Source organism: Daejeonella sp. H1SJ63 (assembly GCF_029360775.1).
Lineage (GTDB): Bacteria > Bacteroidota > Bacteroidia > Sphingobacteriales > Sphingobacteriaceae > Daejeonella.
The window spans coordinates 1-57,671 of the sequence record NZ_JARKMZ010000013.1 but is presented as its reverse complement, the minus strand read 5'-3'; the positions used below and the strand labels follow the sequence as shown (position 1 = coordinate 57,671).

General features: G+C 39.1%; 54 protein-coding genes and 2 tRNA genes (1 of these 56 running past the window's edge). 38 read left to right on the top strand and 18 right to left on the bottom strand.

Going from position 1 to position 57,671, the window contains the following annotated elements; genetic code table 11:
- From tgt to P2W72_RS05275, 6 genes are all read left to right on the top strand, one after another.
- Window positions 1-198, top strand: the end of a protein-coding gene (gene tgt / locus P2W72_RS05300; protein ID WP_276359868.1) for a tRNA guanosine(34) transglycosylase Tgt. It extends 933 nt beyond the left edge of the window; the window shows 198 of its 1,131 coding nt (coding positions 934-1,131); the start codon falls outside the window, past its left edge; it ends in the stop codon at window positions 196-198.
- 3 nt (window positions 199-201) lie between these two features.
- Entirely contained in the window at window positions 202-1,281 is a 1,080-nt protein-coding gene (locus tag P2W72_RS05295) for an LptF/LptG family permease (protein WP_346429768.1), read from the top strand.
- A gap of 2 nt (window positions 1,282-1,283) precedes the next feature.
- The gene (locus tag P2W72_RS05290) at window positions 1,284-2,180 is read left to right on the top strand and encodes an EamA family transporter (RefSeq protein ID WP_276359867.1); all 897 of its coding nucleotides are present in this window, start codon (window positions 1,284-1,286) and stop codon (window positions 2,178-2,180) included.
- Between the two features lie 661 nt (window positions 2,181-2,841).
- Entirely contained in the window at window positions 2,842-5,682 is a 2,841-nt protein-coding gene (locus tag P2W72_RS05285) for a hypothetical protein (RefSeq protein WP_276359866.1), read from the top strand.
- 100 nt (window positions 5,683-5,782) lie between these two features.
- A complete protein-coding gene (locus P2W72_RS05280; protein WP_276359865.1) occupies window positions 5,783-6,082 on the top strand; it encodes a hypothetical protein in 300 nt (99 codons plus the stop codon).
- Window positions 6,083-6,335: 253 nt separating this feature from the next.
- Entirely contained in the window at window positions 6,336-6,500 is a 165-nt protein-coding gene (locus tag P2W72_RS05275; RefSeq protein ID WP_276359864.1) for a hypothetical protein, read from the top strand.
- A gap of 73 nt (window positions 6,501-6,573) precedes the next feature.
- Here the strand turns inward: P2W72_RS05275 and ispE are convergent, their stop codons facing one another.
- Window positions 6,574-7,377 carry a 4-(cytidine 5'-diphospho)-2-C-methyl-D-erythritol kinase gene (gene ispE, locus P2W72_RS05270; RefSeq protein WP_276359863.1) on the bottom strand — a complete coding sequence of 268 codons (804 nt, stop codon included), beginning with the start codon at window positions 7,375-7,377 and terminating at the stop codon, window positions 6,574-6,576.
- A 163-nt stretch (window positions 7,378-7,540) separates the two neighbouring features.
- On the opposite strand from ispE, the gene P2W72_RS05265 reads away from it, so the two are divergent.
- The 8 genes from P2W72_RS05265 (at window position 7,541) to P2W72_RS05230 (ending at window position 16,131) form a co-directional block, all read left to right on the top strand.
- Window positions 7,541-8,335: a thymidylate synthase gene (locus tag P2W72_RS05265; RefSeq protein ID WP_276359862.1), complete on the top strand. Its 795-nt coding sequence runs from the start codon at window positions 7,541-7,543 to the stop codon at window positions 8,333-8,335.
- A gap of 99 nt (window positions 8,336-8,434) precedes the next feature.
- The gene (locus P2W72_RS05260; RefSeq protein WP_276359861.1) at window positions 8,435-8,920 is read left to right on the top strand and encodes a dihydrofolate reductase; all 486 of its coding nucleotides are present in this window, start codon (window positions 8,435-8,437) and stop codon (window positions 8,918-8,920) included.
- Window positions 8,921-9,035: 115 nt separating this feature from the next.
- Window positions 9,036-11,978: a protein translocase subunit SecDF gene (secDF, locus tag P2W72_RS05255; RefSeq protein WP_276359860.1), complete on the top strand. Its 2,943-nt coding sequence runs from the start codon at window positions 9,036-9,038 to the stop codon at window positions 11,976-11,978.
- Between the two features lie 102 nt (window positions 11,979-12,080).
- On the top strand, window positions 12,081-12,545 hold the full coding sequence (locus P2W72_RS05250) for a MarR family transcriptional regulator (protein WP_276359859.1): 465 nt from the start codon (window positions 12,081-12,083) through the stop codon (window positions 12,543-12,545).
- A 12-nt stretch (window positions 12,546-12,557) separates the two neighbouring features.
- Window positions 12,558-13,562 carry an NAD(P)/FAD-dependent oxidoreductase gene (locus P2W72_RS05245; RefSeq protein WP_276359858.1) on the top strand — a complete coding sequence of 335 codons (1,005 nt, stop codon included), beginning with the start codon at window positions 12,558-12,560 and terminating at the stop codon, window positions 13,560-13,562.
- A 1-nt stretch (window position 13,563) separates the two neighbouring features.
- On the top strand, window positions 13,564-13,884 hold the full coding sequence (locus P2W72_RS05240) for a 2Fe-2S iron-sulfur cluster-binding protein (RefSeq protein WP_276359857.1): 321 nt from the start codon (window positions 13,564-13,566) through the stop codon (window positions 13,882-13,884).
- A gap of 13 nt (window positions 13,885-13,897) precedes the next feature.
- Window positions 13,898-15,205: an NAD(P)/FAD-dependent oxidoreductase gene (locus P2W72_RS05235; RefSeq protein WP_276359856.1), complete on the top strand. Its 1,308-nt coding sequence runs from the start codon at window positions 13,898-13,900 to the stop codon at window positions 15,203-15,205.
- A 77-nt stretch (window positions 15,206-15,282) separates the two neighbouring features.
- On the top strand, window positions 15,283-16,131 hold the full coding sequence (locus tag P2W72_RS05230) for a hydroxymethylglutaryl-CoA lyase (protein WP_276359855.1): 849 nt from the start codon (window positions 15,283-15,285) through the stop codon (window positions 16,129-16,131).
- A gap of 72 nt (window positions 16,132-16,203) precedes the next feature.
- On the opposite strand, the gene P2W72_RS05225 is transcribed toward P2W72_RS05230, so the two are convergent.
- Window positions 16,204-16,632, bottom strand: a complete 429-nt coding sequence (locus P2W72_RS05225; protein ID WP_276359854.1) for a GNAT family N-acetyltransferase — start codon at window positions 16,630-16,632, stop codon at window positions 16,204-16,206.
- Window positions 16,633-16,678: 46 nt separating this feature from the next.
- Window positions 16,679-17,758 (bottom strand): class II fructose-bisphosphate aldolase, encoded by a 1,080-nt coding sequence (gene fbaA / locus P2W72_RS05220; protein WP_276359853.1) that lies wholly within the window; start codon window positions 17,756-17,758, stop codon window positions 16,679-16,681.
- A gap of 167 nt (window positions 17,759-17,925) precedes the next feature.
- Between fbaA and accD the strand changes: the two genes are divergently transcribed.
- Window positions 17,926-18,768 (top strand): acetyl-CoA carboxylase, carboxyltransferase subunit beta, encoded by an 843-nt coding sequence (gene accD, locus P2W72_RS05215; RefSeq protein ID WP_276359852.1) that lies wholly within the window; start codon window positions 17,926-17,928, stop codon window positions 18,766-18,768.
- A 188-nt stretch (window positions 18,769-18,956) separates the two neighbouring features.
- Here accD and P2W72_RS05210 read toward each other — a convergent pair whose 3' ends face one another.
- The 4 genes from P2W72_RS05210 to glmM form a co-directional block, all read right to left on the bottom strand.
- Window positions 18,957-19,853, bottom strand: a complete 897-nt coding sequence (locus tag P2W72_RS05210; protein ID WP_276359851.1) for an MBL fold metallo-hydrolase — start codon at window positions 19,851-19,853, stop codon at window positions 18,957-18,959.
- Window positions 19,854-19,919: 66 nt separating this feature from the next.
- Window positions 19,920-20,102: a hypothetical protein gene (locus P2W72_RS05205; RefSeq protein ID WP_276359850.1), complete on the bottom strand. Its 183-nt coding sequence runs from the start codon at window positions 20,100-20,102 to the stop codon at window positions 19,920-19,922.
- A gap of 80 nt (window positions 20,103-20,182) precedes the next feature.
- On the bottom strand, window positions 20,183-21,325 hold the full coding sequence (locus tag P2W72_RS05200) for a cysteine desulfurase family protein (protein ID WP_276359849.1): 1,143 nt from the start codon (window positions 21,323-21,325) through the stop codon (window positions 20,183-20,185).
- A 112-nt stretch (window positions 21,326-21,437) separates the two neighbouring features.
- Window positions 21,438-22,826, bottom strand: coding sequence for a phosphoglucosamine mutase (gene glmM / locus P2W72_RS05195; protein ID WP_276359848.1), 1,389 nt, complete (start codon window positions 22,824-22,826; stop codon window positions 21,438-21,440).
- 97 nt (window positions 22,827-22,923) lie between these two features.
- Here glmM and P2W72_RS05190 point away from each other — a divergent pair, with 97 nt between their 5' ends.
- From P2W72_RS05190 to P2W72_RS05180, 3 genes are read left to right on the top strand one after another with little or no spacing between them, the layout of a single operon-like run.
- The gene (locus P2W72_RS05190; RefSeq protein ID WP_276359847.1) at window positions 22,924-23,661 is read left to right on the top strand and encodes a class I SAM-dependent methyltransferase; all 738 of its coding nucleotides are present in this window, start codon (window positions 22,924-22,926) and stop codon (window positions 23,659-23,661) included.
- Complete coding sequence (locus P2W72_RS05185; RefSeq protein WP_276359846.1) at window positions 23,654-24,235, top strand: phosphatase PAP2 family protein; 582 nt, start codon at window positions 23,654-23,656, stop codon at window positions 24,233-24,235. Before P2W72_RS05190 ends, P2W72_RS05185 begins: the two co-directional genes overlap by 8 nt.
- Window positions 24,217-24,930: a ZIP family metal transporter gene (locus P2W72_RS05180; protein ID WP_276359845.1), complete on the top strand. Its 714-nt coding sequence runs from the start codon at window positions 24,217-24,219 to the stop codon at window positions 24,928-24,930. The genes P2W72_RS05185 and P2W72_RS05180 overlap by 19 nt, the downstream gene beginning before the upstream one ends.
- Window positions 24,931-24,975: 45 nt before the next feature.
- Here the strand turns inward: P2W72_RS05180 and P2W72_RS05175 are convergent, their stop codons facing one another.
- From P2W72_RS05175 to P2W72_RS05135, 9 genes are all read right to left on the bottom strand, one after another.
- A complete protein-coding gene (locus tag P2W72_RS05175) occupies window positions 24,976-25,425 on the bottom strand; it encodes a MarR family transcriptional regulator (protein ID WP_276359844.1) in 450 nt (149 codons plus the stop codon).
- Window positions 25,426-25,490: 65 nt separating this feature from the next.
- Window positions 25,491-25,649, bottom strand: a complete 159-nt coding sequence (locus P2W72_RS05170; RefSeq protein ID WP_276359843.1) for a DUF5522 domain-containing protein — start codon at window positions 25,647-25,649, stop codon at window positions 25,491-25,493.
- Window positions 25,630-26,589, bottom strand: coding sequence for an MBL fold metallo-hydrolase (locus P2W72_RS05165; protein ID WP_276359842.1), 960 nt, complete (start codon window positions 26,587-26,589; stop codon window positions 25,630-25,632). Before P2W72_RS05165 ends, P2W72_RS05170 begins: the two co-directional genes overlap by 20 nt.
- Entirely contained in the window at window positions 26,589-27,188 is a 600-nt protein-coding gene (gene coaE / locus P2W72_RS05160; protein ID WP_276359841.1) for a dephospho-CoA kinase, read from the bottom strand. The genes P2W72_RS05165 and coaE overlap by 1 nt, the downstream gene beginning before the upstream one ends.
- Window positions 27,189-28,136, bottom strand: a complete 948-nt coding sequence (locus tag P2W72_RS05155) for a YbbR-like domain-containing protein (protein ID WP_276359840.1) — start codon at window positions 28,134-28,136, stop codon at window positions 27,189-27,191. It abuts the gene before it with no gap.
- Between the two features lie 79 nt (window positions 28,137-28,215).
- Complete coding sequence (gene yajC, locus P2W72_RS05150) at window positions 28,216-28,500, bottom strand: preprotein translocase subunit YajC (protein WP_276359839.1); 285 nt, start codon at window positions 28,498-28,500, stop codon at window positions 28,216-28,218.
- A 17-nt stretch (window positions 28,501-28,517) separates the two neighbouring features.
- Window positions 28,518-28,976 (bottom strand): DUF1573 domain-containing protein, encoded by a 459-nt coding sequence (locus P2W72_RS05145; RefSeq protein WP_276359838.1) that lies wholly within the window; start codon window positions 28,974-28,976, stop codon window positions 28,518-28,520.
- Between the two features lie 9 nt (window positions 28,977-28,985).
- Entirely contained in the window at window positions 28,986-29,933 is a 948-nt protein-coding gene (gene nusB, locus P2W72_RS05140; protein ID WP_276359837.1) for a transcription antitermination factor NusB, read from the bottom strand.
- A gap of 40 nt (window positions 29,934-29,973) precedes the next feature.
- The gene (locus P2W72_RS05135; protein ID WP_276359836.1) at window positions 29,974-31,062 is read right to left on the bottom strand and encodes a Glu/Leu/Phe/Val dehydrogenase; all 1,089 of its coding nucleotides are present in this window, start codon (window positions 31,060-31,062) and stop codon (window positions 29,974-29,976) included.
- Window positions 31,063-31,447: 385 nt separating this feature from the next.
- Between P2W72_RS05135 and P2W72_RS05130 the strand changes: the two genes are divergently transcribed.
- The 12 genes from P2W72_RS05130 to P2W72_RS05075 all read left to right on the top strand — a co-directional run bounded on the left by P2W72_RS05130 (window position 31,448) and on the right by P2W72_RS05075 (window position 46,862).
- Window positions 31,448-33,235, top strand: a complete 1,788-nt coding sequence (locus tag P2W72_RS05130; protein WP_276359835.1) for an ABC transporter ATP-binding protein — start codon at window positions 31,448-31,450, stop codon at window positions 33,233-33,235.
- 180 nt (window positions 33,236-33,415) lie between these two features.
- A complete protein-coding gene (locus tag P2W72_RS05125; protein WP_276359834.1) occupies window positions 33,416-33,745 on the top strand; it encodes a DUF3276 family protein in 330 nt (109 codons plus the stop codon).
- A 194-nt stretch (window positions 33,746-33,939) separates the two neighbouring features.
- Window positions 33,940-35,205 (top strand): MFS transporter, encoded by a 1,266-nt coding sequence (locus P2W72_RS05120; RefSeq protein WP_276359833.1) that lies wholly within the window; start codon window positions 33,940-33,942, stop codon window positions 35,203-35,205.
- A 127-nt stretch (window positions 35,206-35,332) separates the two neighbouring features.
- Window positions 35,333-38,389, top strand: a complete 3,057-nt coding sequence (locus tag P2W72_RS05115; RefSeq protein ID WP_276359832.1) for a PVC-type heme-binding CxxCH protein — start codon at window positions 35,333-35,335, stop codon at window positions 38,387-38,389.
- A 66-nt stretch (window positions 38,390-38,455) separates the two neighbouring features.
- Window positions 38,456-40,219: a neutral/alkaline non-lysosomal ceramidase N-terminal domain-containing protein gene (locus tag P2W72_RS05110; protein ID WP_276359831.1), complete on the top strand. Its 1,764-nt coding sequence runs from the start codon at window positions 38,456-38,458 to the stop codon at window positions 40,217-40,219.
- A 10-nt stretch (window positions 40,220-40,229) separates the two neighbouring features.
- A complete protein-coding gene (locus P2W72_RS05105) occupies window positions 40,230-41,087 on the top strand; it encodes a sugar phosphate isomerase/epimerase (RefSeq protein WP_276359830.1) in 858 nt (285 codons plus the stop codon).
- 60 nt (window positions 41,088-41,147) lie between these two features.
- Complete coding sequence (locus P2W72_RS05100; protein WP_276359829.1) at window positions 41,148-41,993, top strand: polysaccharide deacetylase family protein; 846 nt, start codon at window positions 41,148-41,150, stop codon at window positions 41,991-41,993.
- A 53-nt stretch (window positions 41,994-42,046) separates the two neighbouring features.
- Window positions 42,047-43,759, top strand: coding sequence for an IlvD/Edd family dehydratase (locus P2W72_RS05095; RefSeq protein ID WP_276359828.1), 1,713 nt, complete (start codon window positions 42,047-42,049; stop codon window positions 43,757-43,759).
- A gap of 14 nt (window positions 43,760-43,773) precedes the next feature.
- Window positions 43,774-44,541 carry an SDR family oxidoreductase gene (locus tag P2W72_RS05090; protein ID WP_276359827.1) on the top strand — a complete coding sequence of 256 codons (768 nt, stop codon included), beginning with the start codon at window positions 43,774-43,776 and terminating at the stop codon, window positions 44,539-44,541.
- Window positions 44,542-44,553: 12 nt separating this feature from the next.
- Window positions 44,554-45,426, top strand: coding sequence for an SMP-30/gluconolactonase/LRE family protein (locus P2W72_RS05085; RefSeq protein WP_276359826.1), 873 nt, complete (start codon window positions 44,554-44,556; stop codon window positions 45,424-45,426).
- 206 nt (window positions 45,427-45,632) lie between these two features.
- Window positions 45,633-46,733 carry a redox-regulated ATPase YchF gene (gene ychF / locus P2W72_RS05080; RefSeq protein ID WP_276359825.1) on the top strand — a complete coding sequence of 367 codons (1,101 nt, stop codon included), beginning with the start codon at window positions 45,633-45,635 and terminating at the stop codon, window positions 46,731-46,733.
- Between the two features lie 57 nt (window positions 46,734-46,790).
- Window positions 46,791-46,862, top strand: a tRNA-Arg gene (locus P2W72_RS05075).
- A gap of 61 nt (window positions 46,863-46,923) precedes the next feature.
- Here P2W72_RS05075 and P2W72_RS05070 read toward each other — a convergent pair.
- A complete protein-coding gene (locus P2W72_RS05070) occupies window positions 46,924-48,273 on the bottom strand; it encodes a DUF1080 domain-containing protein (RefSeq protein ID WP_276359824.1) in 1,350 nt (449 codons plus the stop codon).
- 104 nt (window positions 48,274-48,377) lie between these two features.
- Between P2W72_RS05070 and P2W72_RS05065 the strand changes: the two genes are divergently transcribed.
- The 5 genes from P2W72_RS05065 (at window position 48,378) to P2W72_RS05045 (ending at window position 54,090) form a co-directional block, all read left to right on the top strand.
- Window positions 48,378-49,184, top strand: coding sequence for an endonuclease/exonuclease/phosphatase family protein (locus tag P2W72_RS05065; RefSeq protein ID WP_276359823.1), 807 nt, complete (start codon window positions 48,378-48,380; stop codon window positions 49,182-49,184).
- Window positions 49,185-49,266: 82 nt separating this feature from the next.
- Window positions 49,267-50,373: a carbohydrate-binding family 9-like protein gene (locus P2W72_RS05060; RefSeq protein WP_276359822.1), complete on the top strand. Its 1,107-nt coding sequence runs from the start codon at window positions 49,267-49,269 to the stop codon at window positions 50,371-50,373.
- A 9-nt stretch (window positions 50,374-50,382) separates the two neighbouring features.
- Window positions 50,383-51,138, top strand: a complete 756-nt coding sequence (locus P2W72_RS05055) for a hypothetical protein (RefSeq protein ID WP_276359821.1) — start codon at window positions 50,383-50,385, stop codon at window positions 51,136-51,138.
- A 79-nt stretch (window positions 51,139-51,217) separates the two neighbouring features.
- Window positions 51,218-53,533 carry a patatin-like phospholipase family protein gene (locus tag P2W72_RS05050; RefSeq protein ID WP_276359820.1) on the top strand — a complete coding sequence of 772 codons (2,316 nt, stop codon included), beginning with the start codon at window positions 51,218-51,220 and terminating at the stop codon, window positions 53,531-53,533.
- Window positions 53,530-54,090: a hypothetical protein gene (locus P2W72_RS05045; RefSeq protein WP_276359819.1), complete on the top strand. Its 561-nt coding sequence runs from the start codon at window positions 53,530-53,532 to the stop codon at window positions 54,088-54,090. The genes P2W72_RS05050 and P2W72_RS05045 overlap by 4 nt, the downstream gene beginning before the upstream one ends.
- 38 nt (window positions 54,091-54,128) lie before the next feature.
- On the opposite strand, the gene P2W72_RS05040 is transcribed toward P2W72_RS05045, so the two are convergent.
- Window positions 54,129-56,450, bottom strand: a complete 2,322-nt coding sequence (locus P2W72_RS05040) for a BamA/TamA family outer membrane protein (RefSeq protein WP_276359818.1) — start codon at window positions 56,448-56,450, stop codon at window positions 54,129-54,131.
- Between the two features lie 41 nt (window positions 56,451-56,491).
- On the opposite strand from P2W72_RS05040, the gene P2W72_RS05035 reads away from it, so the two are divergent.
- The 3 genes from P2W72_RS05035 to P2W72_RS05025 all read left to right on the top strand — a co-directional run bounded on the left by P2W72_RS05035 (window position 56,492) and on the right by P2W72_RS05025 (window position 57,565).
- Window positions 56,492-57,235, top strand: coding sequence for an RNA methyltransferase (locus tag P2W72_RS05035; RefSeq protein ID WP_276359817.1), 744 nt, complete (start codon window positions 56,492-56,494; stop codon window positions 57,233-57,235).
- A 51-nt stretch (window positions 57,236-57,286) separates the two neighbouring features.
- Window positions 57,287-57,357 (top strand) — tRNA-Cys (locus P2W72_RS05030).
- A 25-nt stretch (window positions 57,358-57,382) separates the two neighbouring features.
- Window positions 57,383-57,565 (top strand): spore protein, encoded by a 183-nt coding sequence (locus P2W72_RS05025; RefSeq protein WP_276359816.1) that lies wholly within the window; start codon window positions 57,383-57,385, stop codon window positions 57,563-57,565.
- Window positions 57,566-57,671 lie beyond the last annotated feature (106 nt).

Sequence of the window (57,671 nt, the reverse complement as noted above, 5' to 3'; positions counted from 1 at the left end):
TATGCCGACAGATTCTATACAAAGGCTTATCTTAGACATCTGACACATTCAAAAGAAATTCTGGGAGCACAGATTGCAACCCTTCATAATCTTCATTTTTACCTGTGGCTGGTTAATGAAGCAAGAGAGAAAATCATTTCCGGAGAATTCAGTGAATGGAAAAATAAAATGGTAGTTCAATTAGCACAGCGCTTATAAGGCATGATTAAGATCATCGACTGGTATATCATCAGGAAATACCTGGGTACTTTCTCATTTACCCTGGCCATTTTTACCGTGATCATCGTGATCTTTGACGTTTCAGAAAAACTGGATGATTTTCTGAGACATCAGGCTCCGGTTACTGAGATTATCTTCAGCTACTATGCCGGATTTATCCCTTTTTATCTGAACTTTCTATCTCCACTGATTAATTTCATAGCAGTAATATTCTTTACAGCTAAAATGGCCGACCAGACTGAGATCGTGCCTATTCTGAGCAGCGGAGTAAGTTTCAAGCGTTTTTTGTGGCCTTATCTGATCTCATCAACGGTGATCTTTCTGGTTACACTGATCTTTAACCTGTTCATTATACCGGAAACTAACGAGTTAAAAATAGATTTCGAAAACACTTATATCAATCCAAAATCAGACAATACCAAGATGTATACCCATATGCAGATCGATAAGAACAGCTATGTGTATATCGAAAATTTCGATAATACCCTTAAAACAGGCTATAAATTCCAGCTTGAAAAATTCTCGGGAGATGATCTGAAAGAAAAACTGGTTGCCGACAGAATAACATGGGACTCTCTTAAAACCAGGTGGATCATTGAAAACTATTCTATCCGAAAAATTGACGGACTGAAGGAAAATATGGTTAGCGGGTTTAAAATGGATACCGTTCTGGATATGAGGCCAAAAGATTTTGAGATTTATGACAATATCTACCAGGCCATGAATATGCGGGAACTTAACGAACGTATTGATAAAGAGGAGATCAGAGGAACAGGTGTTATGGTCGACCTTCAACTCGAAAAGTATAAACGTTTTATTTATCCATTATCTGCTTATGTATTAACTCTGATGGGTGTTTCACTATCATCAAGAAAAGTGCGCGGGGGTATCGGACTACCATTGGGACTGGGAATATTCCTGAGTTTTGCCTACATCCTGTTCATACAGTTCGCCAATATGTTTGCACTGAAAGGAGGTCTCCACCCTCTGATTGCAGTATTTATTCCCAATATGATATTTGGGGTATTGGGCATTTACCTGATGATTAAAGCCCCTAAATAAGTATGCCTGAGAGTAATTCACCTGTCAGCAGAAATCTGATCATTCTGCACATCACAGTATTTATCTGGGGTTTTACAGGCATTCTGGGAGCCTTAATTTCTATTGAAGCCACCTACCTTGTCTGGTACCGTGTACTTATCGCATTTATCAGTCTGTATGCCTATTTCAGAATAAGAAAAATTTCAATTCGCGTTTCATCAGAAACATTTTTTAAATTATTCTTCACCGGTGCCATAGTTGCTTTACACTGGATATTGTTTTTTCATTCTATAAAATCGTCTACAGTATCGGTTGCCCTGGTCAGTCTTTCTTCGCTTACATTATTTACAGCCATACTGGAACCACTGCTAAAAAAACAGAAAATTTCCAGACTGGAAGTCGTTACCGGGGTACTGATTATCTCAGGAATCTACATGATTTTCACCTTCGAATCGCAATATACATTTGGAATTATATGCGGTTTACTGAGTGCATTATGTGCAAGTATTTTCTCGATTATAAATTCCAAGCAAATCCAAAATCGCCCTGCGCCTATTATAAGCTTCTATGAGCTCATTGGGGCATGGGTATGGGTTTCAGTCTATTTATTAATTTCGAAAGGCCTGAAGGCTCCTGTAAGCCTCAATTTTTCTGACCTGACCTATTTACTACTGCTTGGAACCGTCTGCACATCCCTTGCATACGTTGCTGGCGTTGCTGTAATGAAAGAATTATCAGCCTTCAGAGTAGCACTTATTACCAATCTGGAGCCGGTTTACGGTATCATTCTGGCATTTATTTTCTTCGGAAAAAAGGAGCAAATGACCCTCGGATTTTATGCCGGAGCCATCATTGTACTAAGTACAATTTTCATGTACCCTTATATAAAAAACAGAAAAAAGAAAAAAACGAAGGTCTGATACCCCCGGGGTAGGGGATGAGTTTTTTACACTAAGCACCATTTTTGTTTTCAGTTCTCAGATTTACAGAAGCAGCTATTATAAAAGAATAACTATGGAGAAATGTACCCCCTTTCTCTTAGTTATAAGCCTGAAAAATTTCATCTGTGAAACAAGCAAACAAACATAAAACTATACAAGGCTCCAATAAAAAAAGAAGAGTATTCACGATGAGTCTTAAGATCAGATAATGTTCGTAAGAGTCCCATCCGGGAGATCAAAAAACGGTTAAATTTTCAGCAGTAAAAAGAAGGAAAATCAGTAACAAAAAACAGATCCCATTCATCCTGATAAATCATCCCCATTGTTATTGATTATTACAACAAACATTTTTTCCATATCGCATACGCAGTAATTTTTATCGTACATTATAAAAAAATAGAAATAACTTAGTGTAGTTTAAATGCCTTAAAACAAAACTCCCTGAATAAACGTTTATATGTCTCTATGAACAGTATTTTTAATCATATTTTTCATTTTTTATTCTGACTAAACTTAAAATTTTTAAATTATAAATAATTAAAAATCAGTTAATTATATGTTAAAAATTAAACTATATATTAATATAAAAACATACCCAAATCATTAATTAAACTAATTTTTTTAGCACAAAAGATATTTAATGATAATTAAATCACATAAATCACTGTATATCAGTATAATTATATCAACTATATACATATTTAATTCACACATGGTATTTGCACAGATATTCAACTCTGAGCAGTATCCACCTAGTGTAAAATGGGCACAGATCAATACCCCCGGCTTCAGAATCATCTACCCTACCGAGCTTGGCAGTGAGGCTCAAAGAATGGCCGCTACCCTCGACCATATCGTATATGCGGTTAGCAAATCGCTGAACAAAAAGCCCCGCAGGATTTCGATCATACTTCAGAATCAGACCATCCTTTCCAACGGCTTTGTACAACTCGCACCACGTCGTTCTGAGTTCAATACTACCCCGCCCCAGAGTCAGGATTTTCAGGACTGGCTAAACAGCCTTGCGGTTCATGAGCTTCGGCACATTGTTCAAATCGACAAACTTTCGGGTAAGCTGAGAGCTCCCCTGTTTGAAGAACTTGCCCTTGCAATTTTCGGAGTTTCACTACCTGCCTGGTTCTTTGAGGGTGATGCAGTAGGCATCGAAACGGCCCTCAGCCAGGCAGGTAGAGGCAGGCTCCCGGAATGGGAGCAAATTTTCAGAACAAATACACTAAGTGGTAAAAAATTCAGCTATTCAAAAAATTATCTGGGCTCAATGAAAGACCGTACCCCGGGTTATTATCAACTGGGATATTTTATGACCACTAAGCTCCGCCGGGACTTTGGAGCAGGAATTATGGACAGTATCATGAGCCGTGTTTCGACCTTTCCCCTGCGTCCTTACAACCTGAGTAATTCCATTAAAAAATTCACAGGATTTAGCAGCAGATCTCTTCATGATACTACCCATGCAGAATTAAAGCAATTATGGCAGAAGCAGGCCGATCTTACAAAAACATCAGACTACCCTGCTTTGAACCGAAGAACAAATGATATCCCTTCTGATTATTTGTTTCCGGTAAGAACAGAAGACGGATCGTTGATAGCCCTGAAACACTCTTTATCTCACACCCCTGCTTTGGTTAGAATTGATCCGCATGACAAAGAACAGCAGGTGCTCAGGATAGGTTTTCAGGCTGAGCCCAATTTCAAATATGCAGCAGGAAAAATTGTATGGGATGAATTCAGGTTTGACAGGAGGTTTTACAAAAGATCTTTTAACGTAATCAATATCTATAAACTTGGCAGTAAAAAATACAAACAGTTAAGCTCTAACAGCAGGCTCTTCTCGCCCGCGCTTTCGCCCGACGGATCAAAAGTTGCGGCGGTAAAAGCAGACTTTGCAAATAAATTTATGCTTATTGAATTAGATGCAGAGAATGGCAAACTCATAAAAGAATATCCTGTTGCAGAAGGGTTAAGCCTGCAAAGTCCCTCCTACAGTGAAGATGGAAACACAATTATCTGCACCGTAACCGGCAAAGACGGTACAGGTTTAATGGAATTCAACACACTGAACCCCGGAAACAGGATGCTTCTATCCTTTCAAAGACAACAAATCAGCAGACCAGTCTATGCCGGCCAAGCAATCCTCTTCCGGGCGCATTATAACGGCATCAGCAACATTTATTCACTCTCGCCCGACCAAAGCATAACTCAACTAACTTCAGCGCCATACGGAGCCGCTAATCCATTTTATGATAAGACCAATAATTTACTGCTGTTTAATACCAACCAAATAAAAGGGTACGATATTGCACAAATTGCCATCAACTCTGATTCTTCAACCTCTTTAACTGAAATAAAAAACAATTTTATTGATTATGCCCTGCCTCTGGTAGCACAGGAATCGAATCCTTACATCCTCGACTCAATTCCCCAAAAAGTATATACCCAAAGATCATACAAAGAAGCAAATCATCTTTTCTATTTTCATAGTATATCGCCTACACTGAATGAAAATGAGCTGACAGATGAATTGAATATTGGATTTAAGCTAAAATCAAACAATCAGTTGAACACTCTTAGTTTTTACACCGGGTATCGTTTTAACTCGGGGCTTAAACGCAGCGAATACCTGACCGGACTAACTTACAAACGCTTTTATACAATTTTTGATCTTAAATACATTAACCGTGCCCGTTTGTTATACACCAGGCAAAACAACAATCTGATTCCTGTTAACTGGCGCGAAAACTTTACAGAACTGCAAATTGACATACCCTTTACCTTTAACCGTCTTAACAAAACCATAAGCCTGGGTTTTAGAAGTTCAGCCTCTTATACCAACAGGTATCAGGTGCTCAATAAACCTTCAAACTTTATTGAAAACCTCCGCTTACCAATAAATTACCAGTTTTATTTCGGCAGAAATCTTCAGAGGGGCCTTCGGGATCTGGCTCCAAAATGGGGGCAAAATATTTCTATAAGTTATTTTCATCTGCCTTTTGAAAACCAGATCAATGGCTCGCTGTTTGCTTTCAGGAGTAACTTCTACAGTCCGGGCTTATTTACCAATCATTCATTCAGTGCAAGTTTCAATTATCAAAAAAGCGAAGGCGCCTATGAATTTAACATAGAGATCCCTAAGACCAGCGGCTATGATCATATTCAACAGACTGCAGGTCTGAAAAACACTTTATTACTTGATTACAGATTCCCCTTATTTTATCCTGATGCAGAATTAGGTCCGCTGGCTTATGTAAAAAGAATCAGAGCCGGTTTATTTGCTGATTTCCTGAATATTGGAAACGAACCCGGCCTAAAGCCTCTGAGCTACGGAGTTGAATTAAGTGCCCGAATGAATATCCTTCGCTTTTATGCTCCTGAATTTGACCTGACAACAAAAATGATTTTCATTCAAAAGCAAATAAATAGAGCCCCGATATTTGAATTGGGATTAAGCTACAACTTCTGAGCTGGATTCCGGGAATATTGAAAAGCCCTGAATTACACATTTTATTTTTACAATTCCGGATTCAAAATGCGATATTCGAAAAGCGATATCCGAAAAGCTTATGTCTTTTAAAACCATATTCATCATTACTGTATCCGTTCTGGTAACTGTTGTACTCATGAACAATACAGAAGAAATCAATTTCTGGATCTTTGGCAATGCCAGAATTCCCAAATTAGCTGTACTTGGAGTAATGTTCGTACTGGGTCTGATAATTGGTTATATGGCAGGCAGACCTGCAAAAAAACAGCTTTCCAATAATTATGATGAGAACTCATATGATGATGATGACTTTGAAGGAAACAGCATCGCAAAGCCTAAATCAAACCTGAGTGACGAAGACCGCGAGTACATCAGTTAAATCTGAACCCCTCATTGATGATATTGATACAGGATTAGCCTTCCTGACTTCCTTGTAATCTGTTATTTCCACAAATAAATTGTGAACATTTTCATTATTTTAAAAATAAGATAGTAAATTAGTTATGAGATTAGCCTGAACAGGTATCAATCAACTAACTAAACCATATCGTTTCATTTTACCGGCCTGATTAATCCTGACTAAATAACAGGTCTGTTAACCCTTATCTGATTTTGTGATTAATAACCCATGCTTGCTTATTAATTTTTATAATTATCCAACTATTCTTGAAGCCAGGAAATTTGAATTTGAATTTCTGGCTATCCCGGATGATACCCATCACTGGATGAAATTCAGCAATGGAGTGAAGGTGAGCGAGGCAACGGCAGATTTTCTGAAAAGAAAATTAATACCCTGATGCATTGGAGCAAAAAAGCCTTTCAAAAAAACAGACAAATGACAATGGAGATTCAAAACCTATTGTCATTTGTTTAAACTCCATAAAAAACCCGATTCCCCTTCTCCAATTCAGGTAATTTAAGCTCCTGATTAAATATTCCGTAAACAGAGGCCCCGCTGCCACTCATAGACGCATAAACAGCACCGGCATCATATAGTATTGATTTAATTTCAGCAATAATTGGAAACTTAGGAAACACAGAATCTTCAAAGTCATTTTTCACATCAAATTTCCATTGCTCCGGAACTAGTTTAATCAGTTCTGTTAAATGCTTTGAAACCGGCTTAGCACTTACCCCACTATAGGCTTCAGCAGTTGAAACATGAACCGGAGGCATAACAAGAACAACAAAATATTTGCTCAGATCAAGTTCAATATCCCTGAACTTATCCCCTTTTTCAAATGCAAAAACTGGCTTATTCTTTATAAAAAAGGCACAATCTGAACCAATTTCAGACGCATAAGACTCCATTTCCTGATCAGACAGGTTCAAGCTAAACTTCTTATTGATCAGCTTAATTAAGAAGGAAGAATCAGCCGAACCACCACCCAAACCGGCGCCAATCGGAATATGCTTATGAAGATGTATGTGCACCGGGGGGAGTTTATGATCAAGAGCCAAAAGCTGATATACCCTTAAACAAAGATTATCAGCAACATTTCCGGGGATATCAATTCCAGATGAAGTAAACCTCAATTCCTTCGCCTCAACAAGCTCCAATGCCTCTCTTAAAGCTATTGGATACATCACTGTCTCCAGATTATGATAACCATCCTGACGACGGCCAACTATATTTAGTCCGATATTAATTTTTGCATTGGGGAACAGAATCATATTTTGAACATAGCTTATATTTATGAACAATTATAGGATGCCAAAAATACATTTATTTTATTTGCAGATTAGTTGTACGTTGTAAGTGATAAGTGATACGTTTTACGTTGACCGCATTAAACTTAAACTTCCCATACCTGGAGCAGGATAACAGATAAGAAAAATGAAACAATATCACGATCTGATGCAGCATGTACTGCAAAATGGAATTCAGAAACACGATCGTACCGGCACCGGAACAATAAGTGTATTCGGTTATCAGATGCGTTTCAATTTACAGGATGGCTTTCCATTGGTTACGACCAAAAAACTTCATCTGAGATCCATTATTCATGAGCTGATCTGGTTTCTGAAAGGAGAAACCAATATCAAATACCTTAAAGAAAACGGAGTAAGCATCTGGGATGAGTGGGCTGATGAAAACGGCGAGCTGGGTCCGGTTTATGGATCACAATGGCGTTCATGGCCTAAACCTGATGGCGGCCATATTGATCAGATTACTCAGGTAATAAATCAGATCAAAACCAATCCCGATTCAAGAAGACTGATTGTTTCTGCCTGGAATGTGGCAGAAATAGAACACATGGCTCTTCCACCCTGCCACAGTTTCTTTCAGTTTTATGTGGCTGATGGCAAATTAAGCTGCCAGCTTTACCAGAGAAGTGCGGATATATTTTTGGGTGTCCCATTTAATATTGCTTCCTATGCATTACTGACCATGATGGTTGCACAGGTTTGCGGACTGGAAGCCGGAGATTTTGTACATACTCTGGGTGATGCGCACCTGTATAATAATCATTTAGATCAAACCAGATTGCAGCTGAGCAGAGAATGCCGTCCATTGCCGGTCATGAAGCTGAACCCTTTGGTTACGAACATTTTTGATTTTAAATTCGAGGATTTTAGTCTGGAAAACTATGATCCTCACCCGCATATTAAGGCTGCAGTTGCCGTATAAATAAACTTATGAAACCATCATGATTTTGCCAAAACCCACAGGGGTATGATTATTAAATCATGATCGCTGCATCACCTTAAAAAAATATAAAATAAAAAGATGAAAATAAATCTGATAGTTGCGGTTGATGAAAATAATGGGATCGGGAAGGATAATCAGCTCCCCTGGCATCTCCCTGCAGATCTTAAGCATTTTAAAAACCTGACAAGCGGACATTCCATTCTGATGGGCAGGAAAACCTTTGATTCTATTGGAAAAGCACTTCCTAACAGAAGGAATATTGTGATCAGCAGGCAGTCAGAGCTTCATTATCAGGGAATTGAACTATGTAACTCTCTTGAAGAAGCAATTAAACTCTGCAAAAATGAAGATGAGATATTTATTATAGGAGGAGCGCAAATATTTGATCAGGCACTCCCGCTATCTGACATACTGTACCTCACTATTATACATCATAATTTTGATGCTGACACCTTTTTCCCGGAAATCAGTCCGGAAAAATGGATAGAGGTGGAAAAAAATCTTCATCATCCTGATGAAAAGAACTTATATTCTTATAGTTTTATCAAATACAGAAAAGCCTGATTTCATCTCATTATTTTCTGTGTTAAAGAAATATTTCAAAAAACAAAAATTTAATTAGCTTTGGCGTCTTAACCAAAAAAGGTTTAAATCAACATTATTAGACAATTAAAATAAAATGCAAGGTAAAGGATTAGTAAAATTCGCAGCAATAGCGCTAACAATAGCGTGTTTGTATTCCCTCTCGTTTACGTGGATAGCGAATAAAGTTGAAAAAGATGCACAGGAATTTGCAAAAGGAGATGCTGTAAAAGAAAAGGGTTACCTCGATTCTGTTGCATCATTACCTGTATTTAACAGCCTGAGTTATATCACTTATCAATACGCAAAAGAGCGCGAAATTCCACTTGGTCTTGACCTGGAAGGTGGCATGAACGTAACCATGGAAATCGCATTAAGTGATATGGTACGCAACCTTGCCAATAACAGCACTGATGCAAACTTTAATGCAGCTATAAGAAACGCCGAATTAGCAGTTGCTCAGGGTGATAATGATTTCATTGGAGCATTTGGAAGAGAATTTGAAAAACTAAGTCCTAACACCAAACTTGCCAGCCTTTTTGCTACTAAAGAGAATTCAGCAAATTTAAAGATCGATGCAGATAATCAGGCCGTTCTAAGTTTCCTTAGAAAATCTGCAGATGGAGCAATTGATCTTTCTTTCAATATCCTGAGAACCCGTATCGATAAATTCGGTGTTACTTCGCCTAATATTCAAAAGCAACAGGGAACTAACAGAATCCTGATCGAATTACCGGGTGTTACAGAACCAGAGCGTGTTCGTAAACTATTGCAGGGCTCAGCAAAGCTTGAATTCTGGGAAACCTATGATAATACTGAGATATTCGGCTTATTGCAGAATGTAAACAGTATTCTGGCCAGCAGTCTGAAATCTACTGATACTGCTGCATCAGCTACTCAGGATACTGCAAAAAGTAAATTAGCTGCTTTAGGCAAAAAAACTGCTACAGCTGACAGTACTGCTGCTTTAAATAAGGCACAGGCTGAGCAGGCAAAGCAAAACCCACTATTTGCCATTTTAAATCCTGCAACATTCCAGGGACAGGACGGACAGCCTGCACTGCGTCCGGGTCCGGTTGTTGGATATGCTGCTTTAAAAGATACAGCAAAAGTTAATGCATACCTGACTTCTCCTGCCGTGAGGGCTGTAATTCCACAGAATGTAAAACTATTCTGGGGTGTTAAGCCAATGACTGAAGAGAGCAAAATATTTGAGCTATATGCATTAAAAACAAGCAACCTTGCCGGCGGACCAGCTCTTGAAGGTGATGTAATTTCTGATGCACGTTCAGATTATGATCAGAAAGGAAACCCGGAAGTTGTAATGGTAATGAATGCTGATGGAGCCCGTTCATGGCGTTCAATTACTGCAACTGCTTCTGCTGACCCCAATAACAAGAAAAGTATCGCAATTGTATTGGATAATCTGGTTTATTCAGCTCCAACAGTACAGGGCGAAATTCCAAATGGTATCTCTTCTATCAGCGGTAACTTCAAGGTTGAGGACACTCAGGATTTAGCAAATGTATTGAAAGCCGGTAGATTACCTGCACCAGCCAGAATCGTGAGTGATTATGTTGTAGGACCTTCGCTGGGTGCAGCTTCAATTTCTGCAGGATTGATTTCAACCATTGCAGGTATCGTTGTGATTCTTTTATTCATGGCTATGTATTACAGCACTGCGGGTGTTGTTGCAAATATTGCTTTATTAGTCAACTTATTTTTCCTGATGGGTGTACTTGCCTCATTAGGTGCTGTATTAACCTTACCGGGTATTGCAGGTATCGTACTTTCACTGGGTATGTCAGTTGATGCGAACGTACTGATTTATGAACGTATCCGTGAGGAAATTTCAGAAGGTAAAACCATTCGTTTGGCTATCAGCGAGGGTTTCCGCAAAGCAATGCCTTCAATTCTTGACTCGAATATCACCACATTCCTTACAGGTGTGATCTTATATGTATTCGGTCAGGGTCCTATTGTTGGTTTCGCTACCACATTAATGATCGGTATTATTACCTCTCTATTTGCAGCAATCTTCATCTCCCGTCTGGTATTCGAATGGTTACTTGATGGAAAGAAAGCAATCAGCTTCTCAATTGCTGCAACCCAAAATCTATTCAAAGATTCAAAATTCGATTTCATTACCGGAAGAAAACGTTTTTATATGCTTTCTTCAGCGATCATCATAGCCGGTATCATCTCAGCATTTACTCAGGGCTTCAGTCTTGGCGTAGATTTCCAGGGAGGCCGTGCTTATTTTGTAGCATTCGACAAACCGGTTGAAGTTGAAGGTGTTCGTTCTATTATGATTGATGAATTCAAAACTGCGGTAGAGGTTAAAACTTTCGGTTCATCTAATCAGGTAAAGATCACCACAGCCTATAAGATCACTGATAATTCGGATGAGGCTAATGCAGAAGTAAACGAAAAACTTCAAACTGCATTGAAAAAAGTCAATCCTTCTTACGAGATCATGGATTCACAAAAAGTAACTCCAACTATTGCTGATGACATCAAAACATCTGCAATTTGGGCCGTTATTTTCTCAATTCTGGTAATCTTCCTCTATGTATTAGCGAGATTTAAGAGAATGGCATTTGGTTTTGCGGCTATAATTGCCCTGGTACATGATGTTCTGGTATTACTGGCAATATTCACCATATTTAACGGATGGTTACCATTCTCACTTGATATTGACCAATCATTTATTGCAGCTATCCTGACCGTTATGGGATACTCTATTAACGATACCGTGGTTGTATTTGACCGTGTACGTGAATACATTGGCCAGCATCATTCCAAAGATGAGAATCTGCCTTCAGTAATCAATAATGCATTGAACAGCACCTTAAGCCGTACAGTAATTACCGGTATTTGTACCATAGCTGTATTGTTAATCATCTTCATCTTCGGTGGTGAAATTCTGAGAGGTTTCTCATTTGCAATGCTGATCGGTGTGATCTTTGGAACATACTCTTCCCTGTTCGTCGCAACACCTTTTGTTGTTGAATTTATTAAAGAGAAAAACAAGGCTTAATTATATCCTTAGTTAAACATTTGTAAAAAAGCATCTGCCCCGGGCGGATGCTTTTTTGTTTTCAGGGAATTTATATATATATTTGTTGTACTAACAATAAGTATGGCAACAGAATTATTCAGCACCTACTCATATTTACTTGACCGGACTGCAAGAAAGGTAAAACAATACGCTCAGCGACGTTTTAATACTGAAAACTTTGACATTACTGTTGATCAATGGCTGATCATTAAAAGCCTGAACAACGATAATGACATGAACCAAAGTCAGCTGGCTGAGATTACCGGTAAGGATAATCCTACACTTACCAGAATTATTGATCTTCTGTGCAAAAAAGGACTTACAGAAAGAAGAATACATCCAACAGACAGACGTTGCTTTATTGTGCATCTTACTGATGTGGGAGTTCAAAGAGTTAGAGAATGGAGCCCGAAGATGGCAGAAATCCGTATGCAGGCATGGAAGAACATGACTGAAGAAGATTTTATTAATCTAAAGCGGATTCTGGATACGATATACAATAATCTCGACGATGACCGGGATGAACAACAATTAAAAAACACATAAGAATTGAAGAAAATGATTTCAACAGATATATGCATAATCGGAGCCGGTCCGGTGGGACTTTTCGCAGTATTTGAAGCAGGTCTCCTAAAAATGAGATGCCATTTGATTGATACCCTACCCCAGGTGGGCGGGCAACTATCAGAAATATACCCGCATAAACCCATTTACGACATACCGGGATACCCTGAAATTAAAGCTCAGGACCTCATAGATCGTTTAATGGAACAAATAGCCCCCTTTGAACCGGGATTCACGCTTGGAGAGCGCGTAGAAAGTCTGGAGAAACAGGATGACGGATCATTTATTGTAGGTACAAACGATGGAAGTAAAGTTCATTGCCAGGTAGTAGTTATTGCAGGTGGGCTGGGATGTTTTGAACCGCGCAAGCCTGAGATTGACGGTCTTCTGAACTTTGAAGGTAAGGGAGTAGAATACATGGTCAAGAACCCTGAAAATTTCAGGGATAAACGTGTAATACTTGCCGGTGGAGGTGATTCTGCACTTGACTGGACTATTTTCCTTTCAGATATAGCTGAAAGAGTAACACTTATCCATAGAGGAGATACCTTCAGGGGTGCTCCTGATTCTGCCGAAAAAGTACATGAACTGGCAAATAAAGGCAAAATCGACCTGATCCTTCAATCCAATCTACTGAGTGTATCAGGTAATGGCAAACTGAAGGAAGTTTCATTCACAGGCCGCGACCAGATTAAAAAAAGTATTGAAACCGATTATCTGATTCCATTATTCGGATTAAGTCCTAAACTGGGGCCAATTGCTGGATGGGGATTAAATATCGATAAATCTGCAATTCAGGTAGATACATTCGATTATTCAACTAATGTAGAGCGTATTTACGCGATCGGGGATATCAACACCTATCCCGGAAAATTGAAATTAATCCTTTGCGGATTCCATGAAGCTGCACTTATGGTTCAGAGTGCATTCAAATATGTATATCCCGATCAAAAATTAAGTTTTAAATATACTACCGTTTATGGGGTAAACGCATTCTAAAATGATTAATATTATAATTGAAGACCGTAACGGAGAGCAAAAACCCGTTGAAATACCAGAAGAGATCAGTCTGAGCTTAATGGAGGTTCTGAAAGCCTCAGATTATAATATACTTGCAACCTGCGGGGGAATGGCACTTTGTGCAACCTGCCATGTACAGGTATTAAAAGGATTGAACGACCTTCCGGAGCCCGGAAATGAAGAAATGGATATGCTTGATACATTGCCTGATGCCGGATTTGACAGCAGACTGGCTTGTCAGATCCGCATGAATGAAAATATGGAGGGTATGATATTCAAAATCAGAGGAGATGAACAATAAATAAAATACGATCATGGAAAAGTCTGTGAATAAAGCTGTAGCCTTCCCTAAAATTGTGATTATAGGCGGAGGATTTGGCGGAATTGAATTAGCGAAACGCCTTAGAGATAAGGAAGTTGAAATACTAATGCTCGACAGACATAATTATCATACCTTCCAGCCACTGCTTTATCAGGTTGCCACCGGAGGGCTTGAAGCCGATTCTATTGCTTTTCCATTGCGTAAAATCTTTAAAAACCAGAAGAACTTTACCTTCAGGGTAACTGAAGTGGAAAAGATCGACCAGACTGCAAAAACACTTCATACCACAATCGGTGAAATCAGCTATGACTATCTGATAATTGCCACAGGCTCTGAGACCAATTACTTCGGGCAAAAAGAGATTGAGCACTTCTCTATGCCGATGAAGACCATTCCCGAAGCTTTAAATTTAAGGAGTATGATACTCCAGAATCTTGAGGAGGCTCTGATTGAAAATGATCATCTCAAAAAAAGCTCTTTACTGAATTTTGTTGTGGTAGGCGGCGGTCCAACCGGTGTAGAACTTTCAGGAGCTCTTGCAGAACTTAAGAACCATATCCTGCCAAAGGATTATCCTGAGCTGAGTATTGATGCCGTTAAAGTTTATATCATAGAAGGATCTCCAGCAGTTCTGGGAGCAATGTCTGAGCAGGCTTCTGCCAAGGCAAAACAATTTCTTCAAAATCTCGGAGTTCAGGTTTACACTAATATGCGGGTTGTAATCTATGATGGAATGAGCATAAAACTATCTGACGGACAATCAATTAATACAAAAAATGTTTTATGGTCTGCGGGTGTAAAAGGTGCAGTTCCGGAAGGTTTAACAAGCGGGCAAATTACCAGAGGGAACAGAATTATAGTTGATGAGTTTAATCGGGTAAAAAACACGAATAATATTTTTGCTATCGGCGATGTAGCGGCTATGATTACTACAGATCTTCCCAATGGTTTACCGGGGGTAGCTCCGGCGGCAATTCAGCAGGGCAAAAAACTGGCATCAAACCTTATTCGCATTATTAATAATGAACCGCCTGAGGCATTCAGGTATTTCGATAAAGGTTCTATGGCAACTGTTGGCAGAAACCTTGCGGTGGTCGATATTGGTAAAATCCGCTTTCAGGGAATATTCGCCTGGTTTGTATGGATGTTTGTACACCTGATGTCATTAGTTGGATTCAGGAATAAAATCGTCACATTTGTGAACTGGGTATGGAGCTATTTCAGCTATGACCGGGGAACACGATTAATAATCCGAAGATTTAATCGCCAATCAATGACCGAAGATCCGAATGCCAGGTAGCTGTTTATTGAACAGATCATAAGAAGCAAATCGGGAGGAGCTCAGAGTAACTATTATTTTAAATTAACTAAGCCCTAATGACTAAACTGATTGAATGCCCGCGTGATGCTATGCAGGGTTTGCATGAGTTCATTACTACCCGGATGAAGGCTGATTATCTGAATCTGCTCCTTCAGGTTGGATTTGATACTCTTGACTTCGGAAGTTTTGTTTCTCATAAGGCAATTCCACAGTTAAGAGATACTTCTACTGTGCTCGAAAAGTTAGATTTAAGTAAGAGTAAAACAAAACTGCTGGCCATAATAGCTAATAGCAGAGGAGCCGAAGAAGCCATCCAGTATCCTGAAATATCCTTCCTTGGCTTTCCCTTTTCAGTGTCTGAAACTTTCCAGCAGAGAAATACGAACTCAGATATACAGCGATCCTTAATTACCGTTGAAACAATCATCAATCTTTGCGAAAAAGCAAATAAACAAGCTGTAATTTATCTTTCAATGGGCTTTGGCAATCCGTATGGCGATCCCTGGAGCAGGGATATTGTTGAAAATATTGCATCTGAGTTGTCTGAACGGGGAGCCCGCATCTTGTCTCTTGCTGATACTACAGGAATTTCTGACCCGGAAAAGATCAAATACCTATACCCCTATCTGGTTTCCGGTTTCCCAGATGTCGAATTCGGATTGCATCTTCACAGTACACCGGCAGCCACTGATAAAAAAATAGAAGCTGCCTGGGAAAGCGGCTGCAAACGCTTCGACAGCGCACTCAGAGGCTTCGGAGGCTGCCCTATGGCAACCAACCGCCTTACGGGAAACATTGCCACTGAAAGCCTTATTTCATTCTTGATGAGCAAGGGGGAAGATCTGAATCTGAATATGGAGAAATGGAACGAGGCAGTAACTTATTCCGGCAGAATCTTTGGTTAAGGGCAGTCTGTTATCAAACAACTGATAACAGGCAACAGCTAACCGATAACAGGAACTGATAACAGGTAACTGCTACAAATCAAGCACCATCTTAAAGTGCTGTATACCGGCTTCTTCAAACTGTTCGCCTTCTTTTCTAAATCCAAATTTTGCATAAAGAAACATTGCAGCGATCTGTGCATGCAGGTAAGCATAAGTTGCATCTTCTGGAAGATCTTTCAATACGGCATTTACCAATGCTTGTCCCATACCTATGCCTCTGAATTCTTTTAATACAGCAAAGCGTTCCAGTTTATATCCTTTATCCGTTTTGCGCCAGCGTGATGCACCTGCAGGAATACCATCCACCAATCCAAGGAAATGAACTGACTCTTCTTCATGTTCCCATTCCAGTTCGGGTGGACAATTCTGCTCATCCACAAATACAATCCTTCTTATAGCGAAAACCTTTTGCAGCTCATCTGCATCAGCCACTTTTTTTACTTCAACCCTGCTTTGCATTATTCATTCAATTAAAAAGGGCCTGTTCAAAGGCCCTGTCTTAACATTAAACTCTTTCGTTCACATTGATACAATTCAGATCCTCAAATGCATGTTTGAGGCGCTGAACAAATGTCTCTTCACCCTTACGAAGCCATACCCGGGGATCATAGTATTTCTTATTAGGAGAATCCTCCCCTTCAGGATTACCGATCTGAGCCTGCAAATAAGCTTCCTTAGATTTATAATAATCTTTAACACCTTCCCAGAATGCCCATTGCATATCAGTATCGATATTCATTTTAATAGCTCCATATGAAATCGCTTCACGGATCTCTTCCTTTGAAGAGCCTGAACCACCATGAAATACAAAATTAACAGGTCTTTCTGCGGCAATATTAAACTGTGATCTCACATATTCCTGTGAATTTTTCAGAATAACCGGCTGAAGCTTAACATTACCCGGCTTATAAACGCCATGAACATTTCCAAATGCAGCAGCAACGGTAAACTTCTCACTAATCGTACTCAATTCTTTATATGCATAAGCAACCTCTGAAGGCTGGGTATATAATTTTGAACTGTCAACATCACTGTTATCTACCCCATCTTCTTCCCCTCCGGTAACGCCTAATTCAATTTCAAGGGTCATACCCAGACCCTTCATCCTGGCAAGGTACTTTTTACTGATCTCTATATTCTCTTCAATCGGTTCTTCCGAAAGATCAAGCATGTGTGAAGAATACAATGGTTTACCATGAACCGCAAAGAACTTTTCACCATGATCAAGTAAACCATCGATCCATGGAAGCAGTTTTTTTGCAGCATGATCTGTATGAAGAATTACGGCAACACCATAATGTTCGGCAAGCAAATGAACATGCTGGGCAGCAGATACACCACCAAGTATACAGGCGTTCAGATTATCATTATTAAGGGATTTACCGGCATAAAACTGAGCTCCTCCATTAGAAAGCTGAATAATTACCGGAGAGTTAACAGCTTTTGCCGTCTCCAGTACTGCATTCACAGAATTGGTTCCAATAACATTAACAGCAGGCAGAGCAAACTGATGTTTCTTGGCAAGCTCAAATAATTCCTGTACTGCATCACCGTGCAATACTCCCTTAAATTCTTTTAAATTCATGATAACGGTTTTGATTTCAGATAGTCGAAATTATGAAAAATAGACTCAAAATCAAGCAAAAAAGCCAATAAATATATCTCCGTTATGAATAAATAAATTCAATCTGCATTGGTGAGCATTGCTTTCTTAAAATTTTTGTTTCTTTGTACGTTATTCAAATATCCAAAATGGCCTGGTTTAAGAGAGAAAAAAAAGGGATAATAACTTCTACTGAAGAAAAGAAAGAAACACCCGACGGGTTATGGAATAAATGTCCTTCCTGTAAGAAACCTTTGCATTATGCAGAACAGGTGGAAAATAAATATGTATGTCAATATTGTGCATACCACCTCAGAATTGGATCCAAAGAGTATTTTGAAATCCTTTTTGATGATAATCAGTTCACAGAATTATTTCCAAATCTTCGCTCCGGAGACCCGCTGAATTTTACCGATACAAAAAAATACACTGACCGTCTTGAGGAAAGTTATCAGAAAACAGGGTTGAACGATGCAATTCGTTCAGCAACCGGTAAACTTGCAGGGCAGGATCTGGTAATAGCCTGTATGGATTTCAATTTTATCGGAGGTTCTATGGGATCGGTTGTGGGTGAAAAAATTGCCAGATCCATTGATTACAGCATAAAACACAAAATTCCGTTTATGATGATCTCAAAATCAGGCGGAGCCAGAATGATGGAAGCAGCATTCTCGTTAATGCAAATGGCAAAAACCTCGGCAAAATTAGCCCTGCTAAGCAAAGCAAAGATCCCTTACATTTCGTTATTAACTGATCCAACTACGGGTGGTGTAACTGCATCGTATGCAATGCTTGGAGATATCAACATTTCAGAACCGGGAGCATTAATCGGATTTGCAGGCCCGAGGGTAATTAAAGAAACAATCAAAAAAGATCTTCCCAAAGGATTTCAGACTTCCGAATTCGTTCTTGAACATGGATTTCTGGATTTCATCGTAGACAGAAGACAAATGAAAGCGAAACTGGGATCTTTCCTGAAAATGATAAACTAGGACAATTCATTGTCCTATTCAATAAACAAAAAGCCACTCAATAGTGGCTTTTTGTTTATTAAGCATTTTCCAATTCCATATTCAGCTTTCCTGATTGAACCTTAGTGATTCGGGCAATCACTTCTATTCTTTCATTAGTACCAACAACACAAAACCTTCCTGCACATTAATTATAAATGATAGGTAAGCTATATAGTTAACTCTTCGTAAGCCGCTGTCAGGCTCCTCTGAATTCCCTGTCCCTGAAAATCTTCGGCACCCGGAATGCCGGTAATTTTCATTATTTCCTCTTTAGATTTACCTGATTTAATTTCCGACTGAACAAAAGCGATCAGCTTTTCCAGGTAATTCTGCATAGCGTTGAGATCTTCCTTACCACCCGTTACTTTCTCCGGATCAGCAGAATGTCCAAAAACAAACAAAGTATCTTTGTCAAACTCAGAAATTGCCTTATCCAGAACTTTTATCCAGCTTTGAATATTCGCACCAGCACTTCTGTCAATGAATGGATAACGTCTGTTAAACATCAGATCGCCCATATGGGCAATATTGGCATCTTCAAAATGGACAATGATATCGCCATTCGTATGGGCAGCACCAAAATAATGTGCTTTTATATTCTCTGACCCAACCTTACTTTTCCATTTATCTGCAAAAACGGTATCAGCGAAAAGCTGTTTACTCTCTGATTTTTGAGCTGCTGCGGTCTTTTGATGATTGATCAGACAATTCTGATGTGCTACAACTTTTTCAGCAAGTCCTTTAAATGCCAGATTCCCTCCGGTATGATCACCATGATGATGTGTATTGATCAGATATTTAAGCGGTTTTTCCGATTTTTTCTTTAATTCGGCAATCAGATGAGCAGCAGGATCCATAAATTGCGTGTCCACAACTACCATCCCCTCCTTGTTGGATAGCCAGGCTATAGTTCCTCCCTGTTCTGTAAATATTCCCACATTATTTCTTAATGGAATGAATTTATACGCAGGTTGCCTAATCATATCAGCAAGAGCTTTATAATCTGTCAGAGCAAGCAATCCAAGTGAAAGTCCTGTATTTTGTAAAAATCTTCTTCTTTGCATGAAATAATTGATTTAGTATCCCAATATATCAATAAAAAAAAATCCCGCAGTGCGGGATTGAATATTTTACAATGTGCCGGGTTCGTGATTGAACCCTATTGCATGGATATTGGTCCGCCCATGCGAATGGTTAGCAAAACTGTAACCTTTAAATAAGCCTGTATTGGAATGCCTTTCACGCTGCCCCGCCGTTTGCTCGTCTTTAGCGTTGCTTTTTGCAGTATTTTTTGGAACATATTTCTTTGTCATGATGTCCTCCTTTTTAAAGATCTGATATATAAAATTACAAAGAATTTAATAACAAATCAATATTACATAAAACAGTTTACTCAGGATTTAACAGAGGCGGCGCACAAATCCCTGACTTTGGTAACTGCATAATCAATTTCTTCCTTCGTATTATACTTACTGAATGAAAACCTGACTGCAGGACGATCCGGATTAGCATGTATTGCATTCAGAACATGCGACCCAATATTAGTGCCTGAGCTGCATGCACTCCCCCCCGATACTGAAATCCCTGCAATATCCAGACTAAACAATAACATCTCGGCCATTTCCATCTCAGGAAATGATACATTCAATACAGTATACAGACTTTTTTCAGGATCAGTTTCACCATTAAATTCAACCCCCGGTATATTCTTCCTCAGCTCATCCATCATGTATGATTTAAGTCCCTGAATATACTTCTGATGCTCTGGCATCTCCTTATAAGCAATTTCAAGAGCTTTCGCTAGTCCGGCAATACCATACACATTTTCCGTTCCTCCCCTCATATTCCTTTCCTGAGAACCGCCGTAGATCATCGGGTTGATCTTGATTTTATGGTTAATATACAGAAATCCGATTCCCTTGGGACCATGCAATTTATGAGCTGCACATACAATAAAACTCACTTTCAGCTTTGACAGATCATGCGGATAGTGCCCCATAGTCTGAACAGTATCACAATGATACAGTGCATTATACTGTTCACAAAGTTCCCCTACACGTTCTATATCTGTTAATGTGCCCAGTTCATTATTGGCATGCATCAGCGAAACGAAACTTCTTTCATTTGTTTTCAAAAGCTCTTCCAGATGACTGTAATCAACACATCCTTTTGAATCAATATTCACGAAACTCAAACGAATTACACCGCTTTTCTCTAATGCCTCTAACGTATGAAGTACGGCATGATGTTCAATGGCCGTAGTAATGGCATGTTTAATACCATGATCAATAATTCCGCAACGAATGGCCATATTGTCGGCCTCCGTTCCTCCTGAGGTAAAGAAAAACTCTGAAGGCGAAGCATGAAGTAATCCTGAAATTGTCTTACGTGCCTTCTCAATGATTGTACGAACCTCTCTTCCATGCGCATGAATTGATGAAGGATTACCATACTGGTTTTCCATTACATCAAACATAGCTTTCATCACATCCTTATCTAAAGGTGTTGTTGCTGCATTGTCAAGATATACACGCATTTTATACTATTTAAATTAAAAGAATCCTGTCTGAGCCATTGGTTAAAAACCCTGACAGGCAAAAATTCAACGTAAAACTGCAGAACTATACATAAATTCAACTGTTCGGGTATCAGGATATCCTCAGAATCTCCTTAATATCAGATATAATCTTCTTAGCAAGGTTTTCAGCTATGGTTTCAGAGCTCCCTTCCGAATAAATTCTGATAATCGGCTCTGTATTTGACCTTCTCAGATGTACCCATTGCTTATCAAACTCGATTTTCAAGCCGTCAATTGTACTGTGAGGCTGATTTTCATATCTTTTCTCCACTTCCTTCAGTAATGCATCTATATCCATTTCCGGAGTAAGTGTGATCTTATTTTTAGAGATATAATACTCGGGATATGATGCTCTGAGCATGGAAACTGTCTGTGCCCTTTTTGCCAGATGTGTCAGGAACAAAGCTATTCCTACCAGCGCATCGCGGCCATAATGAGACTCAGGATAAATAATTCCGCCATTCCCCTCACCGCCAATGATCGCATTGGTTTCTTTCATTTTACTGACCACATTAACCTCACCAACTGCCGCTGCATTATATACACAACCGGCAGCCTCTGTAACATCCCTAAGAGCTCTTGTAGAAGATAAATTAGAAACTGTACTTCCCGGTGTATGCTGCAATACATAATCTGCAACTGCTACTAAAGTATATTCTTCTCCGAACATCGATCCATCTTCACAAACAAAGCATAAACGATCTACATCCGGATCGACAACAATTCCCAGATCGGCCTTATTAGCCACCACTACTTTTGAAATTTCTGTAAGATTCTCAGGAAGTGGCTCAGGGTTATGCGGAAACTCACCATCAGGCGTACAGTACAATTCAAAAATTGTTTCAACACCAAGAGCCCTTAACAAGGCCGGAACATAAATACCACCTGATGAATTAACACAGTCTACAGCTATTTTAAAATTAGCCTGACGTACTGCATCCGCATCAACCAAGGGTAGTGCAAGAACCTTATCAATATGCTTCTGAAGCCAGGAATCATCAAATGTAACTTTACCGAGTTCATTTACTTCTGCATATTCAAGATCGGTCTGTTCTGCCATTTTAAGAACAAGCTGTCCATCCAGATCTGAAATAAACTCCCCTTTATCATTGAGTAATTTAAGTGCATTCCATTGTTTCGGATTATGGCTGGCGGTGAGAATAATTCCACCACCCGCATTTTCATCCGGTACGGCAAGCTCAACTGTTGGGGTTGTAGACAGTCCCAGATCAATCACGTCAATTCCAATACTCTGCAGTGTTCCAACAACCAGATTTCTGACCATTTCTCCTGAGATTCGGGCATCCCGGCCAATCACAATTTTCTTCTTACCGGTATTATTTATCACCCAATGCCCAAAGGCTGAAGTGAATTTTATGATGTCAGGAGGTGTCAGACCATCGCCTGCAACACCACCAATTGTACCCCTTATTCCTGAGATTGATTTTATTAGACTCACCTTATTAATTTAAAATTCAAAAATAACAATTCAAATGTATACACCTACTGTAAAACAGTAAATGTATATATTTGCTCCTAAACTATGATATCAGTATATGACTAAAAAGTGGTTTCAAAACTGGTTTAGTTCGCCCTATTACCATATCCTGTATCATCAAAGAAATGACGATGAAGCAGAATATTTCATTGATAATCTCTGCGCCTATCTAAAACCCGGCATTAACTCAAAATTACTGGATATTGCCTGTGGCCGGGGAAGACATTCGGTTTATCTGAATAAAAAGGGTTATGATGTTACCGGTATTGATCTTTCAATCTCAAATATTCGTTTTGCCCAACAATTTGAACGGGAAAGCCTGCACTTCTATGTGCACGATATGAGATTCAGGTTTTATATCAATTATTTCGATTTCGCATTTAATCTTTTTACCAGCTTCGGACACTTTGACACTGAGAGAGATCATATCAGCGCCCTGAAAACTATTAACAGATCACTGAAGAAAGATGGTATTCTGGTTCTTGATTACTTCAATACAGAAAAGATCAGCCGTAATCTATCAGCACAGGAAGTGAAAAATATTGATGGGATTGATTTTTACATCAGTAAAAAGGTATCAGATGGAAAAATTATAAAAAACATATCTTTTGAACATAAAAATAAAGATTACGCATTCAAAGAAGAGGTAAGAGCCTTGGTATACAGTGATTTCGAAAAAATGTTCAGAAGAAGCGGCTTTACCATTTTACATCATTTCGGGGATTTCGCTCTCAATCCATTTGATGAAAACAGATCCGATCGTTTAATATTTATATGCCGTAAATCAGATGCTTGAACAACTCATTCAATTTGACAGGGAATTATTCTTTGCCATTAATCAGGGTCTGAGTAACCCACTTTTCGACTGGCTGATGCCGGCATTGAGAAATCGCTTTTTCTGGACTCCGCTTTACTTGTTCATCATTATATTTTCCATCAGAAATTATGGAAAACAGGGTTGGTATCTGCTGATTTTTCTTGGATTAACTTTTGGCTTTACAGATTTTGCTTCTTCCTCAATAATCAAACCTGCGGTACAAAGACTAAGGCCCTGCAATGATCCGGAAATCAAATCAGAAGTTAACAGCAGAATAGCCTGTGGAACAGGGTTCAGTTTCCCTTCTTCGCATGCATCAAATCATTTTGCACTTGCTGTTTTTATGATCATGATGTTCTATTCAAAATGGAAACTGATTTTACCCCTGGGATTACTTTGGGCAGGATCCATAAGTTTTGCACAAGTTTATGTAGGTGTACATTTTCCTATTGACGTTAGCTCAGGAGCTATAATCGGATCTATGATCGGTTATATCATGGCATCAATTTTATTAGTTACAAAAACATTCAGTACATGGAAATCTGGGAACTGATCCTTCTTTTCAGCAGCGCTTTTTTAGGAGGAACAGGTGTTTTTCTTTTCAAAAAAGATAATCAAAACCGCTTAAAGCTAGTCTTATCATTCAGCGGAGCCTACCTCTTTGCTATTACAGTACTGCATCTTATGCCTGATGTCTATTCATCCGGCAATCACCGGACAGGTCTCTTTATTCTGGGAGGCTTTCTGCTTCAGATAGTTATGGAGCAATTTTCTGAGGGAATAGAACACGGGCATATTCATAAACACAATCATCATCATTATGTATTCCCCTGGGGAATTATGCTCAGCCTATGCCTTCATGCATTTTTAGAAGGAATGCCATTGGCACAAGACCGGCATAATGAACTGGTATTCGGTATTGCTTTGCACCATATACCCGCTGCATTTGCTCTGGGAAGCGTACTGATACAGAATAATCTGAATAAAAAATATGTTTTAGTATTACTTGTTATTTTTGCAACGATGAGCCCATTGGGATACCTGCTTAGTTATCAGATCGGACAGGGATCTATTGGCAATATTGAGATTTATTTCGACAGTATTATGGGTGTGGTAATCGGAATATTCCTTCACATTTCAACAACAATACTTTTCGAATCAAGTGTTGACCATAAATTTAATCTGAAGAAAATGGCAGCTGTATTGATGGGTGTTGGGATTGCACTGATTGGTTTTTTTATCCATTGATTCAATGCTCAGACAGTAATAAGGTGCTGTCAGAGCAAATTCTCACTAACCTCTCATTTTATCAAGCAGGTTACTCAGAATCACTGCCTCCTCCTCGGTAAGGTTATTGCCAAGTATCTCTTTTATTGACAATTCTTTATCCAGCTTTGTCAAAATATCTAAGCCTTCCTGACTTATGATTATATCTACAGCACGCCGGTCCTTAACATTTACACAACGCTTTACCAAACCCTTTTGAACCAGACGCTCAACAATTCTGGAGGCATCAGACATCTTATCCAGCATGCGTTCCCTGAGCATATTAATAGTTGAAGGACTGGGATACTGCCCACGGAGGATTCTGAGAATATTAAATTGCTGCAGGGTAATTTTATGCTTGTTAAGCATAATTTTCAAAATATTGGTGATCCAGCCATAGGTATAAATCAGATTTACGATGGCCTTTTGGTGCTTATCGTCAAATTTATTACTGTAAATTTCTTTCTCTATTTCCATTTAATGTTGCCCTGTCTGAATCAGAATTATTTCAATTATAATAAGATAAGTTAATAAAAAATGAATTATTTTAATTTGCCTTTCCGAATTATCTTTTGCCCATACTTCCATGGGCAGTGCCGGCATTTATTTTTACAGCAGGTTCCCCGCTTCAGGTGATATGCCTCTGTAAAAACCAGATTGCCATTTTCATCCAGATAATAGTCAACCTTCCCTATCAGCATAATTTAACATTTTAATCTTCATGGAATCTTTGAAATACCTTTTTAAATGATTCCCGTTGCCATGTAGTGTCCAAACTTCGTGGGGTTCAGCTTCTGACACCATTTTCAGAATATCATTCCAGTCAACATGATCAGAAATTAAGACTTGCATATCATTATTTACCTGTAATCTCATCCATCCGGAAGCAAATGCCCTGACTACATTTTTAGCATGTATATAACTGTTAAAAGTTAATGGCGGCACTATATAAACCATATTCTGATCGGGCAGCTTCATTGATTTTCTATTGTAAATCTCATACTTTCCGGGAGAGTACCCAAACGCATCATATATTTTGTTCAAACCAAAAATGGAATGATGTACCACCACAGAACGCTCAGGACAATACCTGTTGATCAGGCTGATCAGCCTTTGAGCTTTACCCAATGAATATGCCCCAAGCAATATATTATGATTAAAAGCATTGAATTTCATGATTTCTGATGCTGCATCAGGATGCCTTACTTCAGGATCAGCAAAGGTTGTTTCTGTGATCAGAACATCAGCTTTTACAAATTCCAACCTCTCGCATGTTGAATCCTCCTGCAATTTATAATCGCCTGTATACAAATACCTTACACCTTCATACTCCATCAAAACCTGTGCTGAACCAAGTATATGGCCCGCAGGTATAAAACTTATTTTAACCCCGTTTATAACAAAGCTTTCAGACCAGTTGTAAATATTGAATTGATTTCCAGCCTGCTTTTGATATCTATGCTGCATGAAGGCCGCTGTAGCTGCAGTGCAATAGACAAAGTTATTCCCACGAACCGCATGATCACCATGTGCATGAGAAATCACAGCATGAGCAACAGGAGTTTGAGGATCCAGATAAAAATCACCTCTGGAACAATACAGACCTTGCTCATTAATAAATAAAAAATCTTCAATAATCATTATCTGCCAGCTGCTGCCTCAATAAACTGCTTATGAAGTTTTATAATCTCCGGGATCAGTAAATGGGTTTCATCATTCCGGAGAATATGAGTGGCCAGTTTTTCCTTCTCTTTATCAGTCCATTGCCTCTTCATTCGCAATCTTACCTCCTCCTCACTTATCCCATCTCTGTCCATCACCCGTGCAATCCGTAATGTCTCGGGTGTTAAAATCAGTATTGTCTGATCACACATTTTATAAGAATTACTTTCAAACAGCAATGCAGCCTCTTTCATTACATAAGGTGCACTCAACTGTTCAGATACCCATAAATCAAAAGCCCTGAATACTGCGGGATGTACCAGACTGTTCAGTTTTTGAAGTTCAGCCTCATCTTTAAATACGATTGATGAAATATGAGCCCTGTTTAACTCACCACTTTCAGAGTAAGAATCGCTGCCGAATGTACTGATGATCTGTTTTTTGAGTAAAGTATCAGTGCGCATAATTGATTTTGCCACACTATCAGCATAAAAAACAGGAACACCCAGCAATTCAAAAACTTTACAAATGGTTGTCTTGCCACTGCCTATGCCTCCGGTTATTCCTATTCTCAGCATTTATCTTTGAATTATAAAATCAATATTTTGTGGTTCAATTTTGATTAGTTTGCAATAATCAGGAAAGCGGTCAATATGTACAGGTAATTGCTTATAGCCTTTATTCTTCCAGTTGTTAAGATCAATGCTCAATTCAAAATAGCTTCTGTCAATTTTCCGGTAATTACTCAGAGCAGTCAGGAAAGTAACTTTAACCTTATCAGGAAGAATTTTCACATTCCCATATTCATTATTATTAAGAAGCCTGACCGGAACCTCTATAACTTTTTCAGTAAACTCATCTACTTTCAACCGGGCATCTACTATACCCGGATAAATACTTATGTTAGCCTGCACAGGTCTTTTCAGCGATATTTTTGTGCTTAGGTTTGAATTGATATTCTTAAGTATAAGAGTATCTGTAGGCCAGCTTTTAATCTGTTCCAGTTCTTTTATAGGACCTGTTACTGTGACATAATCCGGGAAAAAATTAACAGAGTCTGATATGCCGTAATGAGGCATAAACACAATTTTATGAACAAGACGAATCGGAATTCTTTTGACACTTCTCGCTGAAAAGTCAAAATACAGGGTATCAGGTTCTATCTGAACAATCTTCTGACTGGATTCGAATTGTCTGTTAATCTGAGGGAGCTGTAAGGAAAGATCAACAAATGTTTTTCTGTTTAACACACCCAGATCAACATCAACCGACTGGGGTTTTATTCTCATTTTTGAAAATAAAAGCTGCCAGCCCGTGCCTTCCACCTTTAAATCAATGGTATCAGACTGCAGAGGTTTGAAAGCTTTATTCTGAGGAAAATTAACAAAGCGAACCAGAGTTTGTACCTGATAAATATACCTGTTCGATAAAGAAAGAAACATCCAGGCTCCGACAGCAACTATTATGCATACGAAAAACAAGGATAAACGTCGTCTTTCAGTTTTATTGAACTTGATAAAAGGCATATTTAAACGGCTTGCTTAAATTTTTTAAATAAAAACGCCGCCTCAAATGGAAGCGGCGCACTATTATTTTAACGAGTTCTTATTTACTTTCAGGCTGATTTAAAGCCTTCGATGCTTCCAGAGAAACAGAAGATTTTTCGAACCTGATTTTGGTACCACTTTCAACTTCAATCAGGAAAGTTGTATCATTCAGATCAACAATCTTTCCATGAATTCCGGAAGTCGTGATCACTTTATCACCCTTCTTTAATTCTTCAACAAACTTTTTATGATCCTTCGCCTTCTTCATCTGAGGTCTGATCATGAAAAAGTAAAATACTACTATAATTAGCAGCATTGGCAAAAACTGACTGATTTGCTCCATTTCTATTTTATAATTAATTATTTGGTTTGAACTTGCTCTTTAGCCATGACACTACCCAAAATATTCAGCTCAGTAAATGATGGAATAGTATTGGCAGTGATAGTAACTACTTTATTTTGCACTCCCGGCTTACCTGCACTATCGAATACAACACTAATTATACCTTCCTCACCAGGTGCAATAGGTTCTTTCGGATAATCAGGAACGGTACATCCACAACTTGCAGAAGCACTGCTAATTATCAAAGGGCTCTTGCCCACATTTTTGAACTTAAAATCATGGGTTACTTTCTCGCCTTCATTAATCAGGCCGAAATCATAAACTTCTTTCTCAAATTTAAAAACCGGAGCATCTGCCGTATCCACAGCTGCAATTCCCTGACTTTCGCTGACAGCGGTTGTTTCAACAGGTTGTTTCTGATTGTTACATGCTGCTAAAAATGCAGCAAACACTAATGATAAAACGATTTTCTTCATGTATATAAATTACTCAATTAATCCCTTACCGATCTTCCTGACCTTTCCGCTCGCTTTAAGATCAGCTAAAATTTTATCTAAAATACCGTTTATAAATGAATTACTTTTAGGTGTACTGAATTCTTTTGCAATTTCAATATACTCATTCATGGTCACTTTTACCGGTATTGAAGAAAAGTGAATAAGCTCTGTAATTGCCATTCGCATCAGTAGGGTATCCATGAGGGCAATACGTTCTGAATCCCAGTTTTTAGTTTTCTGAGCAATCATATCCTGATATTCAGTTTCGAATGCAATAACTTTCTTAAAAAGATCAGCAATAAATGGACGGTCTTCATCCCAATTAGGACAGATCACGGCAAGCTTATTTTCATTGGGCTCATCATGAGAGAAATTCTTGAAAGTCTTAGCTACCAATGCCTGCAAAACTTCTTTATCTACCGGCCAGTTGATAAACTTTTCTTCAAAAACCTGCTCTATACCGGGAGATTTGAGAATTAGCTTTTTAAAAATGTATTTAATAATATCCTTATCCGTCTGAATTGAATGCTCTGTAAGATTCAGGTAGGAGTTATACTCAGGAGTAGCCTTCAGAGTAATGAAAATTGATTTACAGATCTCAGGATCAAAATCCCATGATATTTTATACTTTTTAACAGCAGCCTGGTATTCAGCATTTTGCCTTAGCGCACTTATAAACAGGTTATCATGAAGCTTCAGGCTGGCATTTAAATCTTCTTCGGAAGGAAGATGTTTATTGGCACGCTCACCGGCATCTATAATACTGTAATCAGCAACTTCAATGAGCAGCGAAAGCAGAAAAATATACATCTCACTGACCTTGTCTACACTTTGAATCAATGCCTTTTCAAATGGTACAATATCTTTTACTTCTGATTGCTGGTAAGAATACAATACCTGCAATGCTTTGACCCTCAGATGCCTTCTGTTTAACATGTATAAGAACGATTTTGTTTTTAATAACCCTAATAAACTCTTAATAGGATGCTTTTATTTTTCTGATATCAGCAATACGCTTTTCAGCAATTTTATTGGCAGCTTCTATCGTAGGAATTTTTTCCTCTTTTGATTTCTGAATTACTCTTCTGGTGGCCTCATAAATATTCTCGGCCATCTGAAGTGTTTTCTTTTTACTGAATCCGGCAATCTCCGAATAGCAATTGATCAAACCACCTGCATTGATCAGATAATCAGGAGCATACAAGATACCTTTCTCAAGCAGCATATTTCCATGTACTACCTCATCAGCAAGCTGATTATTTGCAGAACCTGCAATAATCGGGCATTTTAACCGGTTAATTGTTTCTGTATTAACCGTTGCACCTAATGCACAGGGTGAATAAATATCGATGTCCAGATCAAAAAGACTATTGTTAGCAACAGCTTTTGCCCCATATTTCTTTGCAATCTGTATCAGACGATCTTCATTTATATCGCATATATAAACCTTGGCATTCTCATTTCTAAGCAGTCCGACAAGATTTTCGCCTACATGACCAATACCCTGAACAGCAACCGACTTGCCGGCAAGACTGTCATTTCCAAAATGCTCTTTCAGACAAGCCTTTATCCCCATAAATACACCTCTTGCAGAAACAGGTGAAGGATCACCGCTACCCCCTATTGACTCTGGGACACCGGTCACAAACTTGGTTTCCATCCGGATATATTCCATGTCCTTTGGGGTTGTACCCACATCCTCTGCCGTAATGAATGATCCGTGAAGATTCTCTATGAACCTGCCGAACCTCCTCATCAAAGCCTCTGATTTATGCAAACGGCTGTCTCCTATAATAACAGCCTTGCCTCCACCCAGATTCAGACCGGAAATAGCTGCTTTATAAGTCATGCTGCGCGATAGTCGCAATGCATCCTGCAAAGCTTCATTTTCAGTCTTGTAGAGCTGCATTCTGGTCCCGCCTAAAGCAGGACCAAGTGTTGTATCATGTATTGCAATTATTGCTTTTAAACCTGTATCAGGATCACTGCAATAAACTACCTTCTGATGTCCAAAAGCATTAAGCTGACTAAAAACTGAATGTTCATCAAACTGAGATAATATCATGTTACGTATCTGGCTTTACCTTACAAAAGTAGTAAAAATTCAATACTAACTTCTTAATTCAAAATACTTATGAATTATTTAGATCAATTGACTGACTATTTTCAAATATATTTATTCAATTGCTGTTTATCTGATCTGGTTTTTACAGAAAGTCAGAGTTAAACATTTTCAGTCAATCACAATTAATATTCGTTTCAGTTCATCCAGGGGGTCAATTGGATTAAGCCAATTAGATTTATGCAAAATTATGTATGAATTATGCTTGAATCCTCATAATCAGACATCGGCAACTTAAAATCTACAAATCATTACTCATCACATAAAACTGAGAACCTACTACTCAACACTTACAAATAATAAACTATTTTTGCTTCCCAATTACGCTATGAAAGAACTGGCATACCTGAATAAATTTTTCTATAAATATCGCTGGAGATTCCTTCCGGGAGTTTTTTTTGTCATTATTTCCAATTTATTCGGTGTATTACCTGCTCAGGTAATACGTATAGCGTTTGATCTTGTTAGTGAAAACATCGCATTATACAGACTCTACAGCGGATTTGAAAGACAAAGTCTGGTGGCGGATTTATTCGGACAGAGTCTGCTACTTTTCGGGTTGAGTGTACTTGCTCTGGCACTTTTAAGAGGTCTGTTTTTATTTTTCATGCGTCAGACAATCATTCTTATGTCGAGACATATTGAATACGATCTGAAAAATGAGATTTACACCCATTACCAAGATCTATCAATGGCGTTTTATCGCCGAAACAATACCGGTGATCTGATGAACAGGGTGACCGAAGATGTAAGCAGGGTAAGGATGTACCTGGGACCAGCAATTATGTATACCATCAATACAGTGGTCCTGTTTATTTTAATTATCCTGGCCATGTTTAATGTAAATGCAAGACTGACCCTATATTCATTGCTTCCGCTGCCATTACTGGCTATTACAATCTATTATGTACATACCATTATTAATCAACGCAGTGAAAAGATCCAGGAGCAGCTTTCATCTATGTCGAGTTTTGTACAGGAAACTTTTTCCGGAATCAGGGTTATAAAAGCCTATGTCAGGGAAGAAGATATACGTGATAAGTTCAGCAGGGAAAGTGAAAGCTACAAATCTCACTCCATGTCACTTGTACAGATTCAGGCTCTCTTTTACCCATTGATGTTGCTCCTCGTAGGATTAAGCACCATCATTACAGTTTATATAGGTGGTGCAGAGGTTATGAAGGGCACCATCACTTCAGGAAATATTGCAGAATTTATCGTCTATGTCAATCAGCTGACCTTCCCGGTTACATCGCTCGGATGGGTTACATCTCTTGTACAAAGGGCTGCCGCATCCCAAAAGAGAATTAATGAATTTCTGAAAACAGACACTGAAATACATTCAGGCCCGGAAGACGATCTTGTATTAAAGGGAAGTATAAAGTTCAACAATGTCAGTTTCCGCTATCCAGACACCGGAATTCAGGCAATAAAAAATGTGTCATTTGAAGCCAGACCCGGAGAGTTTCTGGCAATAATTGGCCGTACAGGATCCGGTAAATCAACCATTGCCAATTTATTAATGCGCATGTATGATTGTGATTCAGGCTCAATCCTCATTGATGGAAGAGAAATACAAAAACTGGAACTGCAGAATTACAGGCAGCAAACAGGCTTTGTACCACAGGAAGTATTTCTGTTTTCGGATACAATTTTTAATAATATAGCCTTTGGATTAAATTCTGCTGAAACCGAAAAAGTAGAACAAGCTGCCAAAGATGCCGCAGTTTATCAGAATATCATAGAGTTTGAAAGAGGCTTCGATACTATGATCGGAGAACGGGGAATAACACTTTCGGGAGGTCAGAAGCAAAGGTTATCCATTGCAAGGGCAATTATTAAGGAGCCGCAGATTCTGATCTTTGACGACTGCCTTTCGGCAGTAGATACACGAACTGAAGAGCAGATACTGAACAGTCTTGGCCGGATTATGAAAAACAAAACCAGCATTTTGATTGCACACCGTGTATCAACTATTAAAAATGCGGACAGGATTCTTGTGATGCAAGAGGGTGAAATTATTGAGCAGGGAACTCACGATGACCTTATGGCTATAAAAGGAAGCTATTTTGAATTATTTGAAAAGCAGCTTCTGGAAGAAGAAACAACAGAATAAATAATCTGAACAATAGAATTCTTCAAAATAATCATACTAGTTACATGCTTAATCAGATATTTTTTCGCTGTAATTAATATCTCACTGCACTATTAAAAAAATAAGCCATTCAGCTAAAAAAAATCAATTTGTTACTTTCCGAATATCTATTATATTTACCCCCAACAAACTAAAAAAAACATGGGAGATTTCGACAACAAAGAAAGAGAAGAGGTTTTTTCGAAGAAGGTAAGAGCCGGGAAGCGCACCTACTTTTTCGATGTTAAAGCTACACGATCAAATGATTATTATGTTACTGTAACAGAAAGTAAGAAGCGTCTTGAGGATGGTGTTTTCATTAAGCACAAGATTTTTCTTTACAAAGAAGATTTTGAAAAATTTGCTGAAGGTCTGAAGGAAACAATAGACTATATCAAAGCACATCAGGATGTGGTTGAAAAACGTTATGAATTTTCAGAGAATCATTCGGAAACAGCCAAAGCTGAGGATGATTTCTCTTTCGATATCTGATCAGAATCAAATAAATAATTCTAAGGGCCGCCGGTATTCAGCGGCCCTTTTTCATGTCTGCATTTTTATTGTATTTGCAGAATATCAAATTTAAAAGGAAATCAATTCTTTTCTCCTTCCAAAACTAAATCCCATAATTATGATTTCCTGATAAATTACCATAACTTAAAACCTTATAACCTAAACCTTAAAACATGGAAATTATTCAACGAAACAAACTTTTTACAGCAAGCTGCCTGGCACTACTGGTTACTTCTTTGTCATTTGGAATCCGGGCGGGAATTTTAAATCAGTTAGGGACTGATTTTCAACTCAACGCAACACAGTTAGGCACCATTACAGCAACTGCATTCTGGGGTTTTCCTCTTGCAGTGGTGATTGGTGGAATGGTAGTTGACATCATTGGCATGAAACGATTGCTTGTAATTGCATTTCTGTTTCATCTTTTAGGTATAATCTTAACAATTACTGCTCAGGGGTACTGGACACTATTCATTTCAACTCTGCTTATTGGTATTGCCAATGGAACAGTTGAGGCGGCATGCAACCCATTGGTGACAGCAATATACCCCGACAATAAAACCACAAAATTAAACCATTTTCATCTGTGGTTTCCGGGAGGAATATTTACAGGTACTCTTATAGTCTTATTATTCAACTTATTAGGACTTGACTGGAAAATGCAGGTAGGTGTAATGCTTATTCCAACTGTAATTTATGGGTATTTATTTTCTAAACTGCAGTTCCCTCCAACTGAACGTGTATCCAGCGGAATTTCAACTGCAGCCATGTACCGTTCTGTTACCTCGCCGCTATTCATTTTTATGTTCATCTGTATGTTCGGAACTGCGATTACCGAACTCTTCACCGGACAATGGATTGATGTTTTATTAAAGAACGTAACTGATAATGCAATTCTGATATTAACTCTAACAACTGGTGTAATGGTCATAGGCCGCGGATTGGCAGAGCCGGTAGTTCACCGCTTCTCTCCGCAGGGAGTTTTACTTATCTCGGCCATACTTTCTGCCCTTGGACTATATCTTTTAAGTACCTTAAGTGGTAATTCGATTTTCCTTGCAGCATTTATATTCGGTATTGGTGTTTGTTATTTCTGGCCAACAATGCTAGGTTTCGTTGCAGAGAACATCCCTCAGTCTGGTGCATTGGGATTAAACCTGATGGGTGGTGCAGGTATGTTTGCTGTTTCAGTTTATATGATGTTTATGGGCGGGTATTATGATTCCAGGCTCATTGAAAAATTACCTGAAGGGGCAAGCTTACAGGAATACAGTGCTGCACCCGGAGGCTCAGAAATGGCACTGGTCTTATCTCAGGCTAAAAGTGCCGCCGGACCTGAAATCCTTCAGGCTACCCTGATTATCCCTGTTGTGCTTACTCTGGCTTTCGCCGGACTGGTAATCTATATGCGCAACAGAAAGAAGGTGGAAATTTCATAATCCGGAATAATTAATAACGAAAATATCAATTAACCATTCCTCTCTGAAATTCAGTAAACATGAGTTTCAGAGAGGAATGAATATCCCCCCTGTAACGTAAACGGGAATTTTAATCAGGCAATTTTCAATGAACACATCTACCAATAGTTATGTCCGGTTCTGCTGGGCTTTATTAATTTCATTATCTGTTATCAGTAGCTGTAAAGACAAATCAGGTCAGGGTACAATTACATCAGCAGTTAGTGCTGATCAGGCTTTGTCTACATTTGAGGTCCCGCCGGGTTTTAAGATAGAATTAGTTGCCGCAGAACCCCTGATCTCGGATCCGGTTGACATGGAAATTGATGAATTTGGCAATATGTATGTTGTTGAGATGCATGGTTACCCATTAGATAAAAGTGGAAGCGGAAATATCATCCTGTTAAAAGATACAAATGGCGATGGTAAAATGGACAAACGCATTGTATTCGCCGACAAATTAACTCTTCCCGCAGGAGTGATGCGCTGGAAAAAAGGCATTATGGTTACAGATGCCCCGCATTTGCTTTATCTTGAAGATTCTGACCATGACGGACAGGCAGATATCCGTGACACCCTGCTCACCGGTTTTGCATTGTCAAATCCGCAGCACAATACCAATAATCCAATGTATGGTCTGGATAACTGGGTCTACATAGGACATCAGGGTGCAACTTCTACACGCGAATACAAAGAAGATTTTGGTGATGAAGGATCAGAAATCATCTTTCCCGGTTTCCCGGATGCTCCCAAACTACCCAAAAATGCTAACGGACGGTCTGTCAGGTTTTTGCCCGACAGCAAAAAGATAGAAACCCTTTCAATTCAAACACAATTCGGACATGCCTTTGATAAATGGGGACACTGGTTTGGATGTAATAACTCCAATCAGGGATATCATGAAGTGATTGCCAACCGGTATTTCGAACGAAACAAAGATCTTCTTATTTCAAGTTCTATACAATCAATGTCTGACCATTTGAACGCCCCGGAAGTTTTCCCTACTACCACTCACCCCGACAGGCAATTGCTCACTGATGTTGGAATAATGACCTCAGGGTGCGGAATAACTGTTTATCAGGGCGGAGAGTTCCCGGCACCTTTTGACAAGGATATAAGCTTTATTGCTGAGCCTGTAAGCAATCTGGTACATGCAGATCAGCTGAAAGACAATGGAGCAAGTTTTACAGCAAGTACTGTTTTAAAGAATAAGGAATTCCTGACTTCTACCGATGCATGGTCGCGCCCGGTTAATTTTTATGTTGGTCCGGATGGAGCGCTCTATGTTCTGGATTATTATCGCAGAGTGATCGAGTCTCCGGAATGGATGTCTGAGGAAGCAATCAAGGCGGGAGGACTTTATGATGGTTCAGATATGGGAAGGATATACCGAATCTCGGCAAAAGATCAAAAAGCCACAGACTGGACAAAAGGACTTAAACTGGGTAATGAGAGCAGTGAAAATCTGGTAAAGTATCTTGCCAGCAAAAATTTATGGTGGAGAAGCAATTCACAAAGGCTATTGGTTGACCGAAAGGATAAAAAGGCCCTTGCTGCACTCAGTTCGATGATAACAAATACTGATTCTCCTATGGGTCGTTTGCATGCTCTCTGGACAATTGAGGGTATGGGAGAACTGAAACCTGGCCATATTCAGCAGGCATTAAAAGATAAAGAATCTGGAATCAGGGAAAATGCAGTCAGGCTCGCAGAAATCCACCTGAAAGACTATCCTCAACTGGAAAGTTCACTCCTGTTGATGCAGAACGATAGTGATCCTAAAGTAAGACTGCAATTATTATTAACACTGGGATATTTTAATACTAAAGAATCAGCCATCGTCAGAAATAAGCTCCTGTTTAAAGATATCAATGATAAATGGGTACAGATTGCTGCATTGACGGCAGGCTCATCCCAATCTGAATCTATATTGCAGGAAGTACTTAATAATTACCGTCAGGGTAATCCTGCATATGCTTCATTGGTTCAGCGTACAAGCACCATGATTGCAAACCGTGGTGATCAGGCCGCAATAAAGCAGGCTATTCAAAGATCTACAGCTCTAAACGCAGGCAAAGTTCCTGCATGGCAGGGTCCAATGCTGGAGGGACTGGCAAGTGGACTGGAATCACTCAAATCAAAATCTCCCGAATCAATTAAAATAATTAACCAATACAATAGTTTATTAATTAAAACATTCTTTGATCATCCTTCTAAAAATGTTAGAAATGCATCTCTGAACATATTAAAAATTACGGAACTGAATGATGATAAGCTGGCAAAATCAGCAACAGACAAGTCATTAAAAATAATGGCGAACAAAAGTTTTACTGATGAAAAAAGAGCTGAGGCTATAAACTTTATCTCGCTTACAGACCCCTCTCCTTTCAGCAATCAGCTTAAGAATTTGATTGTCCCTCAGGAACAACCTATGGTACAATTAGCCGCATTAAAAACATTAAGCACAATATCTGGCACGGAGGTAAGTAATTATATCTTGCAGAAGTGGGCTGTACTCACTCCGGAAATTCGTGATGCTGCCATCGGAACATTTCTTGGCCATCAGGACAGGATAAGTTTGCTTTTAGATGCGATAGAATCGAATAAAGTTCAGGCAAGCAGCGTAAGTTTTGGACGAAGTGTTCAACTCATGCAAAATAAGGATGATAATCTTCGCAGGAGAGCCAGGGCACTGTTCACTAAAAATGAGGAGGAGGGTAAAAAAGTCAACAAAGCCTATCAGCAAGCTCTTGAATTAAAAGGTGATGCCACAAAAGGAAAGGAAGTTTATGTAAACAATTGTGCCATTTGCCATCAAATGAGAGGAAAAATGGGTGTCGGGCTGGGGCCTGATCTGGGAACAATCCATAACTGGACAGCTGAGATTATCATGGCCAATATCCTTGATCCAAACATTTCAATTTCAGCAGGATATGACCTTTGGAATGTTGAACTAAAAACCGGAGAATCAATTCAGGGCATTATTTCAAGTGAAACAGATGCTGCCATCACCCTAAAGAACAATGGAAAACCTGAAAGAACAATTAACCGGCAGGACATAAAAGAAATCAGGAGCCTTGATATGTCAGCAATGCCTGGCGGACTTGAAAAAAAGATCAGTAAACAGGAGATGGCTGATTTGCTGGCATATCTGCGTAAATTTTAATCAATCAAGTTTTTAATGCTTCCACTATTCATACGAATGAAATATTGAACACAAGTTTATGAAACCATGGCTAAATTAAGATTAAACCATCTCCTGTTAGGACTTTTAATCATTTCTGCAGAGATAAGTTCGGGGCAACAAGCTAAAAGAGAATTCCGTGCCTCTGTGGTTAAAATTGACATTACGCCGGATGAACCCAAAATGCTATTGGGTTATGCAGCGAGAAAATCAACCGGAATCCATGATCGCATTTATCATCGGATTGTGGCAATGGACGACGGCATTAAGCAATTTTTTCTGGTTTCAACTGATATCTGCATCATGTCGCCTTCTGAATATGACCATGTTGCAGGTCTCCTGCGACAGCAATTAGGTGTTGAGCCTGAGAATTTCTGGTGGACTTTAACCCATACACACTCAGCACCCGAAGTTGGTGTTCCCGGTCTGCCGGAGGTTTTCATGGGCGAACGCTACAAGCATGATGTAGATACTGCCTATACGTCATTGGTTAAACAGTCTCTTATAAACGGAATCAGGGAAGCCCGAAACAAACTGGTTAAAGCCAAACTTGGTGTTGGCTGGGGATTTTCACAGGCAAACATCAATCGAAGGGCAATTGATGTTGACGGCAAAGCCAGCTTAGGTTTAAATCCGGATGGTGCGGTAGATCGGAAGATCGGTTTGATCCGTCTGGATAAAGAAGATGGAAGTCCGATTGCACTGATAGCCAATTATGCTATACATGGAACTGTTTTAGGTCAGGATCATACCGAAATCAGCGGAGATGCTCCCGGAATTGTGTCTGAATATGTAGAACAAAAAATTGGAGCTCCCCTTCTTTTCATCAATGGTGCAGCAGGTAATCTGGCACCCATTTACAGTGTTTATCCCAATCCCAGATCAGGACACCTCAGTCAGTTCCGTGTTTTACTTGGCGACAAAATACTATCAGCAAATAAAGAAATAGTATCATCCGGATCAGACATCAGATTAATTTCAGGATCGCTGACCATAGAAAGCCCCAGAAAACCGGGATTAAGCTGGCCCAAAGATCTGGGCAGCTATTCGCGGACAACAGCTTCAGGGGAAAATATGGTTCTCCTTCCTGCAAGGTTTCTGAAAATTAATGAAGATGTGGCTATATGGAGCTTGCCCGTGGAATTATTTTGTGAAATCTCAAATGAAATACGCGACCAATCTCCTTTCCCATTTACATTTTTCTTTGGCTATACAAACGGCTGGCTGGGTTATCTGCCTACAGAAAAGGAATGGCCTCACGGCGGATACGAGGTCGATCGGGTTTCGCCCTATACCCCTGCGATCGAAAAACATCTGAAAGAATCTGTTATTGCTTATTTAAAAGGTGAAATGAAGAGCCTGCAGGTATCCCGGGTTGACTCTAACAGTCAACCTGAACTGGTAAGCTCGGAAGCCGACGGTTTACTCAGGCTCAGTGCCCGTAAAGGGAAAGCTATTGGCCCTGATATCAAATACATGCCTGAATGGAATGCTTTCGGCTGGTTTACTGCATCCGACAGGGTTGAATGGGATGCAGATATTAAAACTGAAGGCTTATACAATGTGGAATTGGAATGGTCAGTTTCTGATCAGGAAGCAGGAAAAGAGTTTTTAATGGAAGCCGGCAATCAAAAATTGACCGGAACAATTGACAAAAGCGGATCCTGGGAAACTTTTAAAACAAAGAGTTTGGGATCAATTAAACTTAAATCAGGTATTCAGAAGATTGTTTTCAGGTCAAATAAACATTTTGAGAAGGGTGCCTTGCTTGATTTGCGGGAACTCAGGCTAAAATTAGTTAGTAACCCATAAAAATAAACAGATGAAAACATTAAAAGTTAGCATCCGGCACATAGTACTTACTATTTCCATGATAATTTGCAGTGCGCAATTAATTGAATGCTATGCCCAAAAAGGCAATGCTGAATGGCAAATGGGAGTAGCTTTGTATTCGTTCAACCGGTTTTCATTTGCTGATGCTATTGATAAAGCAGATAAAGCAGGAGTAAATTACGTTGAAGGCTTCTCCTTCCATAAACTCGGCACGGAGCTAAATGGAAAAAGTATGTCATCATTAGACAAGCCTGATATCAGCAAAATGCAGGAAATACTCAGGAATAAACACATTGAGATGAGATCTATGTATGTTGCCGGTGCAAAAAATGAAGCCGACTGGCGGTATTATTTTGAGCTGGCAAAACAAATGAAAATGCAATATCTTGTTGCTGAACCCGAAAAGGAATCCTGGGACATGCTCGACCGTCTTGCCGGAGAATATAAAATTAAAATAGCCATACACGAACATGCAAAAGGCAAAAGTATTTACTGGCATCCTGATTCAGTACTTGAAGCTATGAAAGACCATCCGAATTTTGGAGTTTGTGCGGATCTTGGACATTGGGCAAGAAGCGGGTTAAATCCTGCAGAATGTCTGAAAAAGCTTAGCGGACATATTCTTGGCGTACATTTAAAAGACATAGATAAATCAGGTAATACCGAAGCCGGAGATGTAATTGTTGGCAAAGGTGTTATCGATTTCCCATCAGTAGTGGCTGAGTTAAAACGTCAGCAATTCAAAGGGATTGTTCATATGGAATGTGAACATAAAATGGAAAATAATCTTGCTGAGGTCATTGAGGGAATTAAGTATTTCAAAGAACTCTATAAACAAGACAGATAAACTGATTTCAGTAAGATAATACTTATAAATCATGATCTAAAAATCACTTATAAAATAACTATGAAAACATTTTCTGAAAATTTAAGCGGCAGCATTCGGCTGTTTGAAAAATATTACTTTTTGCTATTGCTTATTGTTCTGTTTTCGGGCAAAACAATACATGCACAAGAAGCCGCATCCGGCTTTGCATGGCCTGAAGGCAAACAAATTGCCATCAGTCTAAGCTTTGATGATGCACGTGCCAGCCAGGTAGATGCGGGAACGGCATTACTCGACGAGTATGGTGTAAAAGCTACATTTTACGTAGTACCTAATTCAGTTAAACAAAGACTGGAAGGCTGGAAAAAAGCAGCAGAAAACGGGCATGAAATAGGAAATCACTCCTATAATCACCCTTGTACCGGAAACTTCCCATGGTCAAGACAAAAGGCAATAGAGAATTATACCCTTAAAAAAATGAAGAAGGAGCTGATCATGGCAAATCATGAAATTGAGAATCTGCTTGGTATAAAATCTGAGGTTTTTGCCTATCCATGCGGACAAACCTATGTAGGCAGTGGAAAAAACACCAGAAGCTATGTTCCTGTAGTTTCTAAACTATTTTTAAGTGGCCGGGGCTGGCTGGATGAAGGTCCGAATGACCCCCAGTTTTGTGACCCTGCCCAGCTCACCGGAATGGAAATGGACGGAAAAGAATTTGAGCAGATTTTACCCCTTATTGAAAATGCAAAAAAAACGGGTGCCTGGCTGGTACTTGCCGGTCATGAAATGGGCTCATCCGGAAGTCAGACAACAAGACTAAGCATGCTGAAGAAGTTAATTGAATATGCTCAAAACCCGGCTAACGGAATCTGGATTGCTCCTGTTGGAACGGTTGTTAAATATATCAAGGCTCAGAAGGGATAAATCGCTATCTCTGATCAAAAAATATTTTTTAGATACTGTTAAGTCATATTAAAATGAATAAAAAATTACGCAGCCGGCAATGGTTTGGCAAAACCGGAAAAGATGGTTTCATTTACAGGGCCTGGATGAAAAATCAGGGAATTCCGGCTGATGAATTTCAAGGCAAGCCTGTAATAGGTATTTGCAATACCTGGTCGGAACTTACTCCCTGCAATGCACATTTCCGCGAATTGGCAGAGTCTGTAAGAAGAGGAATACTCGAAGCCGGCGGTTTTCCGGTAGAATTCCCGGTGATGTCGCTCGGTGAAACGCTGATCAAGCCAACCGCCATGCTGTACAGAAACCTTGTCAGTATGGATGTGGAAGAATCTATTCGCGCTAATCCACTGGATGGGGTTGTTTTACTTTGCGGATGCGACAAAACAACTCCTGCCCTTGTTATGGGCGCATGTAGTGTGGATATTCCTGCAATTGTAGTATCCGGAGGCCCCATGCTTACCGGGAAATATCAGGGTAGGGATATTGGCACAACTGATGTCTGGCGCTTTACCGCCGACCTGAAAGCTGGTTTAATGACTGAAGAAGAATTAAATGTTGCGGAAGCCGGCTTATGCCGCAGCCGTGGGCATTGCGCAGTAATGGGTACAGCATCTTCAATGGCCTGCATGGTTGAATCTCTTGGCCTCACCTTACCCGGCAATGCAGCTATTCCTGCCGCTGATTCAAACCGTAAAGTACTAGCCCAATTATCAGGAAGAAGAATTGTTGAAATGGTTAAAGAAGACCTTAAACCATCTGATATTCTGACTAAAAAAGCCTTTGAGAATGCGATTAAAGTGAATGCCGCTATTGGCGGATCAACTAACTTTGTGATTCACCTTACAGCTATTGCCGGAAGAATTGGCGTTCCTCTTGAACTGAAAGAATTTGATCCGATATCTGCTCCTATCCCATTGCTTGCAAACCTTCAGCCATCCGGACAGTTCTTCATGGAAGACCTCTATTATGCCGGCGGAGTTCCGGCTCTTTTAAAGGAACTGGATAATTTTCTGAACAGGGACTGCATTACAGTAAATGGGAAAACAATTCAGGAGAATTACAAAAATGCTGAATGTTATAACAGAAACGTGATCGCTACTATTGAACAACCATTCAATACCGCAACCGCCTTAGCCGTATTACAGGGTAATATTTGTGAAAATGGTGCAGTAATAAAACCTTCAGCAGCAAGTCCGCATTTATTTAAACACAGAGGCAAAGCCATTGTCTTTGAAAATATTGAAGATTACAAAGCCAGAATCGATGATCCTGAACTTCCGGTGGATGAGAACAGCATTCTGGTGCTGAAAAATGTTGGTCCTAAAGGGTACCCAGGAATGCCTGAAGTGGGGAATATGAGTTTACCGGTTAAATTGCTTGAAAAGGGTATTCAGGACATGGTCAGAATCTCTGATGGCAGGATGAGTGGCACAGGGTTTGGAACTGTTGTACTGCACGTATCACCCGAAGCAACACTGGGGGGTAATTTTAGTGTTTTGGAAACAGGCGATATGATCAGTCTTGATTTAGAAGCAAGGAGCCTGAATGTTGAGCTCAGCGATTCAGAATTAAATACCAGAAAAGCAAAATGGGTCAAACCGGAAAACCTGGTTGAAAGAGGTTATACCGGATTATATATCAATAATGTTGAACAGGCGCATTTAGGTGCCGACTTCCACTTTCTTAAAGGTGGTTCAGGAAGTGAAGTAAGCAGAGATTCTCACTAATTACATAAAAAACAATGGATAACAGGGCTTTCATAAATAAAGTAGCAATAGTAACAGGCGCAGGACAGGGCATTGGATTTGAAATATGCAGACAGCTTGCCAAGGAAGGAGCCAATGTTATCCTGAATGACATTGATACCGGTCTTGCTGAAAAGGCTTTAGAAATAATTCATCAGGAAAACAGCAACTGCATTGCAATGCCGGGAGATGCAAGTGAAATTAATTTCATTCAAAGTATGATAGACGAAGCGGTTTCAAAATTCGGGAAACTGGATATTGTTATTGCCAATGCAGGTATCACCTTATTTGGCGACTTCCTGAGCTACAGTCCCGAAGCTTTTAATTCTGTAATGAAAGTTAATCTGACAGGCACCTTCTTTCTGGCACAAGCTGCCGTAAAGCAGATGAAAGAGCAAAAAACAGGAGGATCCCTGTTGTTTACTTCTTCTGTTACAGGGCATCAGGCACATAAAAATCTGGCAGCCTATGCAATGACCAAGGCAGCTATAGAAATGCTTGCAAGAAATCTGGTTATTGAAATCTCCTCATACAATATCAATGTCAATACCATTGCACCCGGCGCAACGGCAACTGAAAGGACGTTGAATGACCCTGATTATGAAAAGGTTTGGTCAGGATTAACTCCGATGGGACGCCCCGGAACAACAAAAGACGTTGCTGATGCAGCTTTATTCCTCGTGTCTGATAAAGCAAAACAAATTACCGGGCATTGCCTGGTAATTGATGGCGGATGGTCTTGCATCAGTCCTTCTCCATATTGATTTTGATAAAAGATGACAGCCACAGAATTATATCCCTCACAATGCAAGCTGGCAGAAGGTCCGGTGTGGGACAATTCAAAAAAATGCTGCTATTGGGTAGACATTGATGGCTACACTCTGTTTGAATACCAATGGAATACCCGGACGGTAAAAAAGAGAAAGTTCGACCAGAAACCCGGGATGCTTGCTTTATCCGAAAATAATACACTGATTATTGCATTAAACAGAAGTATTGCAAGGTATCATACAGAATCTGAAACTTTGGAGATGCTGCTGGAAGTTGAACCCGGAAATACAGCGAATCGTTTTAATGATGGCAAATGTGATACTAAGGGAAGGCTTTGGATCGGCACCATGCATATGGAGTTCAAACCTTATACCGGATCTTTTTACTGTATAGATAAGGATCTGAAACCAATCAAATACTTAGACCAACTGACTATTTCGAATGGCATGGCATGGTCACCTGACAATAAGCGCCTGTATTTTATCGACAGCCCGAAACAAACCATTGAATCCTACCTGTTTAATGCAGAAAGCGGAAAAATCATTTTTGAAAAGATTGCTGTGCATATCCCCAAAGAACTGGGGACACCCGATGGAATGACCATCGATACGGAAGGAATGCTTTGGGTGGCACACTGGGGTGGTTTTGGCGTTTACAGATGGGATCCTGTTAATGATATCTTGCTGAATAAGATTGATCTGCCTGTGCCCAATATTACTTCCTGTACTTTCGCAGGTGATTTGCTTGATATACTGGTCATCACCACTGCTCAGGGTGATCTGAATGAAGAAGAGCTGAAAAAATATCCACAAAGCGGTAACATTTTTTATTTCAAAACCGCCTCCAAAGGTTTTTTAGCCAATAAATGTCTGATATGATGTAAAAAGCAGCCGGCACAATTTTATCCGGATACAGAGGATATAAATTGTAGCAAAGAATAGTGAAATCCCTTTTACATCAGCACACCCGGGGTAAAACTCAGAACATATTTTCTATCTTTGCGGCAAAATGGGAAGCAGCCGAAAGCTCAGAGCTTAACGTTTATAGCCTATAATTATAAATAACACTTATTACTTACAAACAAATGGCATTACAGTGCGGTATAGTAGGATTACCCAACGTTGGGAAATCAACACTTTTTAACTGTCTCTCAAACGCGAAAGCACAGGCAGCAAACTTTCCTTTTTGTACTATAGAACCCAATGTCGGTGTAATTACAGTGCCTGATCCAAGGTTAACTAAACTGTCAGAGCTGGTTAAACCGGTAAAAGTGCAGCCAAATACGATCGAGATCGTTGATATCGCAGGGCTCGTAAAAGGAGCAAGTAAAGGTGAAGGACTGGGAAATCAGTTTCTTGGCAATATCAGGGCAACAAATGCAATCATCCATGTTTTACGTTGTTTTGATGATGACAATGTTATTCATGTTGATGGCTCTGTAGATCCGATCCGCGACAAAGAAATCATTGATACCGAATTGCAGTTAAAAGACCTTGATGCAATCATAAAACGGATTCAGAAGGTTGAGAAGATGGCAAAAACCGGTAATGACAAGGATGCAAAAAAGACTTATGAAGTTTGCAGTATTGTAAAAACACATCTTGAATCCGGAAAATCAGTACGTACCGCTCCTATTAGTGATGAAGACAGAGAATTTATCGCTGATCTGTTTCTTCTCACAGAAAAGCCTGTTATGTACGTTTGCAATGTGGATGAAAAGTCGGTTGTAAACGGAAATAAATATGTTGACCGTGTACGTGAGGCTGTAAAAGAGGAAAATGCTGAAGTTCTGGTCATTTCAGCTCAAATCGAAGCAGAAATTGCCTCTTTGGAAAGCTATGAAGAGCGTCAGATGTTCCTTGAAGATCTGGGGCTTACCGAATCAGGTGTAACTCAATTGATCAGAGCAGCATACAAGCTTCTGAAATTAGCCACATACTTTACAGCCGGAGTACAGGAAGTAAGAGCCTGGACAATCACCGAAGGCTTTACAGCACCTCAGGCAGCAGGCGTAATTCACTCAGATTTTGAAAAAGGATTTATCCGTGCCGAAGTTATCAAATATGATGATTTCGTAACTCTGGGTTCAGAAGCTGCATGTAAAGAAGCCGGTAAGCTTGGTGTTGAGGGTAAAACCTACATTGTTCAGGACGGCGACATCATGCACTTCCGATTTAATGTTTAATCCTTGCCGCTGACCGGGGAATAACTATATTTATACCCACAATATCATTAGGATAATGTACCCATAGTTCAATGGATAGAATTGCAGATTCCGGTTCTGCTGATGGGGGTTCGAATCCCTCTGGGTACACAATTAAACAAAGAAAGCCAATTTTTCAATTGGCTTTCTTTGTTTAATGAGATGTATAAACCTATTTCAATTCTTTTATTTTGATGCTCCTGAACGACACCTCATCGCCATGATCCTGTAAAAGGATTTTTCCCTTAGGTGCAATTCCAAAACCCTTAGCCGATTTAAACTTACTCTGAGCAACACTTTCCATGAACTCAGCCGACCCGCGGTGGTATTCCAGAACTTTAAATCCGTTTAACCAATGCTCCACTTTACTATCAGGATAGACCCTGATCATCCCCTGATTCCAGTCGCCAACCTTTTTGATCGAATTGGGTATCTTTTGTGCCGGAATAATATCATATAGCGATGCCTGGGTTCTGTTTCCTTTGATTCCCATTTTTGCATCCGGATGGTTTTCATCATCCAGTATCTGATATTCCAGTCCCAGAACCGAACCATCCAGATTCTTCACAAAATACTTGAGTCCGCTGTTTGCACCTTTGGTTAGTTTGAAATCAAATTTCAATTCAAACGCAGAAAACTCTTTTTCAGAAACGATATCTCCTCCCCTGGCTTTTTCTCCCGGAATATCCCTGATGGCACTTAAAATACCGTCCTGAATTTGCCATCCATCTGCCGGAAATGTACTTCCTTTGGCCGAAGTCCACCCTTTGGAAGTTTTGCCGTCCCATAACAATTGGTATCCCTGCTTTTTCTCTAAAGAAGAAAGATCATTGGTAACCATATTGACAACAAAGATATTATCGGGTGCCGAGGGCTTAAGGTTTTCAGTTTGTATCCGGATATTTTTCCAGCGAATCTGCCGTCCTTCAGGTTCTGATGAGGGAATTGCATGAACCTGCATTGCAATAAATCCTTTAGTGGTCATATCGTCAATCAGATGAGCAACAGGAATACCATTCACCCATGTACGTATTGAATTTCCGATGCATTCGATACGGTATTTATTCCATTCATTATTCTTAAAGGCCTTTTTAGCTGCCTGATGAAGCTCCAGGTTATAAAGCCAGCCTCTTCTGCCCTCTTCATAAACACCGCCACTCCAGGCTCTTGCGGATGGGTCAATCTCCATCTGATAACCATGCACCCTTCCGTTCTGGTATTCAGACTTACTCAGACTTCTGAATTGAATACCCGAATTCATTAAGGGATGAACAAACAACTCCACCTCCAGGATAAAATCACCATACTCCTTTTCTGTTGCCAGAAAAGAATTGGGGGTATTGGAAACTGTAGTTCCAATGATCTCATCTCCTTTGGCTTCATATTTAGCTTTCCCGCCAAGCAACCGCCAGCCACTCAGATCTTTTCCGTTATAGAGGTTTTGCCATTTTGAATCAGATTTCTGCGCAAAAACATTGGCAGAAATAAAAATGAGCAGCAATAAAGTTAATCTCAAATTCATAGGATATTTTTTAATAAATGTACAAATTCCTGCCATTGATAAATCAAGCCGGGTATAAATAAATTTTGTTAAAATATCCTACTTTCACAGCTCAAAACAAAATAATGAAAAAACTAATATTTGCCCTGTTCGTATTCCTTTCTGCTTCCTGTGGTACTACCAGAAATCAGAGCACTTCAACCAATCGATCATCTGAATCAGAGTTGAAGATCATGTCTTATAATATTCATATTGGTAATCCTCCATCAAAACCAGGAATTATTGATATGGAAGCAATCATTAAAACAATCAAGGCAGAAAATCCTGACATCGTCAGCTTGCAGGAGGTAGATGTTAATACCGCCCGTTCAGGCAAAATAAATCAGGCAGAAATTATAGCAAGAAAGCTTGGGATGAATTTTTTCTTTGCTAAATCTATCGATCATGATGGCGGCGATTATGGGGTTTGCATTCTTTCCAGATTTCCGGTCAGCGAAACTAAAATCTATCATTTAACTACTCTTGCAGGTACAAAAGGCGAACCGAGAGTAATGGCAACAGCCAGAATACAGCTTAAAAATGGAAAATATATCCGTTTTGGTGCTACTCACTTAGACCATCTGAAAGATCCTTCAAACAGGGAAGCACAGATTGAGGAGATCAATAAAATTGGGACTGATGAAACTCTGCCGTTCATCATTGCAGGCGACTTAAATGCAGAAACAGAATCAGGTGCTATCCAAAAGCTGGATCAGGTATTCAGCCGAACCTGCATCAGGTGCGAACCAACATTTCCGGTTGTAAAACCAGACAGGACCATTGATTTTATCGCCTTTAAAAAAACTGATTCCTTCAGCATTATTTCACATCATGTAGTACAGGAACACTACGCATCTGATCATTTACCGGTAGTAGCATTGTTACGTTTTTAAACACCTGCATAATTCATATTTAACTGCAAATTGTATTAGATTTAAACAATTTATTTTCTTTTAACATCAATAACATCCTGCTTTGTCATTTAAACACAATCTGAAAAGTATTCTGCTCACATCAGCAGCATTATTATCTCAACTGAATACTTTCTCTCAAAATTCATTCATCGGACTTGAAAGTCTGTTTACGGCACCAAAATCATACACACTTTTTCAGACTCCTGCCCCTTTAAGCATTGATGGAGAATTAAATGAAAAAAGCTGGAAAGATACCCCATGGACAGATTATTTTATCAATATTGAGGGCGAGAACAAACCGGCCCCGGCCTATAAAACCAGGGTAAAGATGCTTTGGGATGAGAAGTACCTCTATATTGCTGCAGAACTTGAAGAACCTCATCTATGGGCCAATAAACAACCTGAAAAAGATATTATTTTCAGAGACAATGTTTTTAAGGTCTTTATTGATCCCGACAATAATGTAAATGATGATTTCGAGATTCAGATCAACCCATCCAACAAGATGCTCTTTCTGGTAATGAATAAACCTTACAGAGATGGAGGAGTTCCGGTAACAGGATGGCAGCCAATCGGGTACAAATCAGGTGTAAAACTGATGGGGACTCTTAATAAATCAGACGATACCGATAAGGGCTGGATAGCAGAAATCGCACTTCCACTGGCTGCATTTAGTTTTAATCCGATGAACATCAAACCCAATGGCGGACTCAGAATTAATTTCCTGAGAACCAACTTCGATTTTGCAGTAAAAGACGGAGTATATTCAAAGGCACTGGATGCTGAAGGAAAGCCATTTCCACCACGTTATTCAGTCTGGACTTCTCAGGGAATTGTAAATATGCATTATCCGGAAAGATGGTCATACACTGTATTTTCAGATAAGGCACCCGGAAATTCATCCGAAAAATTTATCCTGCCTTATACTGAGCAACAAAGAAAATATTTATGGCTGGCCTATTACAGACAAAAAGAGTATTTCAAAAAAAATAAACGCTATGCATCTTCTTTAGAAGAGCTTAATATACCTGAAGAAAGTATTATAGAAGGTAAAAAGAACAGCCTTAAACAGGAATCAACAAGTAAACAATTTCTGATCAGTATCAAAGAGGCCGGCTCAGAAATTTCAATCAGCGTAGATCAGGATGGTCTGATCAGCAACCTATAAATCACTATCATGAAACTTAAAACTATACTGCTGGCTTTATTATTTATCAGCACAAATTCAATATTTGCTCAGAAAACCGAACTATTAATTCTTCCTACCATTCATGGTGGTCATAAAAAGAATGTGAACTATAATTTCGGACATGTCAGGAACATTATCAAAAACTTCAAACCGGATATTATTGCGGTAGAGATCCGTCCCGAGGATATGGATAAGGATACAACTTATCTGAAAGCCTTTTTTAACCCTGAGATGATCATGTTTAAAAATGAATTTCCGGAAGCTAAAAAATATGGGATTGATTATATGGGTTCAGATGTGGAAGGGAAAATGCTTCCGGATGATTTCATGAAAGACACCATTGGTGAATTTGGAAGATTCAGGGTAATGAATCAGAAATTAATGAAAGACAGTGCTATTGTTAAAGCACGGATTGCAAAAGGGCTACCGGCTATTATCTCTAAACGCAGTGAAATGATGGCTAACTTAAGTGCAAATGAACTTATGGAAGGCAAATATGATGCTTTAACCGAAGAGTTCACTCAGGGACAAACTGCTGTTTTACGTAAAACACCCTATCAATATTATGACGATTTTCAGGTTAAACGTGATCAGCGGATTGCAGATAATATCAAAGCAATTGCATTAAAAAATAAAGGCAAAAGAATTATTGTTCTGACCGGAGCAAACCATCACAACAGAGCCTACAGGTTAATGAGCAAAGAGAAGTCAGTAAATCTTATCAAGGTAGCAAACGATAAATAAATCCATTTACCTTAAAACGATAACGATCAGAATACCAAGCTGATTGTTTTCCAAAAAGCTTACTTTTGAGGCAGATTATATGAAAAGATCTGCCTCTTTACTTTTGTTTCTGTTTTGCATCTTAACTGCAAGGGCTCAAAAAGTCGGACTTGTTTTCAGTGGAGGTGGTGCAAAAGGGTTGGCTCATATTGGTGTTTTAAAAGCCCTTGAAGAAAATAATATCCCAATAGATTATATTGTAGGAACATCAATGGGCGGCATTGTTGGCGGCATGTACGCAGCCGGATATAGTCCTGAAGAAATTGAGAAAATTGCTCTCAGTGAAGACTTTCAAAACTGGGTAAGCGGAAATTTTAAGAGCGAATACCGTTATTTCTTCAATAAAAAAGCAGAGAATCCTTCATTTATTACGGCCAAGCTGGAAATTGACACCGGCTTCAATATCAGACTCCGATCTAATCTGATCAATGATGTTCCGTTAAACTTTGCCCTTTTAGAGCTCTATGGGCAGGCTTCGGCCATTGCTAAAGATGACTTCAACAAGCTGTTTGTTCCGTTCAGATGTATTGTAGCTGATGTATTTTCGCAAAAGATGATTTCTGTAAAGACAGGAAATATGGCTGAAGCAATAAGAGGAACTTTTACTGTGCCGCTGGTGTACCGTCCGGTAAAAGTCAATGATAAATATGTATTTGATGGCGGACTTTACAATAACTTCCCTGTGGATGTAATGAAGGACGAATTCGAACCCGATTACATTATTGGGACCAATGTCTCTTCAAAAACATTTAATGAATACCCTAAAGAGAACGATGAAAAGCTTATGAATCGTTTTCTGATGTATATGTTTCTGTCTAAATCTGACTCAACGGCTATAGGAAAACAGGGAACATATATTCAACCTGATTTGTCTGCATACAGCACCACAAACTTCACTCCGGTTGCAGAGATCATCAAAAAAGGTTATGATGCTACGATTGCAGATATCCACTCAATTAAGATGGCCATATCAAGAAGAACCGACAAAGCTGATCTGGACAAGCGTAGAAATGAATTCAAATCGGCATTGCCGCAGCTTAAATTTAACAATATCAGCTCCAGCGGAATCAACAGCATGCAGAAGAAATACATAGAAAGGGTTATTCACAATACCATTGAGGAAGAAAAAAGCCTTGAAGAGGTCAGGAAGGGGTATTATAAACTGGTAGCAGATGATAATTTTGAGACCGTTTACCCTCGCATAACCTATGACAAGGGAAATAACACCAGTAATTTTGAACTACAGGTACAGCCGCAAAAGAGCTTTAAGATTGATTTCGGTGGGGCAATTTCAACCAGACCAATAAGTAATGCTTATGTAGGATTGCAATACAATTATCTCAGAAAAAAATCATACACGATATCTGCAAATTTTTATGCCGGCGGATTTTACGAGTCGGGGCAGGCTACTGCAAGAGTAGATATCCCTTCAAAAATTCCGATGTATGTGGAAACTGAACTTACCTATAACCACTGGAATTATTTTAACAAGAGTCAGATCTTTATCGAGAGTGTAAAACCAGCTTTTATAGAGCAATCTGATCGAAGAATAGTAATGAAATTGGGAATCCCGTTTAACAAAAACGGCAAACTTGAGGCTCAGACGGGTTTTATTAATTTCAATGATCATTACAGCCCGAACCAAAGATTTAGCTATGGAGACATTCTTGATTTCAACAGGTTCAATGGCTTTGTGAATGAAATTCAATTCAAGAAAAACACATTGAACCGCAGACAATATGCCAGTGAAGGCTCTTCATTTCAAATGGGACTGCAATTATTTACAGGGACAGAGAAATATCTTCCCGGGAACATCTACAGAGATGAAATCAGTTTTAGCCAGATTACAAACAGTCATAATAAAAGACATTGGTATAAAGCAATGATCAGCAGAGAAAATTATTTCCTCGGTTCAAAAAGGTTCTCTCTTGGATATCTGGCAGAAGCTATTATCTCAAATAAGCCTCTTTTTACTACATTTAAAGCCACATTACTTAGTGCTCCAACATTTAATCCGCTGCAGGATTCAAAATCATTATACCTGGCAAATTTTCGGGCTAACAGTTATGGGGTCTTAGGAATAAAAAATGTTTTTCATTTAAAAAAGAATCTGGATTTGCGTGCAGAAGGATTTATTTTTCAGCCTGTTAAAGAGTTTAAGATTACCGGGCTTCAATCTGTGGCCTTTGGAGAGTCTTTTACAAAGCAATATTTTGCATATACTGCAGGCTTAGTCTATAATACTTTTACCGGACCAATCAGTTTGAGTTATAATCATTACGATGATGCGCAGAAACGAAATGGTGTTATGTTCCACATTGGATTTTTAATCTATAATAAACGCTCATTCGAATGAAAAGCATGAAATTCATTATCACTGTTTTCATACCGGTTTTCATAGTAAAATCGGCCTTTGGAATCGTGGGAACGCCTATTTCTCAAAAAATGGAGATTAATAATTTTATTGTGAAGGAGACTCAGCTCAACAGCAATAAATTAAGCATCATTGCAACTGATCAAAACGAAATACCTTTGAAAAATATAAATGGCATCTTTCAGTTCAGCATCAATGGGTTTAAAAATGAGTTCAGGTTTAATAATGGAATAACAGTCTTTCCGCAACAAATAGATGAATCTACATTTATTTATCTGCGACATGAAAATGAATCAGGAACAAATGGAAAACTGTATTATATCTTAAGCAGTAATGGAAATTTAAACACTTTTGAAATCAGCTGGATAATTCTGGCAATTATTCCTTTAAGCATTTTACTTCTGATTTTTCTTTTCAGAAAGTTCATTATTATAGGAGGAGTAATACTTATACTCGTTTTCTTCTTTAATTCGAAACATGGATTAAATCTGTCGACCTTTATTGATACGATATTTGACGGTTTGAGGAATTTGGTTTGATTCACAAAGGCACGGATGCATTTAATTAGAATTTAACACTAAAAAGGCATTCCTATACCGAAGTTATACTGAACAAAACGATATACATCAGGTCGGTGTGTGGTTTTATACTCCTGCTTAAAATCCTTTTTATTGAACAGGTATTTAATTACGTACTGGTCAGAGCCGGTAAATTGAGGATCTTTGACTTTAAATCCGGCATCTAAACGGAAGACAAAATAGTTAAGATCAAACCGAAGCCCGGCACCTACCCCCATAGCCAACTGACCGATAAATTTATTGAATCTGAATTCTCCACCCGGATTTTCGACAGCTTTCTCTCTGCGCCAAACATTGCCAAAATCTGCAAAAGTAGCACCTTTAACCTTTGCGTTAAGGATATTGTCAGCAATTTTAAACCGATACTCCAGGTTAGCTTCAAACTTAATTTCACCCAACTGATCCAGATTACGGAGGTTTAATCTCAGGGTATCGGCCTTCCCATCAGAACCTAAAACAGCCCTGTTATAATTGCCCGGGCCTAAAGTTCTTGCCTGCCAGGCTCTTACCCCGCTTGATCCACCGGCAAAAAAATTCTTTTCAAAAGTAAGCTGATCACTATTTCCATAAGCTATTCCTACACCCGGATTAACTCTGGCAACGAACTGCCTTTCACCGCCAAATGACCGATAGTAGCGGAGATCTATTTCAGTTTTAACATATTGCTGATATGGTAATCCCAATAATTTTCTGTAACCATCTGCATCCTGCTTAAACTTCACAATCTGGTTAAGCAGACCCAGCGAATTACCAGCCATATCTATAGTTCCTCTGAAGAACCAGAAATTGGAATAGCTGTTAAGTTTTACTCCGTTTAAAGTAAATGCATATTGACTGCCCAGGTTGAAAAACTGTCTGTCGTTTGTTCTTACATACAGCTCAAATCCACGCTGCTCAAGGCTATCCCTGAATACGGGATCGAGCTTTCCCTTTCTGAATTCAATATTAACGGGAGTAAATGAGTGTAATTTAGTTTTGGTTTCCACCCAATCGTAAGTAATTGAATTGACAAAAACCCGGCTTGAAAAAGCCTGACGCTGATCAAAAAGCTGAAAATTACTTGATATTGTGGTATGAGGAACACCGTTTTTGCCCATTACAGGTATTCTGAAAGGAACAAGAAGCTTTGGAGTCACAATATTAACTCCGAGCTGCAGATCCCGGCTGAATATCCGGTCAAGAAAACTACCTTGAGCATTAGCGTCAAAAATCACTCCGTATTTGGCTTTAACTTCCAATAATTCAGCACCTCCAAATACATTCCGGTTAGTATATGTATTTCCAATATTGAAGCCATTCCGACCTGCATTAAAGGTATACTCACCTTCAATACGATTACTCATTTTCTTAAGCGGAGATATTTCATAAACCGGACGCAGCCTGTTCGTACTGTCACTGGCCTTGACAAAATCGATCTTCAAATTTCTGAAAACATTAAGATCATAAAGCCTGTCATATGTAAGCTCCTCATTGCCAATACTATACAAATTACCCTTCTTTAGAAACATATAGCGGGCAATAGGTTTTGCATCAAATTTACCGGAATGATCAATAAAGCTGAACTGAGAATCCAGAGTAACTGTATCCGGGTTTATAAGATCCGTCAAGCCATTACTTTTCAATATAGTAACCTGGCTATTATCGATTGTATAAGTTTGGTGAGCAGGCTTATCTGCAGGATTAGACAAAAACAATTTAAGATCAGCTGCACTGCTGTTCAGGTTACTATCAACATCGAACCTTACATACTGCCTGACATAATCATAATAGCCATTACTTTTCAACAATCTGTAAATCTGTTCACGTTCATAGGCTAAAGAGTCTGAATCGAAGCGCTGACCTTTTTTCAAACGACTGAACTGATCCTTTTTAGAAAAGTATAATGCCGCTACTGTTGTATCTTCGATCTCATAGTTGATATCCCTGATCCTAAATTCAGGTCCCTGATCGGCAGTAAATATTATTACAGACTTCTGCTTTTCGCTTTTAATCTGACTTTGCACTTTAGCATCAAAATAACCTTTTGTAGCCAGAAACTTCTCGATCTGAACGCGGGATATCTCTACAAGAGAACTATCCAGTAAATGAGGTGCTTCGCCTATTGACTTTATTCTATCTGTGCGGTATTTACCATTTTTTGTGTTAAAAGTATTGTATAATGCCAGATTAAGTCTCGAATTCTGCCTGATATCATTTTGCACAAATGTCAGGGCAGTTTCAAGATATTGCTTATCAACACCCTCGAGTTTAACCTTCTTAACAAGCGACTGATCATCGGCTATATAACGTGAAGCATTACAGGAGGCAAATATTATTATCAAAAGCAGTATACTTGCAAATGAGGTGCTACGGCATATAAGGTATGATTTCAAAGTCTCAAATAAGTTTTATAAAATCTTTACATCAAAAAAAGTTCCGAAAAGAGCACGGCCTTTTCATTGTTGAAGGCCTCAAATCATTCTCAGAATTTATCGGTTCCGGCTATGAGATCGATTCTGTATTTCATACTGAGGATCTGAGTCCAAAGTTGAGCAAATTATCACAAAATGTAAAGATATATCGTGTCAGTACTGAGGAACTCAGTAAGATTAGTGCGCTAAACACTCCGCAACACTTACTGGCTATTATTAAAATTCCCGAAAATCCTGAAATTAAGCCTGAAAATCTGAAAGGGACTTTTCATATTGTAATAGATGGCATTCAGGATCCGGGAAATCTGGGAACAATTATCCGTACAGCAGACTGGTTTGGATTTAAATACATCATCTGCTCTCAGGATACTGTAGAGGTGTATAACCCTAAAGTTGTGCAGGCTACAATGGGCTCTCTCCCCCGGGTTAAATTAATTTATACCGATCTTATTAATTTTTTTGCCGGCACTGATCTTCCGGTTTTTGGAGCTCTGCTTGATGGAAATTCGATTTATAAGACAGATTTCGGCAATGAAGGTTTGATTCTTTTAGGCAATGAGGGAAAAGGAATAAGTACCGGATTAATGAGTAAAATTACGGTTCCGGTAACAATTCCGCGCTTTGGAAAGGCCGAATCTCTTAATGTCGCAGTATCAGCATCAATATTTTGTTCAGAAATAAGAAGAAATTCTTAAAATTTGTTGGGGAGCAATAATAATTTGCTACTTTTGCAGTCCTTTACAAAAGGTCGGGTGGCCGAGTGGCTAGGCAGAGGTCTGCAAAACCTTTTACAGCGGTTCGAATCCGCTCCTGACCTCAATAAAAAAATTAAATTTAAAACCATGGGTGTTACACGTTTAAAAAGAAAAGACAGAAAAAATAAGACCACTTCACGTTTAGAGGTTCAATTTTTGAAATTAGGCCGGAATATTGAAACCGGAAGCCGTTCAGCAGAGTCTGCTAAAAGCCAGCTAAGCAAAAATAATGCTGTTCTTGCAGCAATTGAAGCTGCGGCAAAAAAATAATCAGCAATAAGCTGTAAAAAAGTCCTGGTCTGAACAGGAGGGCACTGAAAAAGCCACTCCTTTTGGGAGTACTTTAATGAAACGATCAAGCAGGAATTATCTTACT

Coding starts and splice junctions, on each gene's coding strand:
- P2W72_RS05295 (WP_346429768.1), top strand. CDS start 202: ATGATTAAGATCATCGACTGGTATATCATCAGGAAATACCTGGGTACT.
- P2W72_RS05290 (WP_276359867.1), top strand. CDS start 1,284: ATGCCTGAGAGTAATTCACCTGTCAGCAGAAATCTGATCATTCTGCAC.
- P2W72_RS05285 (WP_276359866.1), top strand. CDS start 2,842: ATGATAATTAAATCACATAAATCACTGTATATCAGTATAATTATATCA.
- P2W72_RS05280 (WP_276359865.1), top strand. CDS start 5,783: ATGTCTTTTAAAACCATATTCATCATTACTGTATCCGTTCTGGTAACT.
- ispE (WP_276359863.1), bottom strand. CDS start 7,377: ATGATTCTGTTCCCCAATGCAAAAATTAATATCGGACTAAATATAGTT.
- P2W72_RS05265 (WP_276359862.1), top strand. CDS start 7,541: ATGAAACAATATCACGATCTGATGCAGCATGTACTGCAAAATGGAATT.
- P2W72_RS05260 (WP_276359861.1), top strand. CDS start 8,435: ATGAAAATAAATCTGATAGTTGCGGTTGATGAAAATAATGGGATCGGG.
- secDF (WP_276359860.1), top strand. CDS start 9,036: ATGCAAGGTAAAGGATTAGTAAAATTCGCAGCAATAGCGCTAACAATA.
- P2W72_RS05250 (WP_276359859.1), top strand. CDS start 12,081: ATGGCAACAGAATTATTCAGCACCTACTCATATTTACTTGACCGGACT.
- P2W72_RS05245 (WP_276359858.1), top strand. CDS start 12,558: ATGATTTCAACAGATATATGCATAATCGGAGCCGGTCCGGTGGGACTT.
- P2W72_RS05240 (WP_276359857.1), top strand. CDS start 13,564: ATGATTAATATTATAATTGAAGACCGTAACGGAGAGCAAAAACCCGTT.
- P2W72_RS05235 (WP_276359856.1), top strand. CDS start 13,898: ATGGAAAAGTCTGTGAATAAAGCTGTAGCCTTCCCTAAAATTGTGATT.
- P2W72_RS05230 (WP_276359855.1), top strand. CDS start 15,283: ATGACTAAACTGATTGAATGCCCGCGTGATGCTATGCAGGGTTTGCAT.
- P2W72_RS05225 (WP_276359854.1), bottom strand. CDS start 16,632: ATGCAAAGCAGGGTTGAAGTAAAAAAAGTGGCTGATGCAGATGAGCTG.
- fbaA (WP_276359853.1), bottom strand. CDS start 17,758: ATGAATTTAAAAGAATTTAAGGGAGTATTGCACGGTGATGCAGTACAG.
- accD (WP_276359852.1), top strand. CDS start 17,926: ATGGCCTGGTTTAAGAGAGAAAAAAAAGGGATAATAACTTCTACTGAA.
- P2W72_RS05210 (WP_276359851.1), bottom strand. CDS start 19,853: ATGCAAAGAAGAAGATTTTTACAAAATACAGGACTTTCACTTGGATTG.
- P2W72_RS05205 (WP_276359850.1), bottom strand. CDS start 20,102: ATGACAAAGAAATATGTTCCAAAAAATACTGCAAAAAGCAACGCTAAA.
- P2W72_RS05200 (WP_276359849.1), bottom strand. CDS start 21,325: ATGCGTGTATATCTTGACAATGCAGCAACAACACCTTTAGATAAGGAT.
- P2W72_RS05190 (WP_276359847.1), top strand. CDS start 22,924: ATGACTAAAAAGTGGTTTCAAAACTGGTTTAGTTCGCCCTATTACCAT.
- P2W72_RS05185 (WP_276359846.1), top strand. CDS start 23,654: ATGCTTGAACAACTCATTCAATTTGACAGGGAATTATTCTTTGCCATT.
- P2W72_RS05180 (WP_276359845.1), top strand. CDS start 24,217: ATGGAAATCTGGGAACTGATCCTTCTTTTCAGCAGCGCTTTTTTAGGA.
- P2W72_RS05175 (WP_276359844.1), bottom strand. CDS start 25,425: ATGGAAATAGAGAAAGAAATTTACAGTAATAAATTTGACGATAAGCAC.
- P2W72_RS05170 (WP_276359843.1), bottom strand. CDS start 25,649: ATGCTGATAGGGAAGGTTGACTATTATCTGGATGAAAATGGCAATCTG.
- P2W72_RS05165 (WP_276359842.1), bottom strand. CDS start 26,589: ATGATTATTGAAGATTTTTTATTTATTAATGAGCAAGGTCTGTATTGT.
- coaE (WP_276359841.1), bottom strand. CDS start 27,188: ATGCTGAGAATAGGAATAACCGGAGGCATAGGCAGTGGCAAGACAACC.
- P2W72_RS05155 (WP_276359840.1), bottom strand. CDS start 28,136: ATGCCTTTTATCAAGTTCAATAAAACTGAAAGACGACGTTTATCCTTG.
- yajC (WP_276359839.1), bottom strand. CDS start 28,500: ATGGAGCAAATCAGTCAGTTTTTGCCAATGCTGCTAATTATAGTAGTA.
- P2W72_RS05145 (WP_276359838.1), bottom strand. CDS start 28,976: ATGAAGAAAATCGTTTTATCATTAGTGTTTGCTGCATTTTTAGCAGCA.
- nusB (WP_276359837.1), bottom strand. CDS start 29,933: ATGTTAAACAGAAGGCATCTGAGGGTCAAAGCATTGCAGGTATTGTAT.
- P2W72_RS05135 (WP_276359836.1), bottom strand. CDS start 31,062: ATGATATTATCTCAGTTTGATGAACATTCAGTTTTTAGTCAGCTTAAT.
- P2W72_RS05130 (WP_276359835.1), top strand. CDS start 31,448: ATGAAAGAACTGGCATACCTGAATAAATTTTTCTATAAATATCGCTGG.
- P2W72_RS05125 (WP_276359834.1), top strand. CDS start 33,416: ATGGGAGATTTCGACAACAAAGAAAGAGAAGAGGTTTTTTCGAAGAAG.
- P2W72_RS05120 (WP_276359833.1), top strand. CDS start 33,940: ATGGAAATTATTCAACGAAACAAACTTTTTACAGCAAGCTGCCTGGCA.
- P2W72_RS05115 (WP_276359832.1), top strand. CDS start 35,333: ATGAACACATCTACCAATAGTTATGTCCGGTTCTGCTGGGCTTTATTA.
- P2W72_RS05110 (WP_276359831.1), top strand. CDS start 38,456: ATGGCTAAATTAAGATTAAACCATCTCCTGTTAGGACTTTTAATCATT.
- P2W72_RS05105 (WP_276359830.1), top strand. CDS start 40,230: ATGAAAACATTAAAAGTTAGCATCCGGCACATAGTACTTACTATTTCC.
- P2W72_RS05100 (WP_276359829.1), top strand. CDS start 41,148: ATGAAAACATTTTCTGAAAATTTAAGCGGCAGCATTCGGCTGTTTGAA.
- P2W72_RS05095 (WP_276359828.1), top strand. CDS start 42,047: ATGAATAAAAAATTACGCAGCCGGCAATGGTTTGGCAAAACCGGAAAA.
- P2W72_RS05090 (WP_276359827.1), top strand. CDS start 43,774: ATGGATAACAGGGCTTTCATAAATAAAGTAGCAATAGTAACAGGCGCA.
- P2W72_RS05085 (WP_276359826.1), top strand. CDS start 44,554: ATGACAGCCACAGAATTATATCCCTCACAATGCAAGCTGGCAGAAGGT.
- ychF (WP_276359825.1), top strand. CDS start 45,633: ATGGCATTACAGTGCGGTATAGTAGGATTACCCAACGTTGGGAAATCA.
- P2W72_RS05070 (WP_276359824.1), bottom strand. CDS start 48,273: ATGAATTTGAGATTAACTTTATTGCTGCTCATTTTTATTTCTGCCAAT.
- P2W72_RS05065 (WP_276359823.1), top strand. CDS start 48,378: ATGAAAAAACTAATATTTGCCCTGTTCGTATTCCTTTCTGCTTCCTGT.
- P2W72_RS05055 (WP_276359821.1), top strand. CDS start 50,383: ATGAAACTTAAAACTATACTGCTGGCTTTATTATTTATCAGCACAAAT.
- P2W72_RS05050 (WP_276359820.1), top strand. CDS start 51,218: ATGAAAAGATCTGCCTCTTTACTTTTGTTTCTGTTTTGCATCTTAACT.
- P2W72_RS05045 (WP_276359819.1), top strand. CDS start 53,530: ATGAAAAGCATGAAATTCATTATCACTGTTTTCATACCGGTTTTCATA.
- P2W72_RS05035 (WP_276359817.1), top strand. CDS start 56,492: ATGATTTCAAAGTCTCAAATAAGTTTTATAAAATCTTTACATCAAAAA.
- P2W72_RS05025 (WP_276359816.1), top strand. CDS start 57,383: ATGGGTGTTACACGTTTAAAAAGAAAAGACAGAAAAAATAAGACCACT.